The organism is Pseudomonas sp. 3JA (genome assembly GCF_036961705.1).
In the GTDB taxonomy this organism is placed as follows: Bacteria; Pseudomonadota; Gammaproteobacteria; order Pseudomonadales; family Pseudomonadaceae; genus Aquipseudomonas; species Aquipseudomonas fluorescens_Q.
In genome coordinates, this window is sequence record NZ_JBAMDJ010000011.1 from 115,344 (window position 1) to 167,440 (window position 52,097).

40 protein-coding genes and 3 pseudogenes (1 of these 43 only partly in view) are annotated in these 52,097 nt (G+C 59.3%); 19 read left to right on the forward strand and 24 right to left on the reverse strand.

What is annotated here, in order from left to right:
* The 6 genes from V7773_RS11440 to V7773_RS11465 all read right to left on the reverse strand — a co-directional run.
* A protein-coding gene (locus V7773_RS11440; protein ID WP_336073435.1) for an OprD family porin crosses the window boundary here: on the reverse strand, nucleotides 1–431 show its 5' portion. The gene continues 850 nt to the left of window position 1, outside the view; 431 of the gene's 1,281 nt are visible here — the first part of the coding sequence; its start codon is at nucleotides 429–431; its stop codon lies off the left edge, out of view.
* 129 nt (nucleotides 432–560) lie between these two features.
* Nucleotides 561–2,192, reverse strand: coding sequence for an ABC transporter ATP-binding protein (locus V7773_RS11445; RefSeq protein WP_336073437.1), 1,632 nt, complete (start codon nucleotides 2,190–2,192; stop codon nucleotides 561–563).
* Nucleotides 2,193–2,194: 2 nt separating this feature from the next.
* Entirely contained in the window at nucleotides 2,195–3,064 is an 870-nt protein-coding gene (locus tag V7773_RS11450; RefSeq protein WP_336073438.1) for an ABC transporter permease, read from the reverse strand.
* On the reverse strand, nucleotides 3,061–4,002 hold the full coding sequence (locus V7773_RS11455) for an ABC transporter permease (protein ID WP_336073439.1): 942 nt from the start codon (nucleotides 4,000–4,002) through the stop codon (nucleotides 3,061–3,063). Before V7773_RS11455 ends, V7773_RS11450 begins: the two co-directional genes overlap by 4 nt.
* Before the next feature lie 11 nt (nucleotides 4,003–4,013).
* A complete protein-coding gene (locus tag V7773_RS11460; protein ID WP_336073440.1) occupies nucleotides 4,014–5,582 on the reverse strand; it encodes an ABC transporter substrate-binding protein in 1,569 nt (522 codons plus the stop codon).
* A gap of 126 nt (nucleotides 5,583–5,708) precedes the next feature.
* Nucleotides 5,709–6,575, reverse strand: a complete 867-nt coding sequence (locus V7773_RS11465; RefSeq protein WP_336073441.1) for an alpha/beta hydrolase — start codon at nucleotides 6,573–6,575, stop codon at nucleotides 5,709–5,711.
* Between the two features lie 133 nt (nucleotides 6,576–6,708).
* Between V7773_RS11465 and V7773_RS11470 the strand changes: the two genes are divergently transcribed.
* Together V7773_RS11470 and V7773_RS11475 are read left to right on the forward strand one after the other, a co-directional pair.
* Nucleotides 6,709–7,587: a LysR family transcriptional regulator gene (locus tag V7773_RS11470; protein WP_336073442.1), complete on the forward strand. Its 879-nt coding sequence runs from the start codon at nucleotides 6,709–6,711 to the stop codon at nucleotides 7,585–7,587.
* A gap of 241 nt (nucleotides 7,588–7,828) precedes the next feature.
* A complete protein-coding gene (locus tag V7773_RS11475) occupies nucleotides 7,829–8,467 on the forward strand; it encodes a flagellar biosynthesis protein (RefSeq protein WP_063321743.1) in 639 nt (212 codons plus the stop codon).
* 179 nt (nucleotides 8,468–8,646) lie between these two features.
* Here V7773_RS11475 and V7773_RS11480 read toward each other — a convergent pair whose 3' ends face one another.
* Complete coding sequence (locus tag V7773_RS11480; protein ID WP_092142245.1) at nucleotides 8,647–9,813, reverse strand: MFS transporter; 1,167 nt, start codon at nucleotides 9,811–9,813, stop codon at nucleotides 8,647–8,649.
* Between the two features lie 94 nt (nucleotides 9,814–9,907).
* Between V7773_RS11480 and V7773_RS11485 the strand changes: the two genes are divergently transcribed.
* Together V7773_RS11485 and V7773_RS11490 are read left to right on the forward strand one after the other, a co-directional pair.
* Complete coding sequence (locus V7773_RS11485; RefSeq protein WP_092461813.1) at nucleotides 9,908–10,801, forward strand: LysR family transcriptional regulator; 894 nt, start codon at nucleotides 9,908–9,910, stop codon at nucleotides 10,799–10,801.
* Nucleotides 10,802–10,963: 162 nt separating this feature from the next.
* Nucleotides 10,964–12,886 carry a sigma-54-dependent Fis family transcriptional regulator gene (locus tag V7773_RS11490; protein WP_336073448.1) on the forward strand — a complete coding sequence of 641 codons (1,923 nt, stop codon included), beginning with the start codon at nucleotides 10,964–10,966 and terminating at the stop codon, nucleotides 12,884–12,886.
* Between the two features lie 64 nt (nucleotides 12,887–12,950).
* Here the strand turns inward: V7773_RS11490 and aldA are convergent, their stop codons facing one another.
* Nucleotides 12,951–14,384, reverse strand: coding sequence for an aldehyde dehydrogenase (gene aldA / locus V7773_RS11495; RefSeq protein ID WP_336073450.1), 1,434 nt, complete (start codon nucleotides 14,382–14,384; stop codon nucleotides 12,951–12,953).
* 58 nt (nucleotides 14,385–14,442) lie between these two features.
* Nucleotides 14,443–16,623: a PQQ-dependent dehydrogenase, methanol/ethanol family gene (locus tag V7773_RS11500; protein WP_063321757.1), complete on the reverse strand. Its 2,181-nt coding sequence runs from the start codon at nucleotides 16,621–16,623 to the stop codon at nucleotides 14,443–14,445.
* Nucleotides 16,624–16,906: 283 nt separating this feature from the next.
* On the opposite strand from V7773_RS11500, the gene V7773_RS11505 reads away from it, so the two are divergent.
* The 6 genes from V7773_RS11505 (at nucleotide 16,907) to V7773_RS11530 (ending at nucleotide 24,123) form a co-directional block, all read left to right on the forward strand.
* Complete coding sequence (locus V7773_RS11505; RefSeq protein ID WP_336073452.1) at nucleotides 16,907–18,376, forward strand: hypothetical protein; 1,470 nt, start codon at nucleotides 16,907–16,909, stop codon at nucleotides 18,374–18,376.
* Nucleotides 18,376–19,353 (forward strand): hypothetical protein, encoded by a 978-nt coding sequence (locus tag V7773_RS11510; protein WP_336073454.1) that lies wholly within the window; start codon nucleotides 18,376–18,378, stop codon nucleotides 19,351–19,353. Before V7773_RS11505 ends, V7773_RS11510 begins: the two co-directional genes overlap by 1 nt.
* Nucleotides 19,354–19,710: 357 nt before the next feature.
* Nucleotides 19,711–20,562 (forward strand): sugar phosphate isomerase/epimerase family protein, encoded by an 852-nt coding sequence (locus V7773_RS11515; RefSeq protein WP_092142267.1) that lies wholly within the window; start codon nucleotides 19,711–19,713, stop codon nucleotides 20,560–20,562.
* Between the two features lie 13 nt (nucleotides 20,563–20,575).
* Nucleotides 20,576–21,628: an isopenicillin N synthase family dioxygenase gene (locus V7773_RS11520; protein WP_336073457.1), complete on the forward strand. Its 1,053-nt coding sequence runs from the start codon at nucleotides 20,576–20,578 to the stop codon at nucleotides 21,626–21,628.
* A 73-nt stretch (nucleotides 21,629–21,701) separates the two neighbouring features.
* Nucleotides 21,702–22,508, forward strand: a complete 807-nt coding sequence (locus tag V7773_RS11525) for an ABC transporter substrate-binding protein (protein ID WP_442963477.1) — start codon at nucleotides 21,702–21,704, stop codon at nucleotides 22,506–22,508.
* Between the two features lie 106 nt (nucleotides 22,509–22,614).
* Nucleotides 22,615–24,123: an amino acid ABC transporter permease/ATP-binding protein gene (locus V7773_RS11530; protein ID WP_336073460.1), complete on the forward strand. Its 1,509-nt coding sequence runs from the start codon at nucleotides 22,615–22,617 to the stop codon at nucleotides 24,121–24,123.
* 83 nt (nucleotides 24,124–24,206) lie between these two features.
* On the opposite strand, the gene V7773_RS11535 is transcribed toward V7773_RS11530, so the two are convergent.
* Nucleotides 24,207–24,662, reverse strand: coding sequence for a MarR family winged helix-turn-helix transcriptional regulator (locus V7773_RS11535; protein WP_336073462.1), 456 nt, complete (start codon nucleotides 24,660–24,662; stop codon nucleotides 24,207–24,209).
* Nucleotides 24,663–24,755: 93 nt separating this feature from the next.
* Here V7773_RS11535 and V7773_RS11540 point away from each other — a divergent pair, with 93 nt between their 5' ends.
* The 7 genes from V7773_RS11540 (at nucleotide 24,756) to V7773_RS11570 (ending at nucleotide 32,584) form a co-directional block, all read left to right on the forward strand.
* Nucleotides 24,756–25,760 carry an aldo/keto reductase gene (locus V7773_RS11540; protein WP_336073503.1) on the forward strand — a complete coding sequence of 335 codons (1,005 nt, stop codon included), beginning with the start codon at nucleotides 24,756–24,758 and terminating at the stop codon, nucleotides 25,758–25,760.
* Nucleotides 25,761–26,042: 282 nt separating this feature from the next.
* Nucleotides 26,043–26,798: a molybdopterin cofactor-binding domain-containing protein gene (locus tag V7773_RS11545; protein ID WP_336073464.1), complete on the forward strand. Its 756-nt coding sequence runs from the start codon at nucleotides 26,043–26,045 to the stop codon at nucleotides 26,796–26,798.
* A gap of 135 nt (nucleotides 26,799–26,933) precedes the next feature.
* Nucleotides 26,934–28,625 (forward strand): thiamine pyrophosphate-binding protein, encoded by a 1,692-nt coding sequence (locus V7773_RS11550; protein ID WP_336073466.1) that lies wholly within the window; start codon nucleotides 26,934–26,936, stop codon nucleotides 28,623–28,625.
* Nucleotides 28,626–28,845: 220 nt separating this feature from the next.
* Nucleotides 28,846–29,646 (forward strand): helix-turn-helix domain-containing protein, encoded by an 801-nt coding sequence (locus V7773_RS11555; RefSeq protein ID WP_336073468.1) that lies wholly within the window; start codon nucleotides 28,846–28,848, stop codon nucleotides 29,644–29,646.
* 57 nt (nucleotides 29,647–29,703) lie between these two features.
* Nucleotides 29,704–31,128: an NAD(P)/FAD-dependent oxidoreductase gene (locus V7773_RS11560; protein WP_336073470.1), complete on the forward strand. Its 1,425-nt coding sequence runs from the start codon at nucleotides 29,704–29,706 to the stop codon at nucleotides 31,126–31,128.
* Complete coding sequence (locus tag V7773_RS11565; protein ID WP_092168971.1) at nucleotides 31,125–31,466, forward strand: cupin domain-containing protein; 342 nt, start codon at nucleotides 31,125–31,127, stop codon at nucleotides 31,464–31,466. Before V7773_RS11560 ends, V7773_RS11565 begins: the two co-directional genes overlap by 4 nt.
* Nucleotides 31,467–31,510: 44 nt before the next feature.
* Nucleotides 31,511–32,584 carry a polyamine ABC transporter substrate-binding protein gene (locus V7773_RS11570; RefSeq protein ID WP_092221699.1) on the forward strand — a complete coding sequence of 358 codons (1,074 nt, stop codon included), beginning with the start codon at nucleotides 31,511–31,513 and terminating at the stop codon, nucleotides 32,582–32,584.
* Nucleotides 32,585–32,640: 56 nt separating this feature from the next.
* Here V7773_RS11570 and V7773_RS11575 read toward each other — a convergent pair whose 3' ends face one another.
* Both V7773_RS11575 and V7773_RS11580 read right to left on the reverse strand, forming a co-directional pair.
* Nucleotides 32,641–33,702, reverse strand: a complete 1,062-nt coding sequence (locus V7773_RS11575; RefSeq protein WP_092142299.1) for an HD-GYP domain-containing protein — start codon at nucleotides 33,700–33,702, stop codon at nucleotides 32,641–32,643.
* Nucleotides 33,687–36,587, reverse strand: coding sequence for a sensor histidine kinase (locus tag V7773_RS11580; protein WP_336073476.1), 2,901 nt, complete (start codon nucleotides 36,585–36,587; stop codon nucleotides 33,687–33,689). Before V7773_RS11580 ends, V7773_RS11575 begins: the two co-directional genes overlap by 16 nt.
* A gap of 205 nt (nucleotides 36,588–36,792) precedes the next feature.
* Here V7773_RS11580 and V7773_RS11585 point away from each other — a divergent pair, with 205 nt between their 5' ends.
* Nucleotides 36,793–39,789, forward strand: coding sequence for a sensor histidine kinase (locus V7773_RS11585; protein ID WP_336073477.1), 2,997 nt, complete (start codon nucleotides 36,793–36,795; stop codon nucleotides 39,787–39,789).
* A complete protein-coding gene (locus tag V7773_RS11590) occupies nucleotides 39,786–40,415 on the forward strand; it encodes a response regulator (RefSeq protein ID WP_092142311.1) in 630 nt (209 codons plus the stop codon). Before V7773_RS11585 ends, V7773_RS11590 begins: the two co-directional genes overlap by 4 nt.
* A 15-nt stretch (nucleotides 40,416–40,430) precedes the next feature.
* On the opposite strand, the gene V7773_RS11595 is transcribed toward V7773_RS11590, so the two are convergent.
* From V7773_RS11595 to V7773_RS11645, 12 genes and pseudogenes are all read right to left on the reverse strand, one after another.
* Nucleotides 40,431–41,507: a protein-glutamate methylesterase/protein-glutamine glutaminase gene (locus V7773_RS11595; RefSeq protein WP_092142314.1), complete on the reverse strand. Its 1,077-nt coding sequence runs from the start codon at nucleotides 41,505–41,507 to the stop codon at nucleotides 40,431–40,433.
* A complete protein-coding gene (locus V7773_RS11600) occupies nucleotides 41,504–41,956 on the reverse strand; it encodes a chemotaxis protein CheD (RefSeq protein ID WP_086936772.1) in 453 nt (150 codons plus the stop codon). The genes V7773_RS11595 and V7773_RS11600 overlap by 4 nt, the downstream gene beginning before the upstream one ends.
* Before the next feature lie 61 nt (nucleotides 41,957–42,017).
* Complete coding sequence (locus tag V7773_RS11605; RefSeq protein ID WP_336073483.1) at nucleotides 42,018–42,821, reverse strand: CheR family methyltransferase; 804 nt, start codon at nucleotides 42,819–42,821, stop codon at nucleotides 42,018–42,020.
* Nucleotides 42,818–43,342 (reverse strand): chemotaxis protein CheW, encoded by a 525-nt coding sequence (locus V7773_RS11610; protein WP_063321781.1) that lies wholly within the window; start codon nucleotides 43,340–43,342, stop codon nucleotides 42,818–42,820. Before V7773_RS11610 ends, V7773_RS11605 begins: the two co-directional genes overlap by 4 nt.
* 75 nt (nucleotides 43,343–43,417) lie before the next feature.
* Entirely contained in the window at nucleotides 43,418–43,930 is a 513-nt protein-coding gene (locus tag V7773_RS11615; RefSeq protein ID WP_063321782.1) for a chemotaxis protein CheW, read from the reverse strand.
* A 3-nt stretch (nucleotides 43,931–43,933) separates the two neighbouring features.
* Nucleotides 43,934–45,286: pseudogene (locus tag V7773_RS30430) on the reverse strand (methyl-accepting chemotaxis protein); the annotation flags it as partial.
* A gap of 33 nt (nucleotides 45,287–45,319) precedes the next feature.
* Nucleotides 45,320–46,324 (reverse strand): annotated as a pseudogene (locus V7773_RS30435) (methyl-accepting chemotaxis protein); the annotation flags it as partial.
* Between the two features lie 21 nt (nucleotides 46,325–46,345).
* Nucleotides 46,346–48,475: a chemotaxis protein CheA gene (locus tag V7773_RS11625; RefSeq protein WP_092412171.1), complete on the reverse strand. Its 2,130-nt coding sequence runs from the start codon at nucleotides 48,473–48,475 to the stop codon at nucleotides 46,346–46,348.
* A 16-nt stretch (nucleotides 48,476–48,491) separates the two neighbouring features.
* Nucleotides 48,492–48,809 (reverse strand): STAS domain-containing protein, encoded by a 318-nt coding sequence (locus V7773_RS11630; RefSeq protein ID WP_063321785.1) that lies wholly within the window; start codon nucleotides 48,807–48,809, stop codon nucleotides 48,492–48,494.
* Nucleotides 48,810–48,841: 32 nt separating this feature from the next.
* Complete coding sequence (locus tag V7773_RS11635; protein ID WP_013692986.1) at nucleotides 48,842–49,210, reverse strand: response regulator; 369 nt, start codon at nucleotides 49,208–49,210, stop codon at nucleotides 48,842–48,844.
* 11 nt (nucleotides 49,211–49,221) lie between these two features.
* Nucleotides 49,222–49,830, reverse strand: a pseudogene (locus V7773_RS30440) (methyl-accepting chemotaxis protein); the annotation flags it as partial.
* A gap of 824 nt (nucleotides 49,831–50,654) precedes the next feature.
* Nucleotides 50,655–51,896 carry an HD-GYP domain-containing protein gene (locus tag V7773_RS11645; protein WP_336073489.1) on the reverse strand — a complete coding sequence of 414 codons (1,242 nt, stop codon included), beginning with the start codon at nucleotides 51,894–51,896 and terminating at the stop codon, nucleotides 50,655–50,657.
* Nucleotides 51,897–52,097 lie beyond the last annotated feature (201 nt).

A 52,097-nucleotide genomic window follows, 5' to 3' on the forward strand; every position in this document is an offset into this window, starting at 1 on the left:
ATGTAGCCCACGCGCAGCTCGCTCTGCGCCAGGCGCGCCTTGCCGGTGATACCAAGCTTGGCGTAGTTGTCATGGGCGCGACGGGCATAGCTGGGGGAGCCCGGCTCGGCCACGCTTGAGCGTGCCAGCAACCCGGTGCCTGAGTTGTCCGGGCTGGAATCGAGTTTCACCCCCAACATGCCGACCATGTCGATACCCAAACCGACGGTACCTTCGGTGAAACCCGATTCAACGTTGAGGATAAACCCCTGTGCCCACTCCGCCCGCTTGTTCTGCCCGCTGGATTCGCGGTAGTCGCGGTTGAAGTAATAGTTTTTCAATTCAAGCGCAGCTTTGCTGTCAGCGACGAAGTCAGCCTGGGCAAACAGGGGCATGAAACCGGCGCCCATGACACCAGCACTGGTGACGACTTTGTTGATGCGGTTATTCATGTGTACGTTCCTGGCAGACAGGTTGAGAGGGTTTGTTTTTGTTTTCTTCGGCCATGGCTTCGCCGGCTCCGCAAATCACTGATTTACGAAGGGTCGGGGTTCAAACCGTGGCCTGGGGTGCAGCAGTCGCTAAATCACGCTGGCACGGAGGCGATAACTGCCATCCGCACGTTTCTCCAAGGGGCTGGCCGCCGCGAGCAGCCGGCGGGTATAGGGGTGTTGTGGGGTGTCGAAGATCATGTCCCGCGAGCCCATCTCCACCACCTCGCCCTGATTCATCACCGCCACGCGATGGGCGATACGTTCCACCGCCGAGAGATCGTGGGAGATAAACAGGCAGGCAAACCCATATAGGCGTTGCAGACGCTCGAACAGTTCGAGGATCTGCTTCTGGATGGTCATATCCAATGCCGAGATCGGCTCGTCGGCGATCACCAGTTTGGGCCGCCTGACCAGCGCCCGGCCAATCGCCACGCGCTGGCGTTGACCACCGGAGAGTTGATGAGCAAAGCGCTCGCGGAACTGTTCAGGCAGGCCCACGTCGGCCAGGGTCTCGGTGACCCGTTGGCGTTTTTGCGCAGGTGTCAGCCCTGGCTCATGGCGCAACGGCTCGGCGATGATCTGGCCGACGGTCATGCGTGGGTCGAGGGACGAATACGGGTCCTGGAAAATCATCTGGCAGTGCAGGCGATGCGCGCGGTTGGCGGCCTTGAGGATGTCCACGCCTTGGAAGAGGATCGACCCGGCACATGGCGTGACCAATCCGACCACCGCACGGCCGAGGGTCGTCTTACCCGAGCCGCTACCACCGACCAGGGCCAGGGTCTCGCCGGGAGCGATGCTCAGGTTCACCGAGTGCACCACGCGCTTTGGCACGCTGCGCCCCCAAAAACTGCGCGGGCCGGGATGTTCGATACACACATCCTGAACCTGCAACAGCGCGCGGTCGGCCGACGGCAATGGCACCAGCTCGCCACGGCGTGGCAGCGCTTCCAGCAACTGCCGGGTGTACTCGGCCTTTGGTGCGAACAGGATGTCTTCGATCCGGCCTTGCTCCACCGCCCTACCCGAGCGCATCACCACCACCTTGTGGGCATAACGCGCCACCAGGGACAGGTCGTGGCTGATAAACAAGATCGCAGTGCCTTGCTCGCGCGTCAGCTCCAGCATCAGCTCGATCACGTCCAGTTGTGCCAGGCAATCCAGCGCGGTGGTCGGCTCATCGGCGATCAGCAGTGCCGGGCGCAGCAACATCACCGACGCGAGCATGATGCGTTGGCGCATGCCGCCGGAGAACTGGTGCGGGTAAGACGCCAGGCACTTCTCGGCGTCCTTGATGCCGATGCGCTGCAGCATGGCGATACAGCGCAGACGGATGGTCGCGGCGTCGAGCGCGGTGTGTAGCTTGAGTGCCTCACTCATCTGCCGGCCGATCGTCAAGGCTGGGTTGAGCGAAACCATCGGTTCCTGGAAGACCATGCCGATCCGTGCACCGCGCACGCTGCGCATTGCCTTGGCATTGCCGCTATCGAGTGGCTCACCCTGAAAGAGGATACGACCACCACACACCTGCATGGGCGCCGGCAGCAAGCCAATGGCAGCACGGGCGGCCATGGTCTTGCCGCTGCCCGACTCGCCCACCAACGCGACGATTTCACCGGGGGCCATGGTGAAACTGAAGTCATCGACGGCCAGCGGACCGTCCGCGCCGACACGAATCTGTAGATTTTCAACAGCCAGTAACGTAACCGGAGCGCTCATGCTCATTTCCTCATGCGCGGGTCGAGACGATCACGCAAGGCATCGCCGAACAGATTGATAGCCAACAACGTCAGGCTGATAAAGATGCCCGGGAAGATACCCAACCACGGCGCAGTCGAAATGTAGGTACGGCTGGCCGAAAGCATACTGCCCCAGGTGGCGGCGGGCGGTGGCACCCCAAGACCGAGGAAGCTCAGCGCACTCTCCGAGAGCAAGGCCCAGCCGAACATGCTGGTGGCAAGCACGCACAGCGGCGCCAGACAGTTCGGGGTGATGTGCCGGAACATGGTGTACAACTCCGAGTTGCCAATCACTCGCGACGCCTCGATAAACTCCAGTTCACGCAACGACAACACGCTGCCGCGCACCACTCGCACCACCGAGGGGGTGTAAGCGATGCCCAGGGCGAGCACAATGCCGTACTGACTGGCGCCGACGATCGCCATGATGCCCAGCGCCATGAGAATGCCGGGGAACGCCAGCAGTGCATCGTTGAGCATCATCAGCACGCGATCGGTCCAACCGCGCAGGTAACCGGCGAGCATGCCGATCACCGTTCCGCAGATAACCGCCACGCTTACCGAGAGCAGGCTGATCCACAGACTGGTGCGCGCACCAATGATCAAACGGCTGAATACGTCGCGGCCGAATTCGTCAGTGCCTAGCCAGTGCGTTGCATTCGGCGCATGCAGGCGCGACAACAGGTCCAGCTTGAGTGGGTCGTACGGAGTCCACACCACACCCAGCAGAGCCAGCGATACCAGGGCGGCGAGCAACGTACCGCCGATAAATGCATTCAGCGGCGGGTAACGCCAGGACCGCCGAGGCGGAGTAACCAGCCCGGTCGGCAAAGCAGGAGTCTTGGGATTCATAGCTTCACCCTTGGATCGAACAACGGATACAGCAGATCCACCAACAGGTTGACCACCACGTAGATGCACGTCACCAGCAGCAGGCAGCCTTGCAGCACCGGGTAGTCGCGGGAAAAAATCGCATCGACCATCAACCGGCCGATACCCGGCAAGGTGAACACCGTCTCCAGGACTGCGATACCGCCGAGCAAATTGCCGAGGATCAGACCGATCAGCGTCCAGGTCGGCGCAAACGCATTGCGCAAGGCGTGCTTCCACAGCACCGCACGCTCGGACATGCCCTTGGCCCGTGCATGGGCGATGTACTCCAGGCGGAGCACTTCAATGGTGCTGGCCCGCGCCATCCGCGCAATGGCGCCGAACTCCACGAGGGTCAAGGTGATGATCGGCAGCACCACATACGTCAGCGCCTTCACAGGGTCGCTGGCGAAGCCGACGTAGCCGATCACCGGCAACCAGCCCAACTGAATGCCGAAGACATACAGCAACAACAACCCCAGCCAGAAACTCGGCACCGACAACAGCAACGTCGCAGTCGCCACCAGGCCCAGGTCCATCGCACTGTTTTGCTTCCAGGCCGCGAGCAAGCCCACCGGCACCGCGAGCAGGGTCGCCAGTAACACTGCCACCAGCACCACCGTGGCGCTTACGCTGAAACGCTCGACCAGCAACTCCAGCACAGGCTGGCGACTGCTGATGGATATTCCAAGGTCGCCACTGAGCACCGACTTGAGCCAGACCAGGTACTGAGTTACCACTGAATGATCCAGCCCCAGGCTTCTACGCATATCGGCCAGGCTTTTCGGGTCGGCCATGTCGCCGAGCATCAGCAGCGCAGGGTCACCGGGGATCAGGCGGATCAAGGCAAACACAATGACCGAGATCAGCAACAGGGTCGGCACCGCCATGCCGAGCCTGTGCAATATGAATCGAAACATAGCCGTATGCCTCAGTGGGTAGTGTCGGCCAGCTTCACGCCCCACAGGCGTGGCTTGGCAACGGGCCAGGAGCGGTAACCTTCAATGCGCTTGTTCATGGCGCCGATGGCTGTACCGTTGTAGATCACCACCATCGGCACATCCTTGAGCATCAAGGCATGCAGCTTGTCGAATAGGGGCCGGCGCTTGGCGGGGTCCAACTCACGCTGGGCTTCACGCAATATCGCCAGGGCCTCAGGGTTGTCCCAGACTTTGCGTGGTTCCTTTTGTTTGTCGCCAATCACCGACTCGTAGCTTTGCGCCGCGTCGAACCGTCCCGAATAAGAGAACGACATCATCTGGTAGCTGCCGGTCTGGTAGCGCTCCAGTTGCGTGCCCCACTCCAGGGTTTCCATCTCGATATTGAGCCCCGCCGCCTGGGTCATGGCCTGGCTGAGCAAGCCCATATCGAACATCTGCGGGTAACGCTTGTTGACCAGCATGCGGATTTTTTCGCCGCCATAACCCGCCTCTTTCAACAGGCGCCGCGCTTCGTCGAGGTTGTAGGTGTAACCCTGGTGCGCAGCGGCGTCGTAATAGGGGCTGGCGGTAGGAATCACCGAGTTGTTCACCACCGACAAGCCATCGGACAATGCTGCAACCATCTGCGCGTAATCCAGGGACAGCGCCACCGCACGCCGAATACGCACGTCCTTGAGCAACGGGTCGCGGGTCTGGAACAACAAGCCGCTGATGGTCATGATCGGGCTGACCTGAATCTCCAGGTTGTTGACCTGCTTGAGTTGTGCAGCGTCCATCGCCGTCACGTCCGGCAGCAAGTCCACGCCACCAGACAGCAAGGCGGCCTTGGCCGACGCCGAATCGGGGATCACCTCGAAACGCACCTTGTCGATAAATGCCTGCTTGTTGCCGGTGTAACCGTCCGCCTCTGCCTCGGTGCGCGGGGTGTACGCCTTGAAGCGATCCAGCTCGACGTACTGGCCCTTCTGCCATTTGCCCAGGGCGAACGGGCCGGTGCCGATCGGTGTGCGCCAACTGCCATCAGCCGCCACCGAGTCCGGGTGCAGGATGCCGCTGCCGGCACAATCCGGGCGGGCCATCGCGGCCAGGAACAAGCCGTTGGCCTGGTCTAGCTGGAACACCACGGTTTTCGCATCGGGGGTGGAGACATCGACAATCCTGGCTGCGCCACGGCCATCGAACTCCGCCAGACAGCGCCACTGGGTCTTGGGATCAAGGTAGCGCTGCCAAGTCCATTGCACCTCCCTGGCCGTCATCAACTGGCCATTTTGAAAGTGCACCCCGTCGCGCAAGGTGAAGGTGTAGCGCAGGCCATCCGGCGAAATGTCGACCGTACGGGCCAGCATTGGCGCGATGCTGGTGTCTTCGCGATACGCCACCAGCCCTTCGACGATATGCATCATCACTGCGTCGGTATTGTCGTCGCGGTTGACGCCCGGGTCGGTGCTACGGATATCACCATTGAGGCCAACACGGATGACCTTGTCTTGCGCCACGGCCATGGACACTGTGCACGCCGACATCGCGACGGCCAGCGCCGCCTTCACATAACTGTTCACGGGAGAAAGACTCCTTGAAGAAATATTCCGGTCAATGGCGAGGGCCAAGGCAGGACCGGCATCAGGATGGTTGAATCCTTGGTTATTGTTATACGGTCTGTTCTGAGTGCATCTACCAGCGTTGTATCAGCCAAGGCTGCGTTTGTGGCGCAATACCCTGGCGAAGAAATCCTGGGCCGCCGGCATGGCCTTGATGCCCTGGTGGGCCACATTGGGTAACAGGTCGAAGTGCACCTGGACACCGGCGGCTTCGAAACTTGCCTTCAAGGTCGCCAGGCGTTCCGGGCGCGTGCGTCCGGCGGCGTTGGCGCCTGCCATGTAGTGCTTGCCGCCTTCGCGGTGGGTGATCTCCCACGTTTCGAGGTCCGCATCACCCACCACCATGTGCACCGGCAGTTGCTGCAAGGCTTGCAGGTTCAGTGGTTTGCCGAAGCGCGTCGCGAAGTCCCGCACCCCGACCCACCAGTCCTGGTCGGCATCCAGCAAGGTAACCGAACCCGGCGCGCCGATAGACACCGCCCAAAGTTTCTCCGGGTGCAGATAGCAGAATCGATGGGCAAATTGCCCGCCGCCCGAGTAACCGAACAACGCGAAGGTGTCAAAGCAGCGCCCGTAGCGTTTACCCACGGCGGCAATCATGTCGAGCAGAACCTTGTCGTAGCGAATGTCGCCCTCGACCAACTGCTTATAACCATCCCCATTGCCATCACCCAGCACACCGACCGGGAACAGCGGAGACAGAACCACGCAGTCGTTCCAGCGGCCGAACTCCGCGAAGCCATTGCGATAAATCTCCATCGCACGGGTGGAACCGTGCAACGACACCACCAGGTCCACGGGTCGAGTGCTGTCCTCGATGCTCTCGGGCACATAGAGGGTGTAGGCAAAACGGCTGTCCTCCTGATGCGAGTACACCGTCGTGACACCGAGGTGATAGACGCTCCTGGCAGCGCGCAAGGCGGCGTCGATAGAATTGTTCTCTGGATTGCTCATGTGTGGAAAATTCGCCAAGTCAGTTCGGGTTTGAGTATTGGCCGGGCGCCACAAAAAGAAAAACTAATTAAACTTTATCGATCATAAACAAAATATTTACAATAAGACCTGCCCACGGCTACGGGACCACCCCATGAGCAACATCCGTTTTTTTAAGACGTTTATCGCCGTTGCCGAGTACGGCAGCTTTGCCGCCGCGGCTGAACGCGTGGCCCTCACCAACGCCGCCGTCGGCCTGCAAATGCGCGCACTCGAGGAAGAGATGCGCCGGCCGCTGTTCGACCGCAGCCAGCGGCAGATCAAGCTGAATCGCGATGGCGTGTTGCTGCTGCCCAAAGCCAAGCGCTTGCTGGCGGACTACGAGCAAATGATCGCCGAAGCGCCTGATGACATGGCCATGGAGGGTGAAGTGTCCATCGGCGGCATTACCTCCGGTATGGGCTTGCTCGCCAATTGCCTGGTGCAACTGAAAAAGCTGCACCCACGGATATCGGTCAATCTGATGACCGCTCGCTCCGATGAAGTGGTCAACCTCGTACAGGCCGCAAAGCTCGACGCCGCCTTGCTGATCGAGACCACGCGGCAGAACTTCGATGGCTTGAGCTGGACCCTGCTCTACAACGAACCGATCGTCATGCTTGCCAATGCCACACAAACCGCCGGTATCGACGACGCCGTGGAGTTGCTCAGGACGCAGCCGTTCATTCGCTACGACAGATCCACGGCAGTGGGCCGAAAAGTGCAGTCGATCATCAAGAGCGAATCGGTCGAGCCGTTGGAGATCCTGGAGCTCAACTCGATCATTGGCATCGCCGATCTGGTTCGCCAACAAGTCGGTGTGGCAATCGTGCCGTTGCTGAAAAACTTCGACTGGCACAAAGACCCCAGCCTGCGGGTGCTACCACTACCGGGCGACCTGGCCGTACGTCGGGTGGGGATCTTGGAGCAGGGCACCAAAAGTGCGATTACCGGAGAGATTCGCAAGCTACTGATGTCGGCCGTGGCGAAGTGATTCTTGTCTGTCACTTTTCCCGCAACGCCAGATAGCCTGGAGTCAAACCGTGGCCCGGCTTCAGGCTCTCGGGTCATGCCCGGTCTCCTCACCCGGGCTTCATGAGCCCGCTTTGGATTGGGTGCAAGCCCGGTGCGCGGCATCGCTTCCCCAGGCATCGCGCAACGGTTAAGCTCCGTCGCCCCGAAAACGCCCGTATGAAGGCCGGGGCAAAAGGACAACCGAACCCTCAGGAGCCACCATGTCATCTTTCAAAGTCATCGCCACCGCCATCGCCCTCGCCTCACTCGTAGGGTGCGCCACCAGCCGCTCCGAGGTGGACATCGTCGGCCCCGCGCCGCAAGCCAGTACTTCCGGCCAAGGGCAGCAGGTGTATATCAGCGCAGTGGATGAGCGGGTGTTTCAGATCAAGCCTCGCAGCGCCGATATTCCTTCCCTGAAAAACGATGAGGAAGTGAACGATACCAGCGTCACCCAACGGGCCATCGGACGAAAGCGCAACGGTTATGGTAAAGGGCTGGGCGATGTAGTGCTGCCGTCAGGTCGTACCGTGTCGCAATTGGTGGGCAATGCGGTGGCGACAGCCTATCAGCAGGCCGGGTACCAAGTGGTGAACACCCCCACGCCGAGCGCCGCCAACGTGAACGTGCACATCATCGAATACTGGTCGTGGTTCTCTCCAGGTGCGTTCAGCGTGGCAGTGAATAACAAGGCCCACCTGAAAATCGAAACCCAGGGCGCAGCGCCACTGGACGTGGTTTCCGGCGCACGCGACAGCATGCAATTGGCCACCGACAGCGATTGGAAGAAGATCAACGAGCAGGGCCTCAGCGCCATCGTGACCGAGACGGCCAAACAACTGGGCAAGCCTAAGCCATAAGGCGACATTCAGTCCTGGGCGAGAGAATATCCACTCACCATGGCCGGCGCGTGACTGCCGGCCGTCACCCAAGCCGCCTTCGATTTTGTCTCTGGAAATCCGTCAGCGGGTTTAGCCGCACGATGGCCAAGCAGGCGCGTGAGGCGAAGGGGACTAACAGTCCCCCCCTCACAGCATCGTCACGCAACCGCCGTTGCAGCCGCTCTGGAACGCCAGGCAAAAGCCAACACCATCAGCAGCCCCAGACCCGCCATCGCCGCTCCGGCCAGGGAAATCGCCGGATAACCCAGCCCGGCATTGATCACCGCTCCGCCCAGCGCCGCACCTATCGCGTTGCCGAGATTGAAGGCACCGATGTTCACCGCCGAGGCCAGATTGGGCGCGTCCTTGGCGGCTTCCATGACGCGCATCTGTAGCGGCGGCACCAGGGCGAAACTGGCGATACCCCATATCAGGATGGCCACGGCGGCCGGCAGTGGCCAACGCATCAGCGCGGTGAACGCCAGCAAGACGAGAATCAGCACGCTCAGCGAAACGATCAGGGTGCGGTCTATCGAGCGGTCGGCGGCCTTGCCACCCCACATGTTGCCCAGCGTCAATCCCACACCGAACAGCACCAGCATGGCGGTGATGTAAGCGGTGGATGCGTGGGTCTCGTTGCTGAGGATCGGTGCGATGTAAGTGAAGACGGTAAACATTGCCCCCGAGCCGACGACGGTCAGGGCCAACGCCCCCAGCACCGGGCCACGGCCCAGTACCCGAATTTCAGCCAGCACGCCGACGCCTTGCGGCATTTGCAGGTTGGGCAAGGCGAACCACAACGCGGCCATGGTCACCCCGCCGAGGCCGGTGATACCCCAGAATGCCGTGCGCCAGCCGAACAGTTCGCCAAACCAGGTGGCCAGCGGCACGCCGCCGATGGTCGCCAGGGTCAGGCCCATGAACATGGCCGCCACCGCCCCGGCACGTTTCTCCGGAGCGACCACGCTGGCGGCGACGATGGAGCCAACGCCAAAGAACGCACCGTGGTTCAGTGAGGTCACCACCCTGGCGACCATAAGGCTGTAGTAATCGGTCGCCAGGGCTGACATCAGATTACCCAGGGTAAAAATCGCCATGAGCCCGATCAGCAGATAGCGCCGGGGAATCCTGCCGGTGGTCAGGGTCATCAACGGCGCGCCGAGCAGTACGCCCAGGGCGTAGGCACTGACCAACAGACCGGCGGCGGGAATGGAAACGCCGAGGTCCGCAGCGATGCCCGGCAACATGCCCATGGGGGCGAACTCGGTCACGCCGATGCCAAAGGCACCGATGGCGAGTGCAACAAGTGGTGGATTGATACGCATGGAAGGCTCCTCATCTATGCTGCGAATGCTACGATCCCGTCTTTTCAGGCGGTAGATAGCATTTCTGGCAATCACCTTTGCGCAAGAGGCACAAATGGACTTCAACGGCAGATCAGGTGAAATGAGCGTGTTCGCCACCGTGGCGCGGGAAGGCAGCCTGTCAGCCGCCGCGCGTGCATTAGGGCTGACACCCTCGGCGGTCAGTCGGATCATCGCGCGTACCGAACAACGCCTGGGTACCCGCCTGCTGTTGCGCACCACCCGAGCGATCACCTTCACCGCCGAGGGCGAGGCGTTCCTGCGCGGCGCCCGGCGTATCCTGGCCGACATGGACGAGGTCGAAGAAGCCATCGCCGACCAGGGCGTACCCAGGGGCCGATTGCGGGTCAGCGCCGCCCTTGGCCATGGGCGGCAGGCCATCGTTCCCTTGGTGGCGGCATTCAGCGCCCGCTACCCGAACATCGTCGTCGACCTCACCCTGGGCGATGAAGTCGTCGACATTCTCGGTGGCCAGGCCGACGTGGCGGTGCGCTTCGGCCATCTGCCGGACAGCCCGCTGACCGCGCGCAGGATCGGCGACACCGGCCAGGTCGTGGTGGCATCGCCCGACTATCTGCAGCGCCATGGCACCCCGGTGGAACCGGAGGACCTGCTACGGCACAACTGCCTACGCTTCAACTTTCGGCGCGCCGAACCCAACTGGCCATTCATCCGCGACGGACGAGAGTTCTCCCTGAAGGTCAGCGGCAACATCGAATGCAGCAGTGGTGAAGCGTTGGCACAATTCGCGCGAGTCGGTGCCGGCATTGCCCGTATCGGCGAGTTCACCGTGAGCGAGGACCTTCAGCGCGGAGACCTGATACCGCTGCTGGAAGCCTGGAACCCAGGCGACCGAGAACCGATCCATGCGGTGTTCGTGGGGGGCTCGGCAATGCCGGCGCGGGTGCGGCTGTTCGTAGATTTCCTGCTGGAACATCACCGGATGTAAGCAGTGGCGTCACTTAATCCTTCCGGGTGCTTGAGATGTGGCCTGGCGTAGCGTCAACCGCGAACAGGGACTATCTTAAAGCCCTGACGGCCGTGGCTCGTCGCACCGATAACAATAACGCCGTGCCCGCCCTCTGAAGCGGCACGCTACACGGAGCCTCCCATGACTCGGCATAGCGCGCAGCCCCATCCGAGCGAACTCGCTGCCTTCGTCAACGAGCACTTCCCTGAGCGGCGAATCAGTCCGGACCGGGTGATTGCCCAGTCCTGGTATCGCAGCGTCATAAAACATCGACTCGATCCCTCCTCGTCCGCGCGCCTGGATGTTCTTTGCGCCGAAGATATCCGCCAGCATCAGCAACGACACCAGCAGTACCTCGATATCGCCAGCCAGGGCGTCAGCGGTTTGGCCCGGCGCGTGGTACCAGCCGGCTTCGCGGTGTTGCTCAGCGATGAACACGGCATCACCCTCGATGCTCGCCTGCCCGACCAGCCTGTTCCTTATGTCCGCTCGGGCCTGGTGGTCGGGGCGCGCTGGGACGAGTCCATCGCCGGCACCAACGGCATCGGCACCACGTTGGCTGCGGCCGAGCCGTTGATCATCCACCGCGAGGAGCACTTCCTCACCTCGAATGCTCGCCTGAGCTGTTCCGTTGCGCCGATTTTCAACGCCCAGGGCCTTCTGCAGGGTTGCTTGAACGCTACTTGCCTGAACAGCAATGGACCCAAGGAAAGCCAATACCTGACCCTGCAGTTGGTGATCCTGTATGCCCGCTTGATCGAGAACGCACACTTTCGCCAAAACTACCGGGATCGGCTGACCCTATCGCTCAAGCCCATCGACGAGATTGCCGATCTCGCCAACGAGCAATTGCTGGCGCTGGATGACAGTGGTCGAGTGATCGGTGCCAATCACGCGGCCTTTGTTGCCCATGACCAGGCCCATGGCCCCCATCTGCTGGGCGGCGCTATCGACCAACTGCTGCCCATGGGCGTCGACGAGCTACTGCGCCTGACCAACGGCGGCGCCCGCGGCCTGCGCCTGCGTGCGCGGCATGACGAAGCGCTGCTGGACCTGAGCCTGCGCATCCCCGCGAGCCATCACCGTCTGGCGCCAGCGCCGGCCAAGGCACAGCGGCCCCGCCACCCCGATCTGGAGCAACTGGCCGGTGATGACCCGACGCTACAGCAGGCCGTGCGCCGCTTGCACAAGGTCATCGACAAAGACATCGCCATCCTGATCACCGGCGAGACAGGCACTGGCAAAGAGGCTTTTGCGCGAGCCATTCACCAGGCCAGCGCGCGTCGGGACGAGCCCTTTATCGCACTCAACTGCGCGGCAATCCCCGAGAGCCTGATCGAGAGTGAACTGTTCGGCTACCGTGGCGGTAGCTTCACCGGTGCCGATAAAAAAGGCATGAAGGGCAAGCTGGAACTGGCCAATGGCGGCACGCTGTTTCTCGATGAAATCGGCGATATGCCAGCCCATCTGCAAACCCGTCTGCTACGCGTACTGGCCGAACGGGAGATCAGCCCCATCGGTGCTCCAATGCCGGTATCACTGGACATCCAGGTGATTTGCGCCACGCACCAAGACCTGCAAGGTATGTTGCGCGACAAACACTTTCGCGAGGATCTGTTCTATCGCCTCAACGGCATGAACCTCAGTCTACCGCCCTTGCGCGAACGCAGTGACCGCGCGCAACTGATCCAGCGTCTGCTCGACAGCCAAGCCGAAGCCAAGGGTGTGCAGCTCACCGCCCAGGCCCGCCAATGCCTGCTGGAGGCGTCCTGGCCCGGCAATATCCGCCAACTGATCAATGCCCTGCGCTACGCGGTGGCGCTGGCCGAGGACGGCAATGTCGATGTCGACTGCCTCCCCGCCGAACTGCTGCAGGGCGACGCGTATGCCCGGCTGGCCAGCCCGTCCGTGGGCAGCGAACCACCCGCGTCGAATCTGCTGGAAATCTTGCGCCGGCATCGGTGGAATATCAGCGCGGCAGCCGCCGAGTTGGGGGTCGCTCGCTCGACGCTCTATCGACAGATGAAAAAGCAACGTTTAGTGCAACCCAACGACCGTCTCTGATCCCCTATACAAAACGCCCAGACCGTGAATCCGGCCTGGGCGCTTTTTGATGGCAGTGGAACTGTCACGCCTGGATGTACACCACATGGGTATGGGTGTACTCGTACAACCCGTGCTTGCCATCGGCGCCGCCAATGCCTGACTTGCGCGTCCCGGCGTGGAAGCCCTGCATGGCTTCGAAGTTCTCGCGGTTGATATAGGTCTCACCAAAATCCAGCAAGCGGGTTGCCTGCATGGCAGCGCTCAGGCTCGCGGTGTAGATCGACGAGGTCAGGCCATATTCGCTGTCATTGGCCAGCGCAATCGCCTCATCGAGGTCATCGACAATTTGGATCGGCAGCACCGGACCAAAGATCTCCTTGCGCATGATTTCCATCTTCGCGGAACACCCGGCCAAAACGGTTGGCTGGTAGTGGAAACCCTGGCCTAGATCGGCCACCGCGCCGCCGGTAATAATCTGCGCACCCTGCCCGCTCGCGGTCCGGACCATTTGCGCCACCTTGTCGAGCGCCGCGCGATTGATCAACGGGCCCATGTCCAACCCATGTTCGGCCAGAGGGTCGCCATACCGGGTGGCCGCCATGGACGCCGCAATACCGTCGATAAACGCATCGGCCACCTTGCGCTCGACGTAGACTCGCTCGGCGCAGTTGCACACTTGCCCGGTATTGATCACCCGCGAGGCCGTAATGGCCCTGATCGCCAGGTCCAGGTCAGCGTCAGCCAGAACAATGGCGGGGGCCTTGCCGCCCAGTTCCAGATTGAGTTTCGTGATATTCGGTGCCGCAGCGGCCATGATCCGCGAACCGGTGCCGACGCTGCCGGTAAAGCTGATCAGGTCGATGCCCGGGTGACTGCTCAGTGCATGGCCGACCGTTGCGCCAGTGCCGCACACCACGTTGAAGACGCCAGCGGGCAGATCCGTCTCGGCCACCAGGCGAGCGAACTCGAAGCAGTTGATCGGCGTTTCTTCACTCGGCTTGATGACGATGGTATTGCCGGTCAACAGCGCTGGCGCCATCTTGCGGGCGATCAGGAAGAACGGGAAATTCCACGGCAAAATCCCGGCGACCACGCCGAGGGGTTTGCGCAGCAAAAAGATGCTCTCGCCGGTCCGGTCGCTGCTCAGCACTTCGCCTTCCAGGCGCCGCGCCCACTCGGCCATGTAGTCGAGGTAGTCGGCCGTGAAATTCACTTCGACCCGCGCCAACTCCAGGACCTTGCCCTGTTCGGCAGTAATGGTCCGAGCCAAACGCTCGCCGTGTTCGCGCACCTTGCTGGCAATTTTGCGCAGATAGCCCGCACGTTCAATGGCCGGGCGGGCAGCCCAGGCCTTTTGGGCTTGGCGCGCGGCTGCGATGGCCTGCTCGACTTCGGCGGAGCTGCCTTGGGGCACGCGCCCAAGCAACTGGCCGTTGGCCGGGTTATGGACCTCAAGATGCTCGTCGCTGGCGACAAAGGCATTGGCGATGTAGTTCTGGTAGATGATGTCACTCATATCCGCGTCTCTCCTGTCGAGGATGTGCGACCGACCGGCAAGGCTACCGGCCGGAGGCTTATTGCTTGGCGCTGAATTTTTTCCAGGCCAGTCCTTCGTCCTGAAGGTCGTGGGCCCGCTTGATCAGGTACTGATGGATCTGGTCGACCTGCTCGGGGGTAAAGGCATCGGCAAAGGACGGCATGCCATCGGGCACACGCCCACCGAACAGGATGCCGAGGAACATCTGGTGTTTCTCCGGCGTCAGCTTGCGAAGATCCGGCAACACGCCGCCGCTGACCGCGTGGATGCCATGGCACTGCGAGCAATATCCGTCATAGAGCTTGCCGCCGGCCTCGATGGCCGCGGTGTCGGTGCTCAGCGCGGGTGGTTTCGGGGTGTCGGGACGCGGCGCCGGTTCCTGCAACTTGGCGGTGCCGCCAATCTTGTAGGTCAGCACCTGGGAAAAGGGCTGCACCCCGGCACGCAGCGACAGGGCGCCGGCAAAGGTGGAAAATGCCCCGCCCCAGCCGGCCATGAACGTCACGTACTGCTCGCCATCGACGCTGTAGGTGATCGGTGCTGCCATCACCCCACTGGCCGCAGGCTGCTCCCAGAGTTTCTTGCCGGTGTCGGCCGCGTAGGCGATCACCCGGCCATCGGCGCTGCCTTCGAATACCAGGTTACCGGCGGTACTCAAGGTGCCGCCATTGAAGATGGTCACGTAGGGCACTTCCCAGGCCGGCTGCTGCTTGACCGGGTCCCAGGCGATCAGCTTGCCCGACCAACCCTTGGCCATTTCCAACAGACCGTCGACATTCTCCGGCATCATTCCGGTCCGCAGGCCCAACTGGTACATGCTCTTGAAAGGGTTGCGCTTGGGCGCCTCGGGAATGTGCTCGTAGTAGGCGGACATGATGTGGGCCGGGATATACACCAACCCGGTGTTCGGGTTGTAGGACATTGGCTGCCAGTCATGCGCTCCCCAGAAGGCCGGCGTCACCAGCTTGCGCTTGCCGTCCTTCCAATACGCAGCGTTCTCGTCATCGACGATTGGCCGACCGGTCTTCATGTCCATGCCCTTGGTCCAGCTTTGCGGCACGATGCCCTTGGCCGACAGCAACTGGCCGGTGGCGCGGTCGATCACATAGAAGAAACCGTTCTTGGGCGCCTGCATCAGCACCTTGCGCGGTTTCCCATCGATGGGCAGTTCGGCGAGGATCATATGCTGGGTCGCGGTGTAGTCCCACGCGTCACCCGGAGTGGTCTGGTAGTGCCAGACGTACTCACCGGTATCGGCGTTGACCGCGACAATCGACGACAGGAACAGATTGTCGCCCTTGGCCTGGCTGCGCCATTTCGGGTCCCACAGCGAACCGTTGCCGACACCGATGTACAGCAGGTTCAAATCCGGGTCGAAGGCAAACGAATCCCAGGCCGTCCCGCCACCGCCCTGCTCGACAAACGCGTCGCCATGCCAGGTCTTGGCGGCAATGGCCATGCCCTTGTCTTCCGGCGGTAGCTTGGGGTCGCCGGGCACGGTATAGAACCGCCAGGCCTGCTTGCCAGTCTCGGCATCGTAGGCGGTGACATAGCCGCGCACGCCAAACTCCGCGCCGCCGTTGCCGATCACCACCTTGCCGTTGACCACCCTGGGCGCGCCAGTGATGGTGTAGCTGCGCTTGTGATCGGCCCGGGTATCGACCGACCAGGCGCGTTGACCGGTCTTGGCATCGATGGCCTCCAGGCGCCCGTCAAGCACGCCCACGTAGACCTTGCCCTTCCACACGGCCACGCCACGGTTGACCGCGTCGCAGCAGGCTTCGCCCGCGCGGTTACGGTCCGATTGCGGGTCGTACTTCCAGATCAACTTACCGTTACGGGCATCCAGCGCGTACACCACCGAAAACGGCCCAGTGGTGTACATCACGCCATCGACCACGATCGGCGTGGCCTCGACACCGCGATCCAGATCGAGCTTGTAGCTCCAGGCCAGCCCAAGCTGACCGACGTTCTGATCGCTGATCCGCTTGAGCGGACTGTAGCGCTGCTCATCATAGGTCCGTCCGGTGCTCATCCAGTTACCGGGTTCTTTATCGGCCGCAATCAGTCGCTGACTGTCGACATTGGCTGGCGTCTCAGAAGCCAAGGCGGACGCAGTGGCCAGGCTCAACAGCAAAGCGCCGGCCAGGGATTTCAGAGGGATACCGGCGACGGTAGATCGAACACCGGAAAACGAGGCATGGCCAATCTGTCTCATGGGCGTAGTCCTTTTCTTATTAGTGGCGCGGTCATATCGATGCGCACCCGTGAAGGAGCAATGACCATGCCACTGACTTGAAATAGGGCCGACAGCTTGATTTGATGGGATTCAGGGATGGGGCGAAGCGCTATTCATCCGTGAAAGACGCTACAGATGTAGCGAGTAGCGCTACAGTGGCGGCACAGGTGTAGCGCGTAGGCGCTATTCACGAATTGGCAATAGCCGATTCTGCCAGTTTGAGCGGCTTCTAATCGACGGCATTCACAATGGACCCCAGCACATGATCAGGACAATATTGACCGGGCGAAAAACCCTTAACCTAAGAAGCAGCGCTCTCAACCTGTTTGACATCGATTCGATCTCTCTGCTCATTGGCAAGAATGGATCCGGCAAGACTCGAACCTTGCAAGAAATCGCTGAAGCTTTCGGCACAAGACGCAATCAATCACTGGACGAACCCTGTAAGATTATCCTCAGCACCGAACGCCTGGCCACACCGGAGCAGCTAAACGATTGGGGAATCCTGTACTACACGCCCGCACAAAACAGGCCAAGCATTCGCAGTACCAAAAACTTCATCAACGCCTCAAAGCGTCCAGTGGAAAATCTCAATAATCTAGACCGCTACTCTAACATTCTGGCTGCCTTCGGCCTCGACGTAGAGTTGACCGCTACATTGCGAGCGGAATACCGCAAAATTGCTCGACTGTTAGCTGAAGCATTGTTGAAAAACCGGCAGTTTCGTACCGCCGCCATCCTCGATGCTTTTAATTTCGCCGAACTCGAAGAGCGCAAACGAATATTTGATAATGTCTCGGAGTTTGAAGCCAGCCAGTCGGAATACAACCTTGCAGATTCCCGCTATACCGAACAATTTCAGACCCTCGTTGAGTTACTGCTACGCAAGCTACACCAAAGCGCCAGGGCGCATCAGGTTTTTGCTTGCCTTGCTGTAGTTACCCAACTACTGGAGAAGCGCCAAGCCAGTATCGTTTTGGTCATCAGCTTTCTCAAAACATATCTGGATTTTGAGTTCTTACCTTCGCCGCAAGATGATCCACGCCTGCCTGAATTGCACCGACTTGCCAAAATGACCGAATACCTGCTTAGGCATGAGCACTTCGAACCAGCACCAGGCAGTAGCAGCAATGTTCTAATCTACACTCGGCCCCTGATTACCCAAGAGCAACGTGTCAGACTCGAACGATTGGAAGCGTTCAAGCTTTGTCGACTTGGGTATCCTCATATCAGCTCAGGACAATGGGCGATCATGCAACAAATCATCGCTTTGTACGAATCATTGAAGGAATTGCGAACCCGTGGGTTCCGCAAGTTACTGGTAATGATCGATGAAGGCGACGCATTTTTACATTTGGAGTGGCAACGGCAATATGTCTATCAAATCAACGACTTCTTGAGCCAATGCAAGGAGGAACTCCAGATCGATTGCCTACAATTGATTCTGGCATCCCACTCCCCTCTACTGGCTACTGATGTGCCACGAGAGTTCGTTGCGACTTTTGACAGTGATGAACCGCAGCCATCCTTCGGCGCCCCCATGCAACTAGTATTAAACCGCTCGTTTGGTGCCCGTTCGATGGGTGCATTTGCCATCCGAGAAATTAATAAGACTCTGCACAATGCCGCCCAAGGCCAAATGACGGAGCGAGACAGCTATGTCCGGAGCATCATCGAGGACCCTATCATCTCAAGGGAAATTGATTATCTGCTGAACAAGGAACGGTCGTAATGCTGATCAATATATCGGACGTCTGGAAAACGGCATACGCTTCGCACAATCGTTACTTGGAAAAATGTATCAACGAAGGAATAAAGTCGCTCAAAAAAACATCTATCGAGAAACCCGCCACGCAATTTTTGAACTTCCTCAAAATCCAGTTGACAGCTAAGAGTCCGAGCGGACTGCAGTCCTCCATTCGTTATTATGAGAAACTGAAGCGAAAGATTTCTCGACACGAACGCTCCGTACTGGATTCCTTTCTAAGAAGGACATTCGATTACAAAAAATTCACTTCCAAGCGTGTACAGGGCTGGTCGGCATACAAACTGTGCAAAAGCAGCACTTACAAAATATGCCCCTATTGTCATCACGCTTACATGCTCACCACAAAGGAAGCAGAGAAAGGCATCAGGCCAGACCTGGATCATTATTATCCTCAGCATCGCTACCCGTATCTGGCATTGGCTTTGCACAATCTCATTCCCAGCTGCTCGATCTGTAACTCTCGCCTGAAGGGCGCCGAGGATACAGGCGACCATTCCTATTTGCACCCTCTGTTCGACTCAGAATCCCTGCATTTTCGTTGCGAGAAGCCGGGTAGCACTATAGTCGACATTGTAAGCGACTTCGAAAACATCAAAGATCAGTTGAAAGTTCGGATCACCTATGACCCTACCTGCGCCAAGTCAGTCAATACCCTGCGAATGTTCCAGCTACATGAACGTTACGATCTGTTTTCCCAACAAGGTGCTGACTTCGTCGGTTCAAAAACCAGTATCGATGGGCTAGATGAATTGCTACAAGCCCACGCTATAGGTCCATTGCAAGAGGGTGCATTCCTGGCTCTTCCACCGAGTAAGGAAAAAGAAAAACGGCAACTTCGATTCGACCGAGAGCGATACAAACACTATTTGCACGGAAAAATGTTCGCTGATTTATATGATCAATTTGACCGGACCTCTTTACTCAGCAGACCTTATCCTTAGAGCAAAAGACTCTTCATCTTTGCAAGGGCGCATGCTATCGGTGATCCGGCTTCCCACAGCTTAATGACACGCCTGTCGTGACACAAAAAATGACCTCAATCGACATCATGGGCGTGAAGACGATCAGGGTCGCGGCCATTGACCAATAGTTTAGAAATCTCTGAACTATCTTTTTGCGCTTCCCTATTCTTTCCGCCAACCGCCCCTCCCTACTATTGACGGCAACAAAGGAGCCTTTCCATAGAGATGCGGCCCGAAGCTTGCCTTTTCTGATTGTCACTGCCGTTCGTTGTGCGTTTCGGTTAGCGCCGCAACGTCGCTGTGTCAATCATGCGAAGGAACCTTTGGAGCAGATCGATGAAGCTGGAAATATTCCGAACGTTGTGGGGCTACACCGCGAGCAAGGCACAAGCGCTCGATGAGTTGCTTGAAGCCGGGTTCGATGGCATGGAAGCCCGCCTGCCCATGACCGCCAGCGAACGCGCCGAGTTCGCAGCCTTTCTACGCATCAACAAAGTCAGCTATATCAGCACCGTCTTCAGCGCCTACGACGTTCTACCGGAACAGTCGGCAACCGTCGACGAACACCTTCTGGACCTCGATAAGAAACTCGGTTGGGCGGCTGAGTTGGCGCCGCGCTTCGTCAATCTGCTGGCTGGCAACGACCGCTGGCCACTGGCACAGCAAGTCGACTTCTTTGGCCGCGCGATGGACGTCGCGCGCAAGCATGGCCAGGTGTGCGCCTTTGAAACCCATCGCGCTCGCTCGTTATTCAACCCCTGGGTCACCCTCGAGCTGATTCGTCAACTGCCGGACCTGCGCTTCACCAGCGACATCAGTCATTGGGTCGTCACCTGCGAACGCCTGCTCAACGATCCGGAAGACGACCTCAGCGCCTTCGTCGAACGCGTTCACCATATCCAGGCCCGAGTCGGTTATGACCAGGGACCGCAAGTGCCTCACCCCGCCGCCCCCGAGTACAGCCAAGCGCTTGCCTTCCATCAGCAACATTGGGAGGCCATCTGGCGATCCCAGGAAAAACGCGGGTATCAGGTCAGCACGCTGACACCGGAGTTCGGCGCCGACGGCTATCTGCATCACCTGCCCTTCACCAACGTGCCGGTGGCCGATCTGTGGTCGCTGAACGTGTGGATGGCAAACACCGAGCGCGAGCATTTTCGGCGTTTCGCCTGCACCTCAACCCGATAAGGAGCGCTGCCTCATGCCTGACAAAACACCAACGACCGCCAACTTCAATCGCATTCCGGTGGTGGACATCGCCGGGCTGTACAGCGACGACATCACCCAGCGCCAGGCAGTGGCCGAAGAACTGGGTAACGCCGCCCGCGCAGTCGGTTTCCTGTACATCAAGAACCACGGCATCGAGCCGTCACTGATCGACGGTTTGCGTCAAGCGGCGAAGGACCTGTTTGCCCAATCGCTTGAGTACAAAATGCAGCATTACATCGGTACTTCACGCAGCCACAAGGGTTTTGTGCCTGAAGGTGAAGAGGTCTATGCCAAAGGCAAACCGGATCACAAGGAAGCTTTCGATATCGGTTTCGAAGTGAGCGAAGACGATCCGCTGGTCATTGCCGGCACGCCATTGATCGGGGCCAACGAATGGCCAGACTTGCCGGGTTTTCGTCCTGCCGTTGAAGCTTACTACGCCGCGGTGTTTGCATTAGGTCGGCGCTTGTTCAAGGGTTTCGCCCTCGCTTTGGGCCTGGAGGAAGACTATTTCGAGGCACTGGTAACTCGCCCACCGTCGAAGCTGCGCCTGATCCATTACCCGTTTGACCTGGCGGCTCAAGACGCGCCAGGCATTGGCGCGCATACCGACTACGAGTGCTTCACCATCTTGCTTGCCGACAAGCCAGGCCTCGAGGTGATGAACGACCAGGGGCAATGGATTGATGCACCGCCCATGGACGGTACTTTTGTGGTCAACATCGGCGACATGCTGGAGGTCATGACCGCAGGCACATTCGTCGCTACGGCTCACCGAGTGCGAAGCGTCAGCGAAGAGCGCTACTCGTTCCCACTCTTCTATGCGTGTGACTTCCACACGCAAATCAAGCCACTGCCGCAGTTTCTTGAAGGCGGTAAGGATTACGAGGAAATCACCATCGGTGAGCACATGTTTGGTCAAGCGTTGCAAACCTATCAATACCTGCGCCGCAAAGTCGAACGCGGCGAACTCAAGCTGTATGAGCGCGCACGCAAGCCATCGAGCTTCGGTCACTTGAAGAACCAGGCGCAGGAAGCGTCCTGATGCCCCCGCCCCGTTCCAAAACAGCCCTGTTTCAAAACCAGTCCAACCCTACTTTTTCGACGTGGAGTCACCGATGATGCGCAATCCAATGAATATCGCTGTCCGCTTGTCCCTGCTGGCCTTCGCGATCCTCGGTGCGGCAGGAGCCCACGCAGCCACGACGGTGACACCCGGCGCCCTCAAGGTCGGTATGGAAATCACCTATCCGCCCTTCGAATCATACGACGAACAAAAAAATGTCGTCGGCTCCGACCCCGAACTGGCGCGATTACTCGCCAAACATCTGGACCTCAAGGCCGACTTCGTTGACACCAAATTTTCCAACCTGCTGCTGAGCCTGAACGCCGGTCACTATGATGCGATCATCTCGGGCATGTACATCACGCCCCAACGGCAGACTCAAGCGCAAACCATCCCATACGCCAAGACCGGCGCAGCGATCATGGTGCTGAAGGACAGCCCGCTGAAACCGAAAGTACCGGAAGACCTCTGCGGCCTGAAGGTCGGCCTGGAAAAAGGCACCACTTGGGTGACGCAATTCAACAAACTCTCGACCGATTACTGCGTCCCGAACAACAAGGGCGCGATCATGGTCAGCGAATTTCCGTCCGCCCCTGAAGTGACCCAAGCGCTGCTCTCCGGCAACGTGCAAGCGCAGGTGGAGATCGACGGCGCCGCCGGCATGATCGCAGAACGCACCAAAGGCCGGGTTGTGATCAGCACCGAGCATTCGATCTATCAACAGACACTGGGTATCTACGTCAAAAAGGACAACGACGCGCTCTATCAGGCGCTGCTCAAGGCTTTTGACGCGACGAAAGCGTCGGGTGAATACGCCGCCCTGTTGAAGAAATACAACCTGGAAGAACCGACTAACTGACTCAGTGCAGCCCTGTGGGAGCGAGGCCGCTCCCACAGTCGGCGGCTTTCGCTTGACTGCCCGGCATAGGTGAAGCCTCCGTCGACGCCAGCAGTTGGAGGTACACATGCAATTTGAATGGCCCTACTTTTTTTCTCTGTTTTCGGTCTCGGACTTCTGGAAAGCCTGCATTACGGTGGTGGAACTCAGCACGCTGGCCTGGTTCATCGGCATGCTGCTGGGCTTCCTGCTGGCGTCGGCCAAGCTTTCGGCCACGCGTTGGGTCAGCGTGCCGGCGTCGATTTATATCTGGTTCTTTCGCAGCGTGCCGCTGCTGGTACTGGTGGTGTTCGTCTATAACTTGCCGCAGATGTTCCCGATCACCCGTGGCGTACTGTCCAACCCGTTCTATTCCGGCCTGTTCGCGCTGGTGGTGACCGAGGCGGCGTACATGGCGGAAATTCATCGTGGCGGCCTGATATCCGTTGCCAAAGGCCAGAAAGAAGCCGGCCGTGCGCTGGGTATCGGCCTGATCGGCCTGCAGCGCCTGATCGTGATCCCACAAGCGTTCCGCATTTCCCTGCCGACACTGATCAACGAATACATCACCGTGGTGAAACTGACCTCGCTGGTCTCGGTGATTTCCCTGACCGAACTGTTGACCGTGGGCCAGCGCCTTTACGCGCAAAACTTCCTGGTCATGGAAACCCTGTCGGCCGTGGCGGTGTATTACGTGCTGATCGTGACCGTGCTCGGCTGGCTGTTTCATTGGCTGGAGCAACACCTGGAGCTCAACAACCGCAAACCACAAACGCTGGATGACATCAGCCTGCGGCGTCTGCGCGCGTCACCGGCGGCGCCCTCTCCGGCGGACGCTCGTACAGCGCCGGGGCCTGGCTCGGCACCCGCCCTGCAACTGGTCAACATTCACAAGCGCTACGGCCAGCACGCCGTGCTCAAGGGCATCAACCTTGATGTCAACGTGGGTCAGGTGATCTCCATTATCGGTCCGTCGGGATCGGGAAAAACCTCGCTGATTCGGACCGTCAACGCCTTGGAAAGCATCGACCAGGGCGAGATCATTCTGTTCGGCGAAAGCTATATCCACGCCGGTGACAACACCAACACGCAACAAGTACGCCACGGGGTACAGCGCATCGGCATGGTGTTCCAGAGCTTCAACCTGTTTCCCCATCGCACCATTCTCGACAACGTCACCCTCGCGCCGCGCTATCACGGCCGCGACAAGTCCATCAGCGAGCAGCGCGCCTACGCCCTGCTGGACAAGGTCGGGCTGCTGGCTCACGCGCAAAAGTATCCGCATCAGTTGTCGGGCGGCCAGCAACAACGCGTGGCAATCGCCCGCGCATTGGCGATGGATCCCCACATCATGCTGTTCGATGAGCCTACTTCAGCCCTTGACCCGGAACTGGTCGGCGATGTGCTCAAGGTGATCAGCGACCTGGCAAAAGAAGGCATGACCATGTTGATCGTGACCCATGAAATGGACTTCGCCATGTCAATTTCCGACAGGGTGGTTTTCATGGAGGACGGCCTGGTCAAACTGGATGCGGCGCCTGGGATGATCCGAGCTGATCAGTGCGGCGAAAGAATCAGAAAATTCATGAGGGTTTGAACTCGCTCTAATTGGGTCCTGACGCTCGAGATGGGATATCCGTCAAACACACTCAGGTTATCCGTTGCGAAGCGGCTGGCGAGTCATTCTGATGGGGACTCATCAAGATCGTCGTCAAGGCTCGCAATGCATGTGTCGAGCAATTCGTGCAATACAGCCACGCGCTCCACGCCGAGTAGACCATTGAGCGCGCGCTGTGCCTCCTTCCAGGCCCGCTGGCCTTCGGCTTGCTTTACGCGTCCAGCCTCGGTCGCTTCGACAAGGCGACTGCGGGCATCGCCTCCTGCACCAATCTCCAGCCACCCCTGAGTGGTCAAGGACTGCATGTTCCGAGTCAAGGTCGAATTATCCATCTGCATTTGCCTGGCCAGGTCACTCGGCCGAATAGGCCCCAGCCTGACGACATGCGACAACAGTGCGTACTGCGTGTTCTTGAGGCCGGACTCGGCGACGTAGCGGTCGTAGTGACGCGTCACCATGCGATTGAGCTGGCGCAGCTTCAGATTGGTGCAGCCCTGTGGCTTGATAGCGTTTTTCATACGGTCTATTGTAGCTGCAATATTTGCATATACAATTCTCTTTGCACCGACACTATCTGAAAAGATCGTTCCGACTTGATCAATGGTGAAGATATGAAATATGCATCCTTCGGCAAAACAGGACTGAGTGTGTCCCAGGTCGTGCTCGGGACAGGCAACTTTGGCACAGGCTGGGGCTACGGCGCGGATCCCGATGTCAGCACGGCAATCTTTAATGCCTACGCGGAGGCCGGCGGCAACTTCATCGATGGGGCCGATATCTACCAGTTCGGACAATCCGAGGAGCTGCTCGGGACCCTTCTGAAGGGCCGACGCGAGAATTTCGTCCTGGCGACCAAGTACACCAAAGGCGCGCAGCCAAATGCCGATCGCCTCGTCACGGGCAATAGTCGTAAAGCCATGGTGGCCTCGGTAGAGGCAAGCCTGAAGCGACTCGGAACCGATCGCATCGATCTCTACTGGGCGCATTGGCCGGATGATGTCACGCCCACCGAAGAGATTGTCCGTGGGTTCGAGGATCTTGCCCGTGCGGGCAAGATCCTTTATGCCGGCCTCTCCAACTTCCCTGCTTGGCGGCTATCGCGAGCAGTCACCCTCGCCGAACTCACCCACTCGGTGCCGATCGCCGCGGCGCAATTCGAGCATAGCCTGGTCCACCGCGAGCCCGAGGCTGATCTGTTCCCGGCTTCGCAGGCGTTGGGATTGGGTATCGTCACTTGGTCGCCACTCGGTGGAGGCATGCTGACCGGTAAGTACCGCAAGGGCGAGAAAGGACGCGCCGAGGGCCTCGGTGGCAAGGTGTTCCAACCTGAGAATACCGATCAGCGTACACAGGTCCTCGACACGGTGATCGCCATCGCCAACGAACTGGGCGTCAGCCCCGGTCAGGTCGCCATCGCCTGGTCCGGCACGCACGGGTCGTTGCCCATCATCGGCCCGCGCTCGGTCGAGCAATTGGCCGACAACCTCGCCGCCCTGTCGGTTGAACTGTCAGCCGAACAGATTCATCGGCTCGACACCGTTAGCAGCTTGTCACCTTCGATGCCAGCAAGGACAGCGACCCCTTGGGCTCGCGCAGCAGCGCAGATCGTGGCTTGAACGTGGGCGGGTGATGCAAGCCGACGACAAGAAGGCCAGACTCAACTGTATGCATCACCTGCCCGGCCCCCTTTATTGCCTGACATGTTCCTGTCAGCCTCCCGTCACCCTGACGTCAGATCGTTGCGCCTAAAGTAATGCCAGGATTGCTCCTGCGGCGCCAGCGTGAACCTGCGGGAGCGAGCCTGCCCGCTCCCGCAGGAACCTGGCTTAACCAGAGATTCCGCACCCTTGGTTGCTTTTTGCCGGAGCTCTTGTCATCAGGCGGAAGGAGAAACGCAAATGAACCACCCTGACGGGCACGACAGCGCGCTTGATCAATTCATCTGGCCATCGCCAGGCGGTATCCTGAACCGCAAAGACCTGTTGCTTCGCCTGCGCGCCGAACAGCGATTCATGGCCGCACAGGACCCTGCATGCAGGCTCGATCAACAAGACTACCTGCTTTCCCTGATCGATTCGGTATCAACACGGGCCGACGGCGCCGCGCAACGCTCAGGTTTCGATGCCCGGCGAATGCGTAGCGTCATCACTGAAGCGGCCACGAGAAGCCATTGGGGCAAGCCCTCAGGCGGTTGCCGAACCCAGGGCATCGCCGCACATTACGATGCGCAGACTTGCATGGCCGCGGTACTTGATGTCGAGCTGAGCGACGAGGGGCGCTTGATTGTGCATGACACGGTATTTGTCGCTGACCTGGGCGCTGTAGTAAACCCCGGTCGCCTACGCGCCCAGCTTGAAGGCGCGTGCCTGATGGGGGTCGCATTCGTGGCATCTTCTGAATTTGATATGACGGCGGCGGATCTGTGCCCGACGATCGCCCAACGCCCCCGCTGGCCACTCGTCTCATGGTTGCCAGGCCACATCGCGGTACATTTGATCAACCCTACGGGTGCGCTCCAGGCCTGCCAGCCCAGCCAGCTGAGCTACGTACCCATCGTCCGGGCCTTGTGCAATGCGATTCGCAAAGCCTCGGACAAGCGTACCAGCGATTTGCCGCTCAAAAGCCAATCCCTCGAAAGAATGGGCGGACGTTAAGTCACTGCCGGCTTCAAATAACCCCAGCGTCAGGGCTTTCAGCGGCGCCGCACGGGTGGTTCATTACCATTTGGCAATCCGATGGCCACAAAAGCTGGGTAAAGTATTTCTTCCAACTGAGTGAGATTTCGCGCCATGTCTTCGACTCCCGGTGTCCCGTCCAGCATCCGTGGGCAACGCGGCGCGGACCTGCTCGTGGAAGTACTGCACAGCGAAAGCGTCCGCCATGTGTTCGGCAATCCGGGAACAACGGAGTTGCCTTTGCTCGATGCGCTCTCGGGCGTCTCCGATATTCACTACGTGCTCGGCCTTCAGGAGGCCTCCGTCGTGGCGATGGCCGACGGTTATGCCCAGGCCTCCGGCCGCCCCGGTTTCGTCAACCTCCATACAGCAGGAGGCCTTGGCAATGCGATGGGCGCCATCCTGAACGCGAAGATGGCGAACACGCCGCTGGTGATCACTGCGGGCCAACAGGATACCCGCCATGGCGTGACCGACCCGCTGCTTCATGGTGATCTGGTCAGCCTGGCCCGACCGAGCGTCAAATGGGCGGAGGAAATCCAGCACCCCCAACATATCCCGATGCTGTTGCGTCGCGCTCTTCAAGATTGCCGCACAGGGCCGACCGGCCCGGTTTTCCTTTCGCTACCGATCAACGTGATGGAGCAGCACACCGATGCCGATGCTGGCCAGCCGTCGCGAATCGAACGAGGTGCGGTGACCGCGGCGATTGACCCGTTGGCTGACGCCTTATCGACGGTTACCCCCGGCCGTCTGGCGATTATCGTCGGGGAAGAGGTCTTCCAGTCGAATGCCCAAGTGGAAGCGGTGAGCCTCGCCGAAGCACTTGGCGCGCCGGTCTTCGGGCCATCCTGGCCCGGGCATATCCCCTTCCCCACCGCTCATCCTCAATGGCGCGGAGCCTTGCCACCCAAAGCTGCCGATATCCGCGAAACGTTCGCTGACGTCGATGCGGTCTTGCTTCTCGGCGGCCATTCGCTGATCAGTTACCAATACTCGCAAGGCCCGGCGATCCCCCCTCATTGCCGTCTCATTCAATTGACCGGCGATGGCCACCAACTGGGCAGAGTGCATGGAACGGCGCTGGGATTGATAGGCGACATCAAGCTGTCCTTGCAATTGTTGCTGCCATTACTGGATCAGGCACTGGCCCCGCACAGCCAGGCAATCGCGACGCTGCGAAATGTCGCTGCACGCGAGCGCAGCACCCGCCGAATCGAAGTGGCCGAGCGCGCGAAGCGCGAATTCCATACGCCCGTGACAACGCCTTTCGTTGCGGCCCATGAAGCTGTCCGGGCAATCGGCCCTGATGTGTGGATCGTCGACGAAGCGCCGGTCACCATCGCTCATGTGCGTGCGTGCCTGGATTCGCATTCGGCCCGCCAGTACCTGTTTACGCGCAGCGCCATCCTCGGCTGGGGCATGCCGGCGGCTGTCGGTACATCCCTTGGCCTGGACCGCGCCCCAGTGGTCTGCCTGGTCGGCGATGGCTCGGCGATGTATTCGCCCCAAGCGCTTTGGACAGCGGCACACGAGCGTTTGCCCGTCACCTTTGTGGTCATGAACAATGGCGAATACAACATCCTGAAAAACTACGCGCGTAACCAGGCGCACTACCGAAGTGCCGGTACGAACCAGTTCATCGGCATGGACATCCGGGAACCGGCCATCGACTTCCAGGCCCTCGCCTCTTCCCTGGGGGTTGCTTCGCGCAGGGTCGAGCGCGCCAGGGATATTGCTGAAGCGGTCGAGGATGGCATTCGCTCAGGTCGCCCCAACCTTATCGAATTACCGATTATGGCTTGAAGCTAACGGGCGTTCACCTTATTGCGGCCCTGCGTCAGGCGACCGTGATCGGCATCATGGGTGATGAGTTTGATTATCCGACGCCTTCATGCCGCCATGGAAATGCACGTGCACTTGCTTGCCTAGCCTTGGCGGGCTCAGGTATGAGGCAGCTGTATTTGTTCAGTGAGCCACTGCAGGGCTAGACTGGCGCCAGCCCAGTCTCTACGCCGGTCAACCAATGCCTCTCCTTCCGCCAGATACCGCCGAACAGACAACGTTGACCCGCGAAGTGGTGCTGCGTTACCACATGGCGTGGAAACGCCGCGACTTGGAGGCGATTCTCGCGATGTATCACCCGCAAGTGCAGTACAACGATTTCTTCCAGAACCGCAGCATGGGCCTGGCCGAGTTGCGCGCTTACATCACCAGCACGTTGCCGCGTCATCCCGATGAGTATCTTGAACACAACGACCGCATCCGTGCAGATGGCTGTACCGCATTCATCCAGTACCAGACAGCGCTGAAAGGCAGTGGCGAGCGGGTGGTTTTTCGCACCAGTGAAGCCATCACGGTATGTGATGGCCTGATCCTTCGTATAAACGAATATGCCTCACTGGTGCGCGACAGCGAGCCCCAGACTGGGCGCCACGCGCCCGCCATCAGTAAACTGGGTCTCTCGGCGCGTCAGCTGACGTTCATGGCGCGAGACTTGGCCGACTATTTTACGCGCCAGCAGCCATTCCTCGACCCGGATCTGGACCTTGCACGGATTGCCAGCGCCACCGGGTACAGTCGCAATCAGCTGTCTTACCTGCTGAATCAAGTGCTGGGGCAAAGCTTCTATCGCTACGTGACCCAAGCCCGGTTGGCCTACCTGCTTGAGCGCCTCGTCAATCACGGTGAAAACGCGCCCATCGATGCCCTTGCGGCGAGTGCCGGATTCAACTCCACCTCGGCGTTCTACAAGGCCTTCCGCAGTCACACCGGTTGCACACCCAAGGCGTGGTTGAAAGCCAATTGCGCGCGTGCCCGCAGATAACACAGCCCCCGTCGCAGCGCATTAATCTCTGTCGGCAATCAACCGATGGAGCATGGGATGTCTGGCTGGGGTGGTGTGAGTTTGTGGATGGAGCAACTCGGCGAGGCGCTGACGCCGCGCCCGGCGTTGTATCAGGATCTGCAAGCAGACGTTGTGATTATCGGCGCCGGTTACAGTGGTCTCTGGGCGGCCTATTACCTTAAACAGCAAGCACCGCACCTGAACATCGTCATCGTTGAAGCACAGATTGCCGGCTTCGGCGCCTCCGGTCGCAATGGCGGCTGGTTGATGGGCAACCTGCTGGGCGAAGACCGGCTCCTGGGCCCACTACCTGCCGCGCAACGTCACGCAGGCTACCAACTGCTGCATGCAATCCCCGACGAGGTGGCGCGCGTGTGCCACCTCGAAGGCATCGATTGCGAACTGCGCAAAGGCGGCGTGCTGTACTGCGCGGCGCGTTATCCCGAGCAAGAACGGCGCCTACGCGAACAGCTCGATGCTGTCCGCGGGCAAGGCCTGGGTGAAGACGACTACCGCTGGTTGGGCCCTCAGGCCTTGCGTGAACAGTTAAATGTGGCCCAGGCGTACGGCGCCCTGTACTCACCTCACTGCGCGACCATCCAGCCTGCACGGTTGGTACGGGGTCTGGCCGAAGCCGTCGAACGGATGGGTGTACGCATTTACGAGCAAAGCCCGGTGCTCGACTGGAAGCCAGGCCAGGTCCGAACCGAGCACGGTCGGGTGAGCGCCGATTGGGTGGTGCCGGCGGTAGAAGGTTATGCCAGTACCCTGCCCCCGTTGAACAAGCATCAACTGGCCGCGCAAAGCCTGATCGTTGCGACTGAGCCGCTCCCGGCCGATGTATGGGCCGAAATCGGCCTGACCCGTGGCCAGGCGTTCAGCGAAAACAGCCGACAAGTCACCTACGGTCAGCGCAGCCGAGACGATCGCCTGGTGTTTGGCGCCCGCGGTGGTTATCGCTTTGGCGGTCGCCTGCGCAGTGACTTCAACCTCACTCAGGCTGAACGGGCATTGCGGCAACACCTGTTCAGTGAACTCTTTCCGATCTTGCGCAATGTGCGCCTGACCCATGCCTGGGGCGGCAATCTGGGGGTTGCCCGGTCCTTTCACCCGCACATGCTCGCCGACCGTCGCCAGCGGATCGCCCTGGCGGGTGGCTACGGAGGTGAAGGTGTAGGCGCCAGCAATCTGGGCGGCCGAACCGTGGCGGCGTTGATTCTTGGCCAGGACAACGAACTGACTCGCCAGCCCTGGGTGCTGGATGACCGTCCCCTGGCCTCGTTGCCGCGATGGGAGCCCGAGCCTCTGCGCTGGCTGGGTTACAACGCCATTATCCAGAGCTTCGTTCACGAGGATCAGGTATTGGCCAACCTCCATGCGCCACGCTGGCGTCGCCGGATGGCTGAAGGGCTGGCCGGTTGCATGGAACGTCTGATGAAGTCCAAGGAGCCGTTTGCATGAAGATCGATCATTTTCGCGACACCGCCCGTTTGCCTCTCGGTGAGCCTGGCGCTGTTGGTGTACCGCTGGGCGAGCCGCTTTCACAGGTTGCCACGGCATGCGTCGAGCGCGACGACGGCGTCGAGGCCGGCGTGTGGGAATGCACCCCCGGCCGCTGGCGGCGCCAGATCGTGCAACAGGAGTTCTGCCATTTCATTCAGGGGCGTTGCACCTTCACCCCGGACGGTGGTGAGGCCCTACATATCCAGGCCGGCGACGCGTTGATGTTCCCTGCGAACACGACGGGAATCTGGGACGTACAAGAAACCGTTCGCAAGAGCTACGTACTGATTTTCTGAACTGCCTTCATCCATAACGCCTAGAACAAAGGTTGAGGTCTCGCATGTTGAAGTCGATCTTTCCGTTACTGTTGATCGCGTCTACCGCTCAGGCAGCAGACACCGTCAGGATCTACAACTGGAGCAGCTACATCGCTCCAGATACCCTGCAAAACTTTACCACCCAGACCGGGCACCAGACCCAATATGACCTGTATGACAGCAACGAGGTGCTCGACGCCAAACTGATGGCCGGCCATTCAGGCTATGACGTGGTGTTTCCGTCCAACCACTTCATGGCCCGGCAGATCACGGCCGGCGCACTCAAACCGCTCGACCGCAGCAAGCTCCCGAACTGGCACAACCTCAACCCGACGCTGATGAAGGTTCTGGAGGCCAATGACCCTGGTAACCGCTACGGTTTTCCCTACCTGTGGGGCAGCACCGGCATCGGCTACAACGTGGCCAAGGTCAAGGCGGTCCTGGGCGATGTACCGATAGACTCGTGGGACATTGTGTTCAAGCCGGAAAACATGAAGAAACTCGCCCGATGCGGCGTGGCGATGCTCGACAATGGTCCCGAGATCCTTCCCATCGCCTTGAACTACCTTGGCCTGCCGCATCACAGCAAGGACAAGGCCGACTACGAGAAGGCGCAGGCCTTGCTACTCAAGGTGCGCCCCTATGTGAGTTACTTCCACAACTCCAAGTACACCAGTGACCTTGCGACGGGTGACGTGTGTCTGGTCGTAGGATTTTCCGGCGATGTGATGCAGGCCGCAGCGCGAGCCAATGAGGCCGGGAATGGCCAGCAGATCGCCTACGCCATCCCCAAGGAAGGCTCACCGATGTGGTTCGACATGGTCGCCATGCCCGCCGATGCGCCGAATGAAGGCGCCGGCTACGAATTTCTCAACTACCTGCTGGACCCCAGGGTCATGGCTGGCATCAGCAATCATGTGCACTATGCCAACGGCAACACCGCCGCCGAGGGGCTGGTCGACAAGGCCATCCGCAACGACCCGATGGTGTACCCGCCTGACAGCGTGATGAAAAAACTCTTTGTACTGGAGGCAATGCCATTAGAGAACGACCGGCTGCGCACACGGGTCTGGAGCCGGATTAAAAGCGGGCAATGAAACCTGTCGCCGATGAAGCAGACACCCGGATCATCGGCGACATCTCCCGGGTCTCATCAGCCCTCTCGCGCATCGGGCAAGCGCAAGCGATCTATTTCGTCAAAGAGATTACAAAAGACGTCCACCAGGAAAGGATCGAACTGGGTACCGGCTTGATCGGTGATGAAACGCCTTGAGCACTCGACATCCCAAGCCTGCTTATAGGCTCGAGGCATTCTTATGGCGTCATACACATCGCATATCGACACAATCCTTGCCGATAACGGGATTTCCTTGCCCCGCAATCCCTTTGGATAGCCGGTGCCATCCCAACGCTCATGATGCGACAGGGCAATTTCCGCTGCCAGGTCCGTCAACGGCGAACCCTCTGGGTCATGCAGGATTTCATAACCAATGCGGGCATGCTCCTGCATGATCACCCGCTCCTGCGGCGTCAATGCTCCAGGCTTTTGCAGAATGGCATCTACAATGCCAATTTTTCCAACGTCGTGCATCGGTGCAGCCATCCTCATGAGGTCACACCATTGAGCGGGCATGCCGATAGCCTTGGCCAACAAAGCCGCGGACTCGCCAATACGGATAATATGCTGCCCCGTGTCGTCATCACGATAGCTGGCTGCTCGACTCAAGCTGCTGCTGATCGCCTTGTAGCTGGAAGCCAGCTGGGCCGTGCGCAGCTCCACTTTGCGCTCGAGTTCAGCATTGACGTCGCGCAGCAGCTTGGCCGCCTGCGCCAGCTCCAGGCAATTACGCACCCTGAGCAACACTTCAGGAAGATCAATGGGTTTGGAGATGAAGTCGTTGGCGCCCCTTTCCAATCCTTTGCGCCTGTTCTGCTGATCACTCAAGGCCGTCACGATGATGACCGGTGACTCCGTGCGGTCACGTGTATTGAGGCGATCAAGGATCTCGAAGCCGTCGGGTGCGGGCATGTCCAGGTCCAACAACAGCAGGTCCCAGGCGTTCGCAAGCAACCAGTCCAGTCCTTTGGCAGAGTCGCTGAATGTGGTGATGTTCTGCAGGCCCACGGCTCGCAAGCATGAATCCAGAAGCCGGAGATTGGTGGCCACATCGTCGATAATGACGATCCTGCTTTGCGAATTTACTTTGGCAAACATACATCCGCCCTCCCCGTGGCGAGCGTCAAGACCAGACTACGAATACTCTGCCTCTCCAATGGAGAAGCGACGATGGCCTGGCATTCAAGGTGGCCAACCGAAGCGTGATCGACGGCCGCACGGACCACGATGATCGACATTGCAGTCGTTGGGATACTCGTGCGCAAGCCGCTGAAAAAAGTGTTCAGCACGGGTACAGGGTCGGTAGTGGCGACGATCAATACGCTGACCGCCGTGGCATCAAGCACGAGACTGGCATCGGCCAAGGTATTGACCCGATCCAACTCAAAATCGCCGATCAACGCCTCTCGAACCACGTCACCATCCTGAGGGTCGTTACTCACCAACAGGACGCGTGGCAAGGCTATCGTCGACACTTTGGACGCGTTCCCCGGCACAGGAAACGCCGCCGAGCACATGTCGATCCAGAAAGTCGTCCCCCCTTCGACGTCGCTTTCGAAGCCCATGGTGCCGTGCATCAGGAGCGCCAGGTCTCGGCACAACACCAAGCCAATGCCAGTTCCCGGGATGGACGAGTTCTCTTTTCCCAAACGCTGGAAGGGCCTGAACAGCTCGCCCTGCAAAGCCGGGGAAATGCCCATCCCGGTATCTGTCACATAAAGACGAAGCCTGGCTCCGTCCTCGACAACCGAAGCCCCCAGAGTGACGTCTCCACCGGGCCGGTTGTACTTGATTGCATTGGATAACAGATTGATCAGGACCTGCTTGAGGCGGCGCTTATCCGCCCAGACATGCCATGTATCCAGAGGAGCATTGATGTGCAAGGTCTGGCCATGCGCCGCGACTTGCTGCTGGACCAGGTCAGCGCAGCTGGATAACAGGCTTGCCACGTGTACGGGCTTGAGATCGAGCAGGGGTTTCTCGGCCTGCAAGCTGGAGAGATCAAGCAGATCGTCCACCAACTGCATGAGGTGCTCACTGGCTTTGATGATCTCCTGCAGGTTGGCCGTCTCTTCCAATGCCGGAGCAGGCGACTGCATGAGCCCCAACTGGGCAAACCCGTAGATCGCATTCAATGGCGTCCGCAGCTCATGGCTCATGCTGGAGATGAATTTGGACTTGGCGGTACTGGCGGCCTCTGCCTCCAGGGTTTTCTCCCGCAGATCCAACTGGGTCTGCTTGAGTGTCGTGATGTCGACACACGCCACGACCACGACACTGGAATCCTCCAGCCGGGAGGATTCCAGCGTACGGCCCCGGCAAAGGATCCAGATCAGCTTTCCATGCACGTCCCTGATCCGGAACTCCACTTCCGGCGCCACGCTTGCACTGCCCCTGGCCTCTTCCAGGAACTGGGTGAAGGTTTGCCGATCCTCAATGGGAATGCTCTGCAGCAATGTCGCCATGGGCACTTCATTGGCGGCAAAACCGAAGCGCTGGCACAGGGCACCCTTGAGAATAAAACGCTGCCGTTTCGGGTAGTACTCCCAGAGCCCTTCGGCAAAACTCTCCATGACCAACTCCAGACGTTGCTGTGTGGAGCTGCGAATGAACTCGGCCTGGGCCAGCTGCCTGCCCATCCCCAGTGCCTGGTTGGACATTGACCACAGTTCGGTGATATCGGAAGGACTTGCCGCTGGTTGCCAGTTACCCCGGCCGATCTCTCGCATCATGCGTGAGACCCCTTGCACCGGTGTGCTCAACTGGCGACTGAGGTCACGCGTACGCCACCACATGAAGGCAAAGAACAAGGCATAGAACACCACCAGCCCCGCGATCAACAGGTACCCCACATCGCGGTAATGACTGGCCAGCAGATTGGTTTCCTGCATGGCCGCGGCTTCGTCCACTACCGCCAACAAGAGCCAGCCGGTGGTGGGGATCCCACTCCAGGCGACCAGATGAGGCCGTCCATTCAACGTCAGCGCAACGATGCCCTCTGGATGGCCCGGCAAGTTCTTATTGAGACTGGCGAGGTCCGGATAACGAGTGAGGTTCAAATCCGGCGATTGCAAGCGCTCGTGATCGACAGGCTCTCCAGCGGGCTGGTTCTCGGCGGCTCGCAGGGAAAAATCACGTTGCCCCGCCTTGGGCACGGCCATGATATCGAGCTTATTGTTGACCAGCATCAGGTAGCCACCCCAAGGCATCTTCAACTGCTCGATTTGCTTCAAGATCCCGTCGACCGTTACATCGACCCCGGCTACGCCCTCCAGGAAGTCGCCGCTGTAGACCGGCGCAATGGCAGACATCATCCACCCCTGGCCAGCGGGATCCAGATAGACATCGGTCCAGACTACTTTTTTATCAGGATTATGTTTTGCATCGGCCAAGTAGTAGAAGTTGTATTGGGTAATGTCCATATCATGTGGGTACTGCTCGAGCGTATTAAACCAGGGATAAATCCGGTTATAGCTGTCCCACGTATTGAAGTAGATACTGGCAATCAAAGGATCCCCGTCCTTCAACTGCTTCATCATGAAGTCCTGATTCGCCAGCAGCGATATCTTGGACAGGTCCTGCTTGTTCAGCGGGGTGACATTCGAATAATACGAGGCGGACGCCCCGTCGTTCGCTGCGCTGTAGCGGACACCATCGGCACTTACTGAAAGCGATGCCGCCACGGGAGGCTGGTTTTCGGTGAGTTCATGCTCAGTGGACTTGGCATAAAGACTGATCGCTTTGTGAACCTGCTCCAATTGTCCTTGCACCAACAGCGCATTCTGCTGAACCGATACCTGTATGTCGCGAGTTGCACTTTGATGCAGGTGCTCGATCTGGGAGTTTCGAATGGACTGGTTCGTGATGAAGTAAGTGGTGATCAGCGCGCCTTCTACCAAGACGAGCGGCAACAGGCTGGTACTGGCAAACGCCCGCCAGATCCATCTGCGCAAACTGACCCTCTTCTTTGAAGCTGCTTGCATAGGCACGCTCGTTGCGCTGGCCACACAATCAATATCACAATGACATCATTGTGGTCTTGTCCTTGATATCTGTCCAAGGGAACCCTGCTCCTTTCGTCCGCCCGGACAAAAAACCGTGAGCATCCTTATGACCATAGTCGAACACTGGATTTTGCTCTCAAGACTTTAAGCTATGCTCAAGAGCGGGTTACCAGAGGATGGGCGAATGGATTCAGCCATTGCGGTAGCAACACCGGACACGCAGGGTGCGGATGACGTGGGTGTCTTGTTGCTGGATGCCCAGGGGGCCCTGCTCATCATGGATGACTGCGCCAGCGGATTGCTGGGGCTAAGCGAGACCGCCGCATTCCTGGTTCCCTTGCATTCCCTGTTTTCTCTCAAGCCGCTGATGTTTGAACAGCACATCACCCATGCCCGACTCAAGGGTAGCTGGCATTTCCAGGGTATGTCGGCCGGTGGCGACACGCTGAGTGTGAAGCTCGACTACAAAGCGCAACAATCCACCTACCTGGTAAAGATCCACCGCGCCGAACACATCCATCTTGCCGAACAGGATTATCGCTTGGCGTTCGACTCCGCCGGCACGGGCCTGGCCTTGTTGCGGATGAGCGGTGAATGGATCGCGGCCAATCGAATGTTGTGTCAGATGCTTGGCTACACCGAAGAAGAACTTCGCGCCACCTCTTTCCAGCGTTTGACGCATCCGGACGACGCCGACCTCAATAAGGATGAATTGCACAGGCTCATCCAGGGACACCGCGCGAGCCTGACGCTGGAAAAACGCTACATCCGTAAGGACGGCAGCACGCTGTGGGCACGCCTGACCGTGGGCATCGCCCGTAACGCTGATGCTGAAGCGCTTTACTTCGTATCGCAGCTGGAGGACATCAGTGAACATCTTGCCTTGCGCCAGGCATTGTTCAATAACGAACAGAAGTACCTCTCACTGGCCAAAAGCTCACAAAACATCATCCTTCGCTACAACCGGCTAGGACAACAGATCTATGCCAATCCAGAGCTTGAACGCGCCCGAGGTTTTCCCAACACTCATATCACCGAACGCGCCTCGACGCCCAATCAGCTCGACGAGTACTTTCGCACGCAGGTAGAACTCACGTTATCAACCGGCGTAGCGAACACGTTTCTGCTGGAAAACAAGGACTCGCATTCACGTCGTTCCATGGATTTCCTGTGCAACCTGACCCCGGAGCATGACGAAACAGGCAAGCTGTGCGGGGTGCTGGTCACCGCCCAGGATATCAGTGCGTTGCGCCGGCAGGAGCGCGCCGAGAATGCGCGCTCGGCCATTTTCCAGAAGATGGTCACCCACGACTCTCTCCTTGAGGTGCTGCCCCTGCTCGGCGCCTACCTGGATATTCTGACACCCGAGTTTCACAACGCCATGGCGTTCAAGGCGATCCCTGGCGACGACTCCCCTGGCGCGCCGCCTACGGATACGCCCTCGATTGCAACCTGCCTGGCCGAAGATCTCGAGCGACATCCCGAGCTGTTCGAACACCATCGTTTCAGCGCCGATTTGAGAAGCGATGCCTCGGGCTTCGCTTTCAGCCAGCCCGCCGTGCAGGCAGGCTACCGGGGTTGCTGGGTAGAACCGGTGATCAACAAGACCGGCGTCACGCTGGGCGCCATCCTGTTGTTCGTCGGTGGCGACACCCCACTGAGCGAGCAGGACCGCAAGCATGCGCAAATGGCCAGTCATATCGCTGCCATCGCCTGGGAACGCTGCTCAGCCCACAGCCACCTGGCCCAAAGCGAACGTCGTTACCGCGAAGTCTTCGACCATTCGCAAGACATGCTTTGCCTGCTCGCGGTGGATGCCGACCAGCAACTCAGTTGTCTGGAGGCCAATCCGCAGCTGTGCGAGATGCTCGCCAAGCGTCATTCGGACATGATCGGCCAACCGTTGGGCCAATGCTTGGAGAAAGAAGCCGCAAGTATTGTCGAGGCTATCTGTCTGCACTGCATTGCCGTGGGCGCGCCCATCGAACTGGATGCGCATCTGCCTTGCGGTCAGCGCTCACTCGTTGTGCATTTCAACCTGGTCCCCGTCGCCGATTCAAATGGGCGCTTGCATCGCCTGGTATGCATTGCGCGCAACATCACCGATATCCGGGAAGCGCAGCGCAACGAACTGGCCCGGCAGCAGGAAATCGGCACACTGGTTGAGAACTCTCCAGATGGTATTGCACGCCTGAGTCGAACGGGTGAACTGTTGTTCATCAATCCGGCGCTGGAAACCTGGTTGGATCGCCCGCAAATCGACTTGCTGCACAAGGACCTGCTCGAGATCCTGCCGAAAAACCTGCAGAGCCAATTATTCCATGCAGCCGTCATCGAAGCCGTGGAAAAAGGCCAGCCCCTGGAGCATGAGTATGTGCTCACCGGGCAGCATAGACTGCAACGCGTCTATCACATCAGTCTCGTTCCCGAGCAGGACATCCAGGGGAAAATTGCCACCGTGCTGGCCGTCGTTCGCGATATTTCACAGCTGCGCCTGGCCGAGCTGCGCCTGGCATCGCTCAACAAGCAACTGCGCCAATTGATGTCCAGTCGCGAAAGTGCGCGGGAAGAGGAACGCAAGCTGATCGCCCAGGAGATCCACGATGAACTCGGGCAACATCTGACCGCAATCCGCATGGGCACTTCGCTGCTGCGCTTCCAGTACGGCGAACAACTGCCCCAGCTCAGTGAACAAGTCGCACGCCTGCTGCAACTGATCGACCAGACGGTGCAGGTGGTGAGAAATATTTCCACCAGCCTGCGCCCTTCCATCCTCAACATGGGTATCGCCGCGTCACTGGAATGGCTGACCGACACGTTCAAGCAGCAATGGGGCATCGACTGCAACCTGCAGATTCATCCGCCGACAATCCGCCTGGACGATGCCAGCGCAACCGCCGCATTTCGAATCGCCCAGGAGTCGCTGACCAACATTGCCCGGCACGCCGAAGCCACCCGGGTCAATATCACGTTTGAGCAAGGCGACAATGGCTGGTCGCTGGAAATCACCGACAACGGCAAAGGCTTCGAGCAACGCGAACAATCGTCCAGGACCCTCGGCTTGCTGGGCATGCGCGAACGGGGCCTGACCTTGGGGGGAACCACGACCATATCCAGCAGCCCAGGCAGCGGTACCACTGTCCAACTGCGCGTACCTGTTTCAAGGAGTCACGCCTCATGATCCGTTTAATGGTGGCCGACGATCACACGATCATGCGCGAAGGCCTCAAGCAATTGTTCGCGCTGGTAAAGGATATTGCCGTAGTGGCGGAGGCGGAGAACGGAGCCCAGGTCTTGGAGTTGCTGCGCCATACCGATATCGATGTGCTCCTGCTCGACATGACCATGCCTGGCTCGAGTGGCGAGGACCTGATCGGTCGTATCCACGCCCATTACCCCAAGCTGCCGATGCTCATCCTGAGCATGCACAATGAAGCCCACATTGCCCAACGTGCGCTACGCGCCGGCGCCTCGGGCTACATGACCAAGGACCGCGACCCGGAAGCGCTGCTGGCAGCGATCCGCAAGGTGAGCACCGGCGCGCGCTACCTCGATCCACAACTGGCCGAGCAGATCGCCCTTCAGAGCAGCGGTGTAACGCCCGAAAACGCTTCGCAGAGCCTGACCTCACGTGAATTCCAGATCCTGCGCATGCTGGCTCAAGGGCTGAGCGTCAACCAAATCGCCGAACAACTGGTGATCAGCAATAAAACCGTCAGCACCCACAAGACTCGGCTGATGGAGAAGATGTGCTTTGCCACCAGCACAGACCTGGTGCGCTACGCCTTGAACGAAGGACTGGTCTGAAACGACGGCACGATCTCAGGGCTGATGTCCGCGAACGCCAAGGATGGCCGAAGCAATCTGCTCCAGTGGCAACTCGCGCTCGACCGCGCCCAGCTTGAAGGCCTCGCGTGGCATGCCATACACCACACAAGAGTCTTCATCCTGCCCCAGGGTCCTGGCGCCGGCATCGCGCATTTCCTTGAGGCCACGAGCACCATCATCGCCCATGCCCGTCATGATGATTCCAAGGGCATTGCTGCCGGCGCTGCGTGCGACCGAACGGAACAGGACATCCACCGAGGGTCGATGTCGGCTGACGGGAGGTCCCTGGACAATATCCACCTGGTACTGGGCACCGCTGCGCTTGACCAGCATATGGGTGCCACCCGGTGCGATCAGCGCCCGCCCGGGAATGATGCGATCACCCTGTACCGCCTCGCGAACCTCGATTTCGCAAACGTGATTGAGGCGCTCGGCGAATGCGGCGGTAAATTTCTCTGGCATGTGCTGCACCACGACAATGCCCGGACACACCCGCGGCAATCCTTGGAGTACCTGTTCCAGGGCCTGGGTGCCGCCGGTGGAAGTACCGATGGCAACGATACTTTCAGTCGTGCGCACCATGGCCACGGACGCAGGGGGCAGAATCGAGTCGGCACTGAGCCGGGGCGGTACGTCGACAGGCGCCCGGGCGCCCGCTACCCGCCGCAGGTTGGCCTTTGCCGCGGCCCTGACGGCCTGGATCAGATCGTCCGCACTTTCGGTCAGGAACTGTCGAAGGTTGGATTGCGGCTTGGTGACGATACTGACGGCACCAGCCGCCAGTGCCTGCAAGGTGGTCTTGGCGCCCTTCTCGGTCAGCGTCGAACAGATCACCACCGGCGTAGGCTTCTGCGCCATCAGTTTTTTCAGGAAGGTAATGCCGTCCATTCGTGGCATCTCGACGTCCAACACGATGACGTCAGGCCATTGCCTGCTCATCTTCTCCATGGCGTACACCGGATCGGCGGCGACGTCGATAACCTGGATTCCACTGGCCTGGTTCAGGGCTGCACTCAGCACCTGGCGCACCACGGCGGAATCATCCACGATCAAGACCTTGATATCCGTCATATGGCTTTACTCTTGGGCGACTCGAATACTTTGCGTACCGAGTCGGCATGATTGAGTTGAAGGCATCCAGTGCCTACATCGAACACCAGGTGGCGATACCCCTGGCCACCGACGTGATAGGCCCGGCACTGCAACCCATGGTCCTGGATCAGGCTCCTGGCGGCATTGACGTTCTGTTGGCCGATCCCGGTAGCGTCACCGCGATACACCCCGGGAAACATGTCAGCCCCGCCAAAAAGACTCACTTCAAACTGCTCGGGCCGAGCGCCCGCCTGATGAATGCACTCGAACAACAGCAACAACGCATCCGTCGCGTAACGACCGTTCAGGTGTCCCGCGCCGCGCCCGCCCCGACGAGGCAACATGAAATGACACATGCCGCCCAACAAGCGTTGCGGATGCCAAAACACCAGGGCGACACAAGACCCCAGCACGGTACATAAGCGCATTTGGCGTCCTCCGAACGCCACATCACCGGGCTGCAGGAAATATTCGGTCACCTGAACCATCTCAAGCGTCCGGTTTGCGGTAGATAGAGGGTTTGACCAACTGCAATTCATCGCTGATGCCATTCAGGCTTTCCGAATGGCTCACGATGAAATAGCCGCCTGGCCGCAGGTGTTTGCTCAAGCGCCTCACCACTTCAGACTTGGTCTGGTTATCGAAATAGATCATCACATTGCGCAGGAAGATCACGTCGAACTGCCCTACCGAAGGCAGCGCATTGTTCAAGTTGATCGAAGTGAAGGTAATCCGTGACGCCAACGCGCGGTCGACCATGAAAATGCCGTTGTTGCTGCCCACACCCCTCAGGCAGTACCTGTTCAACAACGCCTCGGGAATGCCGCGGATACCGTCCAGTGGGTAGCGTCCGCTTTGGGCTTTTTCCAACACCCGGCTACTGATATCGGAAGCGAGGATCTCCCATGGCCGGGTGCCCAGTCTGTCGGCCAGCACCATGGCCAGGGTGTAGGGTTCTTCCCCCGTGGAACAGGCACCACTCCAGATACGTACCGGGGCATTGCCACGAAGTTCGGGAAGTACCACGTCGCGCAGAAACTCAAAATGCTTGGGTTCGCGGAAAAAGTAGGTTTCGTTGGTGGTCAGCAAGTCCACTGCCATTTGCAACTCGGTCCGGTCCTTCATCAACAGGCGGTAATAGCTGCCGTAGGTGGTCAAGTTGAAAAACTGCAAGCGCTTGGCCAGGCGGCCGCTGACCAGCTGTTTCTTGGCAACGGATAGGCTGATCCCGGCGATTTCATGAATCATTGCTCGAAACTGCTGGAACTCGTTGTCGGAGAGCACGACGTTCATGGTCTTAGCCCGTCAGCGTTGATGTTCGAAGGGAGCAGCGCCGACCAGTCCTCGCTACTGAGCATGTGCTCGATGTCCAGTAACAAGACGAAACGGTCACTGAGCTTGCCGATTCCCACCACAAATGCAGGACTAAGGCGGCCCTGGAGTGCCGGTGCCGGCTCGATCTGCTCGGCCGGTATCTCCAGCACTTCGCTGACTGCATCCACGATGATGCCCACCAGGCCTGCGCCGCCGCTGCCGTGGACCTCCAGCATGACGATGCAGGTACGTGGGTTTTCCAGGGTCTGGACGCCCCCAAAACACAGCCCGAGGTCCAGCACAGGAATGGCCGCTCCGCGCAGATTGGTGATGCCGCGAACCTTCGCTGGCGCCATCGGCAACGGCGTAATCGGTCCGTATTCGACAATTTCCCGTACGCACAGGGTGCCTACCGCGAACATCTCCTGGCCCACGCTGAAGGTCAGGTACTGTGGCGCTGCCGTCCCCGGGGCAGGCAGGCGCGAGGCAGATATGGACATGGTTCACTCCTAGGGATCCACCGTAGACGGCAGCATCCATCTCAAGACAACGTAGGCATGCCTGAGCGCTACAACTCAGTGCAACTGGCGAGCGATCTCACTGACACACAACACCTGGTCGATCTGAAGCACAGTCAGGAACGCACCTCGCACCTTGACCATCCCTCGAATGAAGTCTTCACGGATCCGGTTTCCGATCGCCGGAGCGGCCTTGATGTCGGCCAACTCGATTTCGATCACCTCGCTCACCGAGTCGACCACGATACCCAGCACTTGCGGCTCGTCTTCCTGAACCAGTTCCAGGATAACGATGCAGGTTCTGTTGCCTTGCTGCGTGGCGCCCTTGCTGAAGCGCGCCTGCAGATCGATCACCGGCACCACCGAACCGCGCAGATTGATCACTCCGCGGATAAAATCCGGCATCATCGGTACGCTCGTAACCTGGCCGTACTCGATGATTTCTCGCACGCACAAGGTATCGATCGCATAGACCTCCCTGGCGGATACAAACGTCAGGAATTGCAGGAATTCGCTGTCACACGGATTCTGCTGCGCATGCTCGAAATGGCTCAAGACTGCAGGTTCCATGTCTCAACTCCCGAAGCGAATGAAACCGCCTTCCTGGGCATGCTCACTGCTTTGCATGCCGCCCAGACTGGAGGAAGCGGCCCGTGGAACGGCGGAAACCGCAACCCGACCCTGCAAGGTGAAAAAGCCCATCAACTCTTGCAACTGCTCGGCCTGGCTACTCATTTCTTCGGCGGTGGCAGCCAGCTCTTCGGACGCCGAGGCGTTTTGTTGAGTGATCTGGCTCATCTGCGACATGGCGGTATTGATCTGCTCCGAGCCGATGGACTGCTCTTCGGATGCAGCGGCAATCTCCTGAACCAAATCAGAGGTCTTGGTAATCGAGGGCACGATTTCATCAAGCAGGTTGCCGGCCCGCTCAGCCAGGGCAACACTGTTCTTGGCCACCTGGCCGATTTCCTGTGCCGCGACCTGGCTGCGTTCGGCGAGCTTGCGCACCTCAGCGGCGACAACCGCGAAGCCCTTGCCATGCTCGCCGGCACGGGCCGCTTCGATGGCCGCGTTGAGCGCCAGCAGGTTCGTCTGGTAGGCAATCGAATCAACGATTCCTATCTTCTCGGCGATGGTTTTCATGGCCGAGACGGTGTCCTTGACGGCCTGTCCACCTTCGCTTGCCTCCTTGCTCGCCTTGCCGGCCATGCCATCGGTCACTTTGGCATTCTCGGTGTTCTGGGAAATCGACGCCGACATCTGTTCCATCGACGCCGACGTCTCTTCAACCGACGCCGCCTGTACCGAAGCCGACTGGCTGATGCTTTGGGCCGTGGCGGAAATCTCTTCCGAGGCACTGGACAGCGAATCGGCGGAACTGCGCACCTCGCCAATGATCTGCGAAAGCTTGCTCACCGTTTCATTGACCGCGTGCTTCAGGTCTTGCAGGCTGCCCTGGTAATCACCTTTGACGCTGCGGGTCAGGTCACCACCGGACAGGGCCACCATGACCTCCATCGCCTCGTTGAGAGGGGCAACGATGGAGTCCAGCGTGCTATTGATCCCCGCCACGATGCGGCGGAAATCCCCTTGATGGCGAGTACTGTCCGCACGGGTATCGAGCCGACCGACTACCGCATTCTCGCTGAGCATCTGGGTGTCTTCGATCAGCGCCTGGACGTTGCGGCGCAGTTGCTCGATGTTGTCGTTGATAAAGGCTTTTTTGCCCGGGAACTGGGCCAGGGGTGCCGACAGGTCACCTTCGCCGAAGGAACGTATGCAAGCCATGGCCTGTTTCTTCACGCTGATGTGACCATTGACCATGTCGTTGATGCCCTGGGCAATCTGACGGTACGAGCCTTGGAATCGCTGTACGTCGATCTGCACATCAATGTCGCCTTTCTCGTGCTCGTCCGACATGTGATGCATCTCTTCGATCAACGCCGTGATGGTGCTGCGAAGATGCTCGATGGTGACGTTAATAAAGGCTTTCTTGCCGGGGAACGCTTGCAGGGACGCCTGCAGGTCGCCCTCACTGATCGACTTGATGCAGGCCATGGCTTGCTTCTTGACGCTGATATGCCCACTGACCATATCGTTGATGCCTTGGGCCATCAGTCCATAGCTGCCAGCAAAGCGTGCCGCATCGATCTGCACGTCGATGTCGCCTTTATCGTGCTCTGCGGACATGTGATTCATTTCGCTGATCAGTTGGTTCAAGGTCCCGCTCAGCCGGTCCAGGGAGCCCATCAGCCCGGTACGTTCAGGGCCATTGTTGCCGCCCTGCACATCCAGTTGCCCGGCCACCAACCGCTCGGCCACCCGCCGGAGATCATCGGGCTCGCCACCCAATGTGTGGAGCAGCCGGCGTACCAGGAAGAAACCGAGCAAGCAGATGACCAGCAAAGTGGCGCCGCCGACCAACGCGATGCTGTAGATCGCCGTCTGTTCGGTCGATGCCGCGACCGCCGCATTCTTACGCCCCAGGTCCAGGTTGTACTGACGGATATCGTTCAAGGCGGAAGTGACCTTTTCGCGCGTCACCTCCAGGTCGAGCAGCAGACTACGGGCTTCAGGGACGGCATTCTTGAGGGCATTATCGAAACGTTCCGTGCCTCGGTTGTATTCATTGACCGTGCTGCGCAAGGCGCTGAGCAGCGTCGCATCATGATCATCGGAGACGAACTCTTTCTGGTAGCGATCCAGCGCCTGGAGCACCGTTTCCTTGTCGCTTTGCTGGGCACTACCGGCAGTTCCGGACAGACTCTGCCATTGCCGGCTGTGGCTGTCCGCCAGGGCCAGGGCCACGTGATCCAGCAACTGCAGGCTGGGCACTGTGTTGACTTGCGCATAGCTGGCCGTGCTCCTGACCCCGCCCATCAGGTAAAGACTGAGGCTGACCAGAATCAGGATGCCCAACAGGGCTGAGGCGACCAGCAGCGAGATATTTTTTTTGACGGTCATGATGCTGTACTCCAGGGAGAACTATTGAGTCAATTCAGGGCTGAGGGTCATACCGTGTTTCTGCCGGCTGGCGACTTGCCCGAGTAGTTTGGGAATATCCAGGATCAACGCTACTGCTCCGTTCCCCAGGATGGTGAAGCCGCCCAATCCATGGGCCGTACCGAAAATCTTGCCCAGCGGCTTGATCACCGTCTGGAACTCTCCCAGCAATTGATCGACGACCAGGCCCACCCGCATCCCCGCGTAATGCACGACCACGATGTTTTCACGGCCATGGTTAGGCTCGTCGATGGCAAACATCTCGCGCAGGCGCAGGACTGGAAGAACCGAGCCTCGCAAGTCCAGGAAGTCCTGACTGCTGCCGTCGTCGGTCGACAGCTCGATGCACTCCTCGACCAGGTCCAGCGGCACGACATAAGAGGCATTGCCTACCCCGATCAGAAAGCCATCGATGATGGCCAGGGTCAGCGGCAGGCGGATACGCACCGTGGTGCCTACGCCCTCTTCGCTTTCCAGATTGACCGAGCCGCGCAGGGCAACGATGTTCCGTTTGACGACATCCATCCCCACGCCGCGCCCGGACAGGTTGCTGACCTGGTCGGCAGTGGAGAAGCCTGGCTCGAAAATCAGATTGAGAATGTCGCCATCGGTCAGCGATTGCCCTTCGGCGACGAGACCGCGTTCCATCGCCTTGGCCAGGATGCGTTGCTTGTTCAGGCCACCACCGTCGTCGCTGACTTCAATGACGATGCTGTTGGCCTCGTGATAAGCGTTGAGGCGAACCGTGCCCTGCTCCGGCTTGCCACGGTCTCGGCGCAATTGGGAAGATTCAATGCCGTGGTCCATGGCGTTGCGCACCAGGTGGGTCAGGGGATCGCCAATGCGTTCGACTACCGTCTTGTCCAGCTCGGTCTCGGCGCCGAGTACTTGCAAGGCAATGTCCTTGCCCAGTTCCTTGGAGACATCGCGCACCACCCGCTGGAAGCGGTTGAATGTGCCGCCGATCTGCACCATCCGCAGGGTCAGGGCGCAGTCACGCACCTCCTCGACAAGACGCGAGAGCGAGCTGGTCGCTTCAATCAACTCGCCAATGCCGCTTTGGATGGCCCCCAGATTGGCGCCAGCGCCGGCGATGATCAGCTCGCCCACCAGGTTGATCAATTGATCCAGTTTTCCGGCGTCGACCCGAATCAGATTACCTTCGGCCGGACGGGCCTCTTTTGCCCCCCGACTCTTGGTGACGTCCTCGCGGGCTGCCTGGTCTGGTGCCACGGGGGCAACCGCAATGGCTGTCGACTCGCCAGAAGAAGGACTGGCCAGCCAGGCCTCACGGGTGACGGAACCACAGGCGATGAAGGCCTCGACCATGGCATCGGGCTCGGCGTCGAGACGACCGATCAAAGCCCGCAAGCCGGTCAGGTCACCGTTGCACGGCAACACGCAGATCTGACTGCCCTCACGAACGAAGTCGAAGGCCCCTTCAATGGTGGCCTGGTCGGCATCACTGACAAACCCCAGCTCAAATCCCAGGTAACACGTTTCCGGATCCATCGCCGAGATATCCGGCATGCCCTCGGTGATGCACACGACCGCGCTGATCTGGCCGAAACTGTTGAGGTAACGCAACAACGACAGCGGATCCATACCGTTGCGCAAAACGTCGGGACACAGGCGAAGGGAGATATGCCAATGCATGACGCAAGTCGATTGCAGCGGTTCGAACGTTGCCAGGGACTGCACCGGTTCTGGACTGGGTTCCAGGTAGCGGTTGAGACGCTCGACCAACGCCGCTCCCAGCCGCTCGTGTTCTGCAGTCATGCCTTGCAGGTCGCCGTGGCTGGCCAGCAATTCAATCAGCGTGCACAAGTGGTCCCGCACGTCCAGGAACAAGGCACTCAGCGATTCGTCCACCCGCAGTTCATGTCCACGGACCCGATCCAGCACGCTTTCTGCCACATGGGTAAAGGCAACGATCGGCGTGAAGCCAAACAGGCCGGCAGAACCTTTGATGGTATGGGCGACGCGAAACAGGGCGTTGATGGTGTCGACATCATCCGGCGCCTGTTCGATCTGCAGCAACGCCTCCTCCATCAGCAGCAAAAGCTCCTGGCTTTCGGCGATGAACGTTCGTAGCACGTCATCCAGATTCATGGGTGAACTCATGGCTTCAACCTCTCTGCTGAAGGGCCGGAGCCGACTGGTCGAAAAAGCTGTGCAACCCACTCATGTCCAGTGCATCAAGCACCGCCGTACTGTGGTTGCTCAGCAGCAGGTTGGAACCATGGCGCAGCGACTCCTGTTTGATCAGCACCAACAACTGGAGCCCGGCGGTATCCATTTCGTCCACGCCGCCCAGATCCATTTCGACTTCCTGAGCCAACGGAAACAGCTCCAGCAACAGGTCTTTGCGTTCGGCTGCGGTGTAAATGGTCAGCGGCCCTTCGAGAACCAGAATCCGACGCAGACAAGCCGTGGTGTTTGTCATGACAACCTCCTTTCCAGGGACTCTGGGCGGTGCTACGGCATGATCAGTTTGGAGACGGCACCGAGCATCTGCGCCGGTTGGAAGGGCTTGACCATCCAAGCCTTGGCACCGACGGCCTGGCCCTGTTGCTTCATGGCCTCTCCGGTTTCGGTGGTCAGCATGATCACGGGCGTGAACTTGTAGGCCGGCAGTTGTTTAGCGGCCTTGATGAAGCTCAGGCCATCCATGTTCGGCATGTTCACGTCACTTACAATCAGGTGGATCTTGCGTCCGTCGAGCTTGGTCAGGGCGTCACGACCGTCAACACCTTCGATGACCTCGTATCCGGCGCCCTTCAAGGTGATGCTCACCACTTGGCGAATGGAAGCAGAGTCATCGACAATCAGGATGGTTTTGCTCATGGGGAAACTCCCTAGAAAAAAGTGATCTCGGATGAAGTACTGCTCACCACAGGCTTACCGTGATGGATCGCATGCTGTTCAGGCATGGTGTAGGTGCTTGCCAATTGCTCAAGCCAGGCATCCGCGATGATCGGGGCCGGTGAGCCGCCGGCGAGCGCGAATTGCTGGCGTTCGACGATATGCCCGTGCAGCTTGCCAAGGTCGTTGTTGACCAGGGAAAGCATCTGGCCGACTCGATCCTGGAACTGCAGGGCGACCAGTACCCCCGATATCTCGGTGGCAACGTTTTCGCTCTGCTGCTGAAGACTGCTGCTGGTATCGACGATGGCCTGGGCGTTGTGCCGGAAGTGCTCGATCACCTGGGACACCAATTGCTCTGAATGAGCCAGGGTTTGCGAATCCTGCTGCGCCTGGTGCTGGGATAGCTCGACGGTGCGAGAGATGGCAGCGTTGACGGCATTGACCGTTTCGCTGATTTTCTGCCCCGTCCCCCCGGATAAACTGGACAGTTTGCGTACCTCATCCGCCACTACCGCGAAGCCGCGTCCGGCATCCCCTGCCCGCGCCGCTTCAATAGCGGCGTTGAGTGCCAACAGATTGGTCTGCTGGGCAATATCACCGACGAACTTGGCCATCTCCTGCAATTGAGAGGTGAAATCGGAAAGGAGCATTACCTCCTTGAGTTGCGACTCCTTGCGCAAAAGCGCATCGCGAAGGGCAACCATGATCGAGTCCAGGTCCCGCTGGCCGACTTCAAGAATTTCCAGCAACCGCGCGCCCGAACTCTGGTCCGCGCCGTGGGAAGCAGAAGCACTGATGTCCCCCGACAGCGTCGCAAAGCGGCTACTCAGCTTGAGGATCGACTCCTCGCTGAGGATGCGCGCTGCATCGATCTGGTGGCTCCAGATCGGCAGTACCTGCGCGCATACCTCGCCCAATCCTTCATCCGGCGAAGCGGTCAGCGCAACGTGAAGTGGCTGATCGTCGCCTTGCTCTGCGTGCGGCCGATTGCTCAATAAACGCAGGCTCCACACCCCCATCAGCAACGCGCCGAGCAAGACCAGTGCACAACTGGCTGCATTGCGCAGACTGAAGTCCGTGCTGACCAGAATCGCGACACACCCGAGCACTCCCGTCAGTCCCGCGGGGAGCATCAAGATCAGGGGGGAAGAAATTGCCTGTCCTTTCACCTTCATCTCTCCAGTTCAGTGCGGATCCGACGGGACCCCGCGCAAGACATCCACCCTTGGGATGCCTGGTTTTGTTGACTTGGAGAGATAATGGCCAAGTGATGGCGGCGAAACTATCGGAGCATCCTGATTTACACCTAAGGATTGCGGTTGGTGCGGTAGGAGAATTCCTACCCGAAGGTGACAGCCCCCCAAAACGACAGCAAAAAAAAACCAGCGACAGGCGCTGGTAAACAAACTGGGACTCGCACGCGTCAGCCAAATCGCGACTCGCTGCCCTGCCCCGTGGCCACCCAGAGCGCTTCAAGACTCTTGAAGCCCCAGGTCTTCTCCGACTCAATGCTGACGATGCTGTCCTGCCCACAGGCCAGATCAATACATTCGGGAGGCAGCGGCACACGACTCGACGCCGAGTAGAAAACCTTCACCCTGGGCGTGAGCAAATAATCGGCGTGTTGCTCCGTCACCACCGCCAACCTGCCACTTTGAAGGCGAACCAAAGCACCAACCGGATAGATACCAATGCATTTGACGAAGGCGTGAAACACTTTCTGATCGAAATGCCCGCTCCATCCCGCCATTTTTCGAATCGATTCGGCGGGGCCCCAGCGATCCCGATAAGGACGGTCAGACGTCACGGCGTCATACACATCACAGACAGCGGCCATGCGCGCGAATAGACTGATCTGGGTGCCACATAACTTATGGGGATAGCCACTGCCGTCGACCTTCTCATGGTGATGCAGACAAACGTCCTGCACACGGGAGGTGAAATGCCTGCTGTCCGCCAGCATCCTGGCACCCGCCTCAGGGTGCGTGCGCATCGTCATGTGTTCGGTGTCATTCAAGGGCAATGGTTTCGCCAGGATGGCCGTGGGTATCACCATCTTGCCCACGTCATGCAGCAAGCCCGCCAGCCCGGCCTCTTGTACCAGCAGCGGCGGTAAATCCAACTGACGGGCCAAACCAATCATCAACCCACAGACGGCTACCGAATGCATGTAGGTATATTCATCGGCGGTCTTGAGGCGCACCAGGCTGAGCAGTGCATCCGGATGACGTAACAGCGAGTCGGAGATTTCACCCACCATGTCCGTGATTCGATCCAGTTGAACGATCCGGCCCATGCGCAAGTCGCCGAACATCTCCATGACAGCCGCCTTGGAATTGGCGCACAGGTTGACCGCCCTCAACAACTCTTCGCTCATTGCCACCCTCGGACGCGGTCCGGGTACTTCGGTGCACGATCGGGTCGACAAGCGCGGGGACTGCTGAGCCTGCACAGTGGTTTCAGCAGGCGCAGAGGCTTGTACGTCCACCCCCTTGGACAGGTCGATCCATGCACCATCAATGTCCGAGGCAATGACTTTCTCCAGCCCCTCCTCATTCTGAATCAGGAAGCCTTTGCTCCAGAACGGACGCTCTACACAGGAACCGGACAGCTCCTGGACATACATTCCTACGCAAAGATCGGTCACACCGATATGTTTCAACACGATGCAGATCCTCCTCTGTCCGCAACCGCTCACCCTGAATTGCCCGAGGCGCGGTTGTCTTGGATAGGCACCAGGATGCCACCCGAGCCCTTGAACAATAGCCAGGTGCTATCAAACAAATAATCGGAGCAGTCTTATTTAGGACTAGGGATTACAGAGGGTCGCGTAGGGATTTTCCTACAATGCGTCACCCACTAAGAA

Excerpts from the sequence above, each read along its gene's own strand:
- V7773_RS11445 (WP_336073437.1), bottom strand. The coding sequence starts at position 2,192 with ATGAGCGCTCCGGTTACGTTACTGGCTGTTGAAAATCTACAGATTCGT.
- V7773_RS11450 (WP_336073438.1), bottom strand. The coding sequence starts at position 3,064 with ATGAATCCCAAGACTCCTGCTTTGCCGACCGGGCTGGTTACTCCGCCT.
- V7773_RS11455 (WP_336073439.1), bottom strand. The coding sequence starts at position 4,002 with ATGTTTCGATTCATATTGCACAGGCTCGGCATGGCGGTGCCGACCCTG.
- V7773_RS11465 (WP_336073441.1), bottom strand. The coding sequence starts at position 6,575 with ATGAGCAATCCAGAGAACAATTCTATCGACGCCGCCTTGCGCGCTGCC.
- V7773_RS11470 (WP_336073442.1), top strand. The coding sequence starts at position 6,709 with ATGAGCAACATCCGTTTTTTTAAGACGTTTATCGCCGTTGCCGAGTAC.
- V7773_RS11475 (WP_063321743.1), top strand. The coding sequence starts at position 7,829 with ATGTCATCTTTCAAAGTCATCGCCACCGCCATCGCCCTCGCCTCACTC.
- V7773_RS11480 (WP_092142245.1), bottom strand. The coding sequence starts at position 9,813 with ATGCGTATCAATCCACCACTTGTTGCACTCGCCATCGGTGCCTTTGGC.
- V7773_RS11485 (WP_092461813.1), top strand. The coding sequence starts at position 9,908 with ATGGACTTCAACGGCAGATCAGGTGAAATGAGCGTGTTCGCCACCGTG.
- V7773_RS11490 (WP_336073448.1), top strand. The coding sequence starts at position 10,964 with ATGACTCGGCATAGCGCGCAGCCCCATCCGAGCGAACTCGCTGCCTTC.
- aldA (WP_336073450.1), bottom strand. The coding sequence starts at position 14,384 with ATGAGTGACATCATCTACCAGAACTACATCGCCAATGCCTTTGTCGCC.
- V7773_RS11500 (WP_063321757.1), bottom strand. The coding sequence starts at position 16,623 with ATGAGACAGATTGGCCATGCCTCGTTTTCCGGTGTTCGATCTACCGTC.
- V7773_RS11505 (WP_336073452.1), top strand. The coding sequence starts at position 16,907 with ATGATCAGGACAATATTGACCGGGCGAAAAACCCTTAACCTAAGAAGC.
- V7773_RS11510 (WP_336073454.1), top strand. The coding sequence starts at position 18,376 with ATGCTGATCAATATATCGGACGTCTGGAAAACGGCATACGCTTCGCAC.
- V7773_RS11515 (WP_092142267.1), top strand. The coding sequence starts at position 19,711 with ATGAAGCTGGAAATATTCCGAACGTTGTGGGGCTACACCGCGAGCAAG.
- V7773_RS11520 (WP_336073457.1), top strand. The coding sequence starts at position 20,576 with ATGCCTGACAAAACACCAACGACCGCCAACTTCAATCGCATTCCGGTG.
- V7773_RS11525 (WP_442963477.1), top strand. The coding sequence starts at position 21,702 with ATGATGCGCAATCCAATGAATATCGCTGTCCGCTTGTCCCTGCTGGCC.
- V7773_RS11530 (WP_336073460.1), top strand. The coding sequence starts at position 22,615 with ATGCAATTTGAATGGCCCTACTTTTTTTCTCTGTTTTCGGTCTCGGAC.
- V7773_RS11535 (WP_336073462.1), bottom strand. The coding sequence starts at position 24,662 with ATGAAAAACGCTATCAAGCCACAGGGCTGCACCAATCTGAAGCTGCGC.
- V7773_RS11540 (WP_336073503.1), top strand. The coding sequence starts at position 24,756 with ATGAAATATGCATCCTTCGGCAAAACAGGACTGAGTGTGTCCCAGGTC.
- V7773_RS11545 (WP_336073464.1), top strand. The coding sequence starts at position 26,043 with ATGAACCACCCTGACGGGCACGACAGCGCGCTTGATCAATTCATCTGG.
- V7773_RS11550 (WP_336073466.1), top strand. The coding sequence starts at position 26,934 with ATGTCTTCGACTCCCGGTGTCCCGTCCAGCATCCGTGGGCAACGCGGC.
- V7773_RS11555 (WP_336073468.1), top strand. The coding sequence starts at position 28,846 with ATGCCTCTCCTTCCGCCAGATACCGCCGAACAGACAACGTTGACCCGC.
- V7773_RS11560 (WP_336073470.1), top strand. The coding sequence starts at position 29,704 with ATGTCTGGCTGGGGTGGTGTGAGTTTGTGGATGGAGCAACTCGGCGAG.
- V7773_RS11565 (WP_092168971.1), top strand. The coding sequence starts at position 31,125 with ATGAAGATCGATCATTTTCGCGACACCGCCCGTTTGCCTCTCGGTGAG.
- V7773_RS11570 (WP_092221699.1), top strand. The coding sequence starts at position 31,511 with ATGTTGAAGTCGATCTTTCCGTTACTGTTGATCGCGTCTACCGCTCAG.
- V7773_RS11575 (WP_092142299.1), bottom strand. The coding sequence starts at position 33,702 with ATGTTTGCCAAAGTAAATTCGCAAAGCAGGATCGTCATTATCGACGAT.
- V7773_RS11580 (WP_336073476.1), bottom strand. The coding sequence starts at position 36,587 with ATGCAAGCAGCTTCAAAGAAGAGGGTCAGTTTGCGCAGATGGATCTGG.
- V7773_RS11585 (WP_336073477.1), top strand. The coding sequence starts at position 36,793 with ATGGATTCAGCCATTGCGGTAGCAACACCGGACACGCAGGGTGCGGAT.
- V7773_RS11590 (WP_092142311.1), top strand. The coding sequence starts at position 39,786 with ATGATCCGTTTAATGGTGGCCGACGATCACACGATCATGCGCGAAGGC.
- V7773_RS11595 (WP_092142314.1), bottom strand. The coding sequence starts at position 41,507 with ATGACGGATATCAAGGTCTTGATCGTGGATGATTCCGCCGTGGTGCGC.
- V7773_RS11600 (WP_086936772.1), bottom strand. The coding sequence starts at position 41,956 with ATGCGCTTATGTACCGTGCTGGGGTCTTGTGTCGCCCTGGTGTTTTGG.
- V7773_RS11605 (WP_336073483.1), bottom strand. The coding sequence starts at position 42,821 with ATGAACGTCGTGCTCTCCGACAACGAGTTCCAGCAGTTTCGAGCAATG.
- V7773_RS11610 (WP_063321781.1), bottom strand. The coding sequence starts at position 43,342 with ATGTCCATATCTGCCTCGCGCCTGCCTGCCCCGGGGACGGCAGCGCCA.
- V7773_RS11615 (WP_063321782.1), bottom strand. The coding sequence starts at position 43,930 with ATGGAACCTGCAGTCTTGAGCCATTTCGAGCATGCGCAGCAGAATCCG.
- V7773_RS11625 (WP_092412171.1), bottom strand. The coding sequence starts at position 48,475 with ATGAATCTGGATGACGTGCTACGAACGTTCATCGCCGAAAGCCAGGAG.
- V7773_RS11630 (WP_063321785.1), bottom strand. The coding sequence starts at position 48,809 with ATGACAAACACCACGGCTTGTCTGCGTCGGATTCTGGTTCTCGAAGGG.
- V7773_RS11635 (WP_013692986.1), bottom strand. The coding sequence starts at position 49,210 with ATGAGCAAAACCATCCTGATTGTCGATGACTCTGCTTCCATTCGCCAA.